The organism is Pseudomonas sp. JL23, from assembly GCF_056933585.1.
Genome location: NZ_CM167795.1, coordinates 5300383 through 5358053, shown reverse-complemented (window position 1 = coordinate 5358053; position 57671 = coordinate 5300383). Strand labels below are relative to the sequence as shown.

Here is a 57671-nt window from a genome sequence, read left to right as displayed (position 1 = left end):
GTGACCGTCAGGGTGCAGCCCTCAGGCAATGCAATGCGTGGCAGGTAATAAACTTCGCCTTGCAGGCGGGTAACGCGTTCACTGGTCATTTCAATTTCCTTATTGAAAGAAGTGCCGAAAGTGGCACGGACGAAAAGTTAGCAGTGAACGAAATGTTCGTAGCGCTAAATAAAGCTTCGTCCGTCAATCGACACTCTTTCTCGGAAATTTCTTACGAATCCCGCGAATTACTCCTGTTTTTCCGGAACTTCACTCTCTTGCTCGTTGCGATGCAACGCCACTTGGCGAATCGACAGACGAATCTCCGCCGGCAGCACCCGCTTCGCCGCGCCTTCGGCCAGTTCGCCAAGCAGTTCGTGATAACCCAGTTTGCCGTTGCTGTCGCGACGCAATACGTCGAGGTCGATCAGAGTCTGGATGAAGTGACGGAACAGGCTTTTGTCGAAGAATTCCGGCGCGTTGAGGCCGTGCAGAATCGACAGGCGCTGGGCCATGATCGTGCACAGGTCTTCCAGTTCTTCGGCGTTGAGGGTGTTTTTGCCGCTGTTGAGCAACAGGGCAATGGCCATGTAGAAGCGCTGCAGGGTCTGGGCGATGGCCCTGGACAGCAGGGTCAGCAACACGAACTCTCGCGAGCTGGGCGCCGGACGAAGATAGACATCGTTTTCAAAGCGCAGCAGGCCTTGTTCGACAAAGGCTTCGAGCCACTGATCGACCACCCCGTCCAGCTCCTGCATCGACCAGCGAATAAACAGCTCCGATTGCAGGTACGGATACAGCGCATGGATGTAGCGCAGCAGCTGTTCGCGGCTCATGCGCGACGAGCTTTGGAAGAAACTCGCGAGCAGTGCGGGCAGGGCAAAGATGTGCAACACGTTGTTGCGGTAGTAGGTCATGAGCACGGCGTTCTGCTCATCCAGATACAGAATCCGGCCCAGGGCGTCCTTTTGCTCGGACACCAGGTCCATGGCCTTGACGTGCTCGATCAGCGCCCGGCCATCGCCTTCGGGCAAGGTGGTGTGGGGCGAATAGGGCACGCGACGCAGCAGGGTCAGGTATAGCTCGAGCACACGTTCCATGGCCTGATCGTCCAGCGCCATGCGTTGCGTCGACAGCAGGGCGAGAGCCACCAGGTTGACCGGGTTGATCGCCGCCGCTTCGTTCAGGTGCCGGGCGACACGCTCACCCAGGCGATTGGTGGTTTCGTTGAGCCAGGCCGGTTTGAATTGCGGGCCCAGCTCCTGTTGGCGCCAGTCCGGTTGCTCGTGATCGAGGAACTCGGCCAGTTTGATCGGCGCGCCGAAGTTGACCGAGACCTGGCCGAAGCGCTGCTTGAGGGCGCCGATGACTTTGAAGATGTCGAAGATCGACTCTTTCTTCTTCGCCGCGCCGCGCAGTTCGCCGAGGTAAGTGCGGCCTTCCAGGACCCGTTCGTAGCCGATATACACCGGTACGAAGACGATGGGCGTGCGCGAGTTGCGCAGGAAGCTGCGCAGGGTGATGGCGAGCATGCCGGTCTTGGGTTGCAGCATGCGCCCGGTGCGCGAGCGGCCGCCTTCGACGAAGTACTCCACCGGAAAACCCTTGGTGAACAGGGTGTGCAGGTATTCGTTGAATACCGCGGTGTAGAGCGGGTTGCCCTTGAACGTGCGGCGCATGAAGAACGCACCGCCACGGCGCAGCAGGCCGCCGATGACCGGCATATTGAGGTTGATGCCGGCGGCGATATGCGGTGGCGTCAGGCCATTGCGGAACAGCAGATAGGACAGCAGCAAATAGTCGATATGGCTACGGTGGCAGGGCACATAGATGATCTCGTGGCCCGGCGCGACATCCTTTACGCCATCGATATGGCTGACCTTGATACCGTCATAGATCTTGTTCCAGAACCAACTGAGCACGACTTCGAGAAAGCGGATCGCCGAGTAGGTGTAGTCCGAGGCGATTTCATTGCCATAGCGCAGGGCCTGTTCCCGGGCCTTGGCTTCGGGGATTTTCTCGCGCTCGGCTTCTTCGAGGATGGCCTGCTTGACCAGCGGCTCGTCCACCAGGCCCTTGACCAGATTGCGCCGGTGCGACAGGTCGGGGCCGATCACGGCGGTCTTGAGGTTGCGGAAATGCACGCGCAACAGGCGCTGGCTCATGCGCAGGGTCAGTTCGTAACCCTTGTTTTCATTGACCAGCTCGCGCAAGTGGATAGGCGCGGAGAACTGCACCCGGGTCTTGCGGCCGAGGATCAGGATGCTGACCAGTTTGCGCAGGCGCCCGGTGACCGCCCAACTGTCGGCGAACAGCAGTTTCCATGGGCTCGATTCACGGTCCGGTGACTGGCCCCAGAACACGCTGACGGGAATGATCTGCGCGTCTTCGCCGGGGTTCTGGCTGACTGCACCGACCAGCCGTTCAAGTACCGGCGGGGCGCCGCGCTTGTCCTGACGACCGAGCCAGTCCGGCTCCGGGGTCAGGTAGAAGAACGCCGCCGGCTCCATCATGCCGCCCACCGCCACCGGCAGGATCGGCCGAGGCAGACCGGCCTTGCGACATTCCGTATCGATCACCGCCAGGTCGCTCAGGGACGGCGACTGCAAGGCGTAGAACACCGGCCGGCTGCGATCCAGATTGAGGGTGAAGGACGACTGATTGATGGTTTCCGAGCGCACCCACAGATACAGCAGGCGGCGCAGGGTGCCGAACACAAGACGGCGAAACGGGGATCGGGTCATACGGCTTCTGCTGTATTGGAAGGGGCGGGCAAGGGTTTGGCCGGATTTTTGGTGGATAGTTCGCAATGGGCCAAAAGATCTGGCTCATCTGAATCAACGTGTGAACCTTTGGGACCGGCTTTAGCCGGGAAGGCGATATTCAAGGCGATGGATATGCATCGAATGTACCGGCCTCTTCCCGGCTAAAGCCGGTCCCACCTCCGTACGGTGTCGGTCGCGTGATCGCGCGGTATCAGGAGGTATGCCAGGTAATTTCTTCTTCACCGTCAGCACTGATGCGCATCCAGCGATCGGCGGCTTCATCGCTTTCGTCCTCGATCCAGGTGCCCGGTGCGCAGCGCACTTCGACGTTCAGCGCGGCGAAGGCGGCGCGGGCGCAGGCGATGTCGTCTTCCCACGGGGTCTTGTCGCTGTCCAGGCACAGGCTGTTCCATTTGCCTACAGCCTTGGGGATCCACACCACCGGAATGCCGTTAGCGGTGCATTTCCAGGTCTGGCCTTTCTGCGCCCAGTCGCTGCACGGACCAATGGCGTCGGTCAGCCAGGCAGTGATGGCCTTGTGATCAACGTCGGCGTCTTTCAGGTAAATCTCGATATCGGGCTGGCGCATAAGGGCCTCAATTGAATGCTATTGCAGTACGAAGTAATCGTAACGCATGGATACGGTGACCTTGAACGGTCCTGGCTGGTCGATGACCTGGGCGCGACGCTCGGCGCTGGCCCGCCAGCCGTGTGGCGTCATGGCCAGCAGATCGGCGCGGGACTGGCCGTCGATCAACTTGAGGCTGTAGCGCAGGGTTTCGCTGTGTTGCAACTGCATGCCCTCGGGCACCAGGGCCAGGTGTTTGTCATCAGCGTAGTCGCGGACTTCGTCGTACAGGCGCTGGCGCAGTTCCATCAGGTGATCGTTGGTCGGGCCGACACGCATCAGGCCGCCACCCGGGCTGAGCAGGCGCTTGGCCTCGTTCCAGTCCAGGGGGCTGAACACGCTGGCGAGGAACTGGCAACTGGCATCGGGCAACGGCACCCGTGCCATGCTGGCAATCAACCAGGTCAGCTGCGGGTTGCGCTTGCAGGCACGCTTGACCGCTTCCCGGGAAATGTCCAGGGCATAGCCGTCGGCGTGGGGCAGGGCTTCGGCGATCTGCGCGGTGTAGTAACCCTCGCCACAGCCGATGTCGAGCCAGCGTGCCGGATTGCGCTCGGCCGCCAGTTCGGCCAGGCGCCGCGCCACCGGGGCATAGTGCCCGGCATTGAGAAAGTCGCGGCGGGCTTCGACCATGGCCTGGTTGTCGCCAGGGTCGCGGCTGTTCTTGTGCTGCACCGGCAGCAGGTTCAGATAGCCCTGGCGGGCGCGGTCGAAACGGTGGTTGGCCGGGCAGACCACACCGTTATCGACGTTCGCCAGGGGCGCTGAGCAGATCGGGCAAGTCAGCATCAGGCGAGCAACTTGACCAGGGTCTGGTAGTAGATCTCGGTCAGCACGTCGAGATCGCTGGCCAGGATGCGCTCGTTGACCTGGTGAATGGTGGCGTTGACCGGGCCCAGTTCCACGACCTGGGTGCCCAGGGTGGCGATGAAGCGGCCATCGGAGGTGCCGCCGCTGGTGGAGGCCTTGGTGTCGCGGCCAGTGACCGCCTTGATGCTGGCCGACACGGCGTCGAGCAAGTCACCCGGCTCGGTGAGGAACGGCAGGCCGGACAAGGCCCAGTCCACATGCCAGTCCAGACCGTGCTTGTCGAGGATGGTGGCGACGCGCTGTTGCAGGCCTTCGACGGTGGATTCGGTGGAGAAGCGGAAGTTGAACACTGCCGTCAGCTCGCCAGGGATGACGTTGGTCGCGCCGGTGCCGGAGTTGAGGTTGGAAATCTGGAAGCTGGTCGGCGGGAAGAAATCGTTGCCGTTGTCCCAGTGCTCGGCGGCCAGTTCAGCCAGGGTCGGGGCGACCAGATGGATCGGGTTCTTCGCCAGATGCGGATAGGCCACGTGCCCCTGCACGCCGCGTACGGTAAGGGTCGCGCCCAGGGAGCCACGACGGCCGTTCTTGACCACGTCACCGACCAGGGTGGTGCTCGACGGCTCGCCGACGATGCACCAGTCCAGGCGCTCCTTGCGCGCCGCCAGACGCTCGACCACGGCCTTGGTGCCATGATGGGCCGGGCCTTCTTCGTCGCTGGTGATCAGGTAGGCGACCTTGCCCCGATGATTTGGGTATTCGCTGACGAAACGTTCAGTTGCAATAATCATCGACGCCAGGCTGCCTTTCATATCGGCGGCGCCGCGGCCGCAAAGCATGCCGTGCTCGTCGATCAGGGCATTGAACGGGTCGTTCTGCCAGGCCTGGACCGGGCCGGTCGGGACCACATCGGTATGACCGGCAAAGCACAGCACCGGGCCATCACCTTCGCCGTGGGTCGCCCAGAAGTTGTCCACATCTTCGATGCGCATCGGCTCAAGCTTGAAGCCGACAGCGCCCAGGCGCTTCATCATCACGGCCTGACAGTCAGCATCCAGTGGAGTGACCGACGGACGGCGAATCAGGTCGCAGGCGAGCTGCAGGGTAGGCGTGAGATCGGCTGGGGCCGTCATGAACAGGACTCCGGTGGCAGGATTCAAAGCATGAAAAGGCGGCTATCTTAAAGCAAAACCATGTGTAACGGCGCCATAAGGCGCTCTATACTGCGCGCCGGTTTTTTGAGGTAAGGCCCATGAGCACTGAAGATCCGCGTTTTGCCGGTATCGCCCGTTTGTACGGCATCGAAGGCCTGGAGCGTTTGCGCGCCGCCCACGTCGCTGTGGTCGGTATTGGCGGCGTCGGCTCGTGGGCGGCGGAAGGCATGGCCCGCACGGGCGTGGGCGAGATTTCCCTGTTCGATATGGACGATGTCTGTGTCAGCAACAGCAATCGCCAGTTGCACGCCCTTGAGGGGACGGTAGGGCGACCCAAGGTCGAGGTCATGGCCGAACGGCTGCGAGCGATCAACCCGGATGTGGTGGTTCACGCGGTAGCTGACTTCGTCACCCGCGAGACCATGGCCGACTACATCACGCCAGAGATCGACTGCGTGCTCGACTGCATCGACAGCGTCAACGCCAAGGCCGCGCTGATTGCCTGGTGCAAGCGGCGCAAGATCCAGATCATCACCACCGGCGGCGCGGGCGGGCAGATCGATCCGACCCAGATCCAGGTCTGTGATCTCAACCGCACCTATAACGACCCGCTCGCGTCGAAAGTGCGTTCGACCCTGCGCCGCGACTACAACTTCTCGCGCACACCCAACCGCCACTACAGCGTGCCCTGCGTGTTCTCCACCGAACAGCTGCGCTACCCCAAGCCGGACGGCAGCATCTGCCTGCAGAAGAGTTTTGTTGGCGATGGCGTCAAGCTCGACTGCGCCGGTGGGTTCGGTGCGGTGATGATGGTCACCGCAACCTTCGGCATGGTGGCGGCGACCAAGGCGGTGGACAAGATTGTGGCGGGTGCGCGTCGGCCTTCGGAGCGGGTCAAGGCTAACCCATGAAGCAGAGCACTCTGTAGAGCGGCTTTAGCCGCGAGAACGTCCTCCCGGCTAAAGCCGGTCCCACAGAGAAGCCATTTCAGCGTTAGCTAAACGCCATCTTGCGCATACGCTGCAGCACGGCGTTCAGGCCGTTGCTGCGCGAGGGCGAGAGCTGGCGGCTCAACCCTAGTTGTTCGAACCAGCCGGGCAGGTCGACTTGCTGCAGCTGCGCCGCAGACAAGCCGTTGACCCGTGCCAGCAGCAACGCCACCAGCCCGCGAATCAACCGCGCATCGCTGGCCGCGCGAAACTGCCAGTGACCGTCCTCGACACTGCCCAGCAGCCAGACCTTGCTTTCGCAGCCATGCACCCGGTAGTCGTCGCTCTTCTCTTCGTCGCTCAGGGCAGGCAGACGCTCGCCCCATTGCATCAGCAGGCGTGTGCGCTGCTCCCAGCCTTGCGGTTGGCCGAAGATATCCAGGGCTTCCTGGGCTTGGCTCGGCAGGCTCATCGCAGCAAGTCCAGGGCCTGATCCAGGCCGTTGAAGAAGTGCTGGATATCCTCCGAGTCGTTATACAGGCCCAACGACACGCGCAACGCGCCGGGCAGGTCGAGGCTTTGCAGCAGCGGCATGGCGCAATGATGCCCGGCACGCACGGCAATGCCTTGCTCCGTCAGCAGATGGGCAAGGTCGGCATTGTGCACGCCATCGACGACAAAGCTGGCCAGGGCCAGTTGCGGCGCGCCGAGCAGATGCACGCCGTCACGCTGGCGCAGGCCGTCGCGCAGCAGTTGATGCAGGGCTGCTTCGTGTTCGAACACGGCGTCCTGATCCAGCTCGCCCAGGTAATCGAGTGTGGCGCCGAGGCCGATCACCCCGGCAATCGGCGGCGTACCGGCTTCAAAGCCCAGGGGCGCGGGGCGGAAGCTGGCCTGATGGAAGTCGGTGGTCAGGACCATTTCGCCACCAAACTGCCAGTGATGCAGACGTGTCAATGCGTCGTGGCGGCCATAGAGCACGCCGACGCCGTCAGGGCCATAGAGCTTGTGGCTGGAAAATACATAGAAGTCGCAGCCCAGTGCCTGCACGTCATGGCGCCCATGGACCACACCCTGGGCGCCATCGACCACGGTCAGGGCGTTATGGGTTTGCGCCAGTTTGAGCAGGGCAGGCAGCGGCTGCCAGGTGCCGAGCACGTTGGACAGTTGGCTGACGGCGAGCAGGCGGGTCTTGGGGCCGATCAACTGGCTGGCAGCGGCCAGGTCGATCAGGCCATTGGCGTCCAGCGGCAATACCACCAGCTTGAGGCCGCGACGCTGCGCCAGTTGCTGCCAGGGCAGCAGGTTGGCGTGGTGCTCCAGGGCGCTGACGACGATTTCGTCATCGGCCACGAACTCATGCTCCAGGCCATAGGCCAGCAGATTGAAGGCCGGGGTGGCGCCGTGGGTGAAAATAATCTGTCCGGATTCACCGGCATTGAGCCATTGACCGACATGGTTGCGACTGTCTTCGAAGGCCTGTGTCGCGAGCATGCCCGGCATATGCTGGGCACGATGGACGTTGGCCGCGCCATTGACGTAATAACGCGTCAGGGCGTCGATCAGGGCCTGGGGTTTTTGTGCAGTCGCGGCGCTGTCCAGATAGGTCTGGCCTTGCCGTTGCAGTTCGGCGATGGCTGGAAAGTCAGCACGCCAGGGGGAGGGCAGGAACATGGTCATCGATATAACCCGGTGAAGCGGGTCCGGGCCGCGAAGGCCCGAACCCGGAGGCAGCATCGATCAGTTGTGAGCGTGCAGCGCTTCGTTCAGCTCGACCGCGGACTTGCGGGTCTTGCACTCTACCGCGCCGGTCTGCGAGTTGCGCACGAACAACAGGTCAGGCTGGTTGGCCAGTTCACGTGCCTTGACCACTTTGACCAGCTTGCCCTGGTCGTCCAGCAGGGCGACTTTGGTCCCAGCGGTAACGTACAAACCGGATTCGACGGTGTTGCGATCGCCCAGCGGGAAACCGATACCGGCGTTGGCGCCGATCAGGCAGCCTTCACCGACCTTGATCACGATATTGCCGCCACCGGACAGGGTGCCCATGGTCGAGCAACCGCCGCCCAGGTCCGAACCCTTGCCGACGAAGACGCCTGCAGAAACGCGGCCTTCGATCATGCCAGGGCCTTCGGTGCCGCCGTTGAAGTTGACGAAGCCTTCGTGCATCACGGTGGTGCCTTCGCCGATGTAGGCACCCAGGCGCACACGAGCGCTGTCAGCGATACGCACGCCGCTTGGCACCACGTAGTCGGTCATTTTCGGGAACTTGTCGACGGAGAACACTTCCAGCAACTCACCCTTGAGACGCGCTTCCAGTTGACGCTCGGCCAGTTCGCCCAGGTCTACGGCGCCCTGGCTGGTCCAGGCAACGTTCGGCAGCAGCGGGAAGATCCCGGCCAGGCTCAGGCCGTGCGGCTTGGCCAGGCGATGGGACAGCAAATGCAGTTTGAGGTAGGCCTCAGGGGTGGAGGTCAGCGCGGCATCTTCGGCCAGCAGCGTGGCGACCAGCGGCTTGTGGCTCTCGGCCAGACGGGTCAGGAGGGCAGCCTGGGCGGCATCGACGGACTTGAGCGCATCGGCCAGCTTTGAAGCCAGGTCGGTGGTGAAGGTGATCGCCTGGTTGCCGCCGGTGTAGCCCAGGATCGGCGCAATGGCAGCGACCAGTTCGGCAGACGGATTGAGCAGGGGCTGGGCGTAGAAAACTTCCAGCCAGGTGCCTTGACGGTTTTGAGTGCCAACGCCGAAGGCCAGGCTGAACAGGGAAGTGGACATGTAAATACCTCTAGATTAAAAGGCCATCTCAATCAGGCGATGGCCGCTGCGTACAGTTCAGGTTTAAAGCCAATCAGGGTTTTGTCGCCGAGATCCAGCACCGGGCGCTTGATCATCGAAGGCTGCGCAAGCATCAGTTCGATAGCCTTGGCCTGATCGAGATCGGCCTTCTGCGCATCGTCGAGCTTGCGAAAGGTCGTACCGGCGCGGTTGAGCACTACCTGCCAACCGTGTTCGTTGCACCACTGCGTCAGGTGCTCACGATCGATACCGACCGCCTTGTAATCGTGGAACTGGTAGTCCACACCCTTTTCATCGAGCCAGGTGCGAGCCTTTTTCATGGTGTCGCATGCTTTGATGCCGTACAGGCTGATAGCGCCGTGGCCACTGGTGGAATTGCCCATCGCCAGAACGTCCCCATGGAATCAAAAAAAACAGCCGGGGATTATGCCATGCCATTGCATCCGGCGCCCGGTCTGTCTCGATATCGCGGCGGCGTGTGACTGGCTGCAAGCTCTATACACCATGGGGGATGACAGGATGCTGTATGGCAGGTGTTTATTTTTTGTGTTGCACAGTGTTGGCATTAACGGTCTGAAGTGGGGCGAGATTTAGTGTAGGGGCTGCCGAAGGCTGCGAATGGGGTTTGGCTCATATGCCGCTTTCGCAGCCTTCGGCAGCTTCTACAGATCTGTGGTGCCAATGAAAAACGTTACATCGGCCTGTAGTTGCGTTCCAGATGTCCGGCTGTGGGCAATTTCGGATTTTTTGGTAGGCAAAAAATCGCCCCCTTCATACCTAGGTGTAAGGCACAGCACAGGCCTGAGCGGCTAGGATGGGATTCAGCCATCTGGAGCGTTCAGCGCCTGTCAGGAATATCTGCATGCAAACTGCCTACACCGTCCTTATCCTGCTGACCTTGGTTGCAGTGTCCAGGCCCCTCGGGCGGTTGCTACCCGTGCCATTGCCGCTGGTGCAGATCGCCGCGGGTGCGTTGTTGGCCTGGCCGACCCTGGGATTGCATGTGGCGCTGGACCCGGAGCTGTTTCTGTTCCTGTTTTTACCGCCGTTGCTGTTCTCCGACGGCTGGCGCATGCCCAAGCGTGAATTGTGGCGCTATCGCGGGCCGATCGTGACGCTGGCGGTGGGCCTGGTTTTATTTACTGTGGTCAGCGCAGGCTATTTCATTCACTGGTTGTTGCCCGATATTTCGTTGCCCCTGGCTTTTGCCCTGGCGGCGGTGCTGTCACCTACGGATGCCGTGGCGGTGTCGGCCATTGCCCGCGATCGTATGCCAGGCCCGCTGATGTATATGTTGCAGGGCGAGGCCCTGATGAACGACGCCTCGGGCCTGGTGACCTTCAAGTTTGCCCTCGCTGCGGCGCTGACCGGATTGTTTTCCCTGGCCGATGCCAGCCTGACCTTCGTCCTGGTGGCCTGTGGCGGCCTGGCCATTGGTGTGGCATTGAGCTGGTTGGTCGGGCGCATGCGCGGCTGGATGATCGATCGCGGCTGGGATGACCCGGCAGCCCATGTGGTGTTCATGCTGCTATTGCCGTTTGCCGCTTATGTGCTGGCCGAACGCCTGGGCGCATCGGGCATTCTTTCCGCCGTCGCCGCAGGAATGATGCAGAGCTGGGTCGATTTGCTGCCGCGCCAGACCAGTACCCGTTTGCTAAATCGCAGCGTTTGGGCGCTGTTGGAGTTCGCTTTCAACGGCCTTATCTTTCTGCTCCTGGGCCTGCAACTGCCGGACATCATCAGTGCGGTGGTACATGACCAGCCGACGCTGTGGCCGGTATTGTTCTGGCGTTGCCTGGAGGTGTTGGCGATTTTCCTGGTGCTGCTGGCCCTGCGTTTTGTCTGGGTGCAGGTGTTCTGGCGGCTGCGGGTGCTGATTGATAACAAGCTCGGCCGGGACAGCGCCACCGGCGTATTGACGGCCCGGGCCTGTTGGTTGCTGACGGTTGGCGGCGTGCGCGGCACGGTAACCCTGGCTGGCGTGTTGTCGGTGCCGATGTTGATGGGCGCCGACGTGGTGTTTCCGGTGAGGGACATGATGGTATTCATCGCCGCCGGGGTGATCCTGTTGTCGCTGATCTCGGCCTGCGTGGCCTTGCCGCTGTTGCTGCGCGGTATCGCCCTGGCGCCGGATCAGGCGACGAAGCAAGAGGTGCAGCAGGCCTGGAAAAGCACGGCCGAAGCCGCCATTCGTGCACTCGAGGCCGATGCGCCAGCGCCAGGTGATGGCCCGGTGGAGGCTGCGCAAGCGGCCATGGCTACCGAGGTCAAGGCGCGAATCATGTCGGAGTATCGCCATCAACTGGAGGTGTTCAATGACACCTCGGAGGCGCAGGCGCTGGCCTGGCGCATGGACCAGCTGGAGCGCCGCCTGCGGGTCAGCGCCTTGCGTGCGCAGCGTCTGGAGCTTTACGCGCTGCGGCGCCATCACAAGATCGGCGATGACGCCTTACGCCAGGTGTTGAGCGAACTGGACCTGATTGAGGCGCGGTTTTCGGCGCGGTGAGTGGAGCCGATCGCTGATTGATGGCTTTTGACAGGAGCGGCTTCAGCCGCGAGCGCGTGCTCCCGGCTGAGGCCGGTCCTGCGGGGGGACTCACGGGTTTTCTGCCCCCCTGAAACGAATTCGTCAAAATCCATTGTTACGGTCGCGTATCCATTTTGATACAGAGCCCGGACATCATGGCCACTACCACTGAATCGATCACCTCCTATTACAAGAATATTCTCGGTCGTGAGCCCGATGCTGCAGGTCTGGCCTACTGGACCGCGCAGGTAGAGTCCAGCGGCGCAAAACTCTCGGATGTGGTGAGCAGTTTCACCACCTCGACCGAGTCGGTGACCACGGTACAGCCGATCATTGCGTTGTATCAGGCCGCTTTTGGCCGTACTCCCGACACCGCAGGTCTGCAGTACTGGACGCAGCAGGTACGCAGCGGCACCTCGCTGGATGATGTGACCCATTCGTTCGCCGGGTCCACCGAGTTCGCCAACGTAGCGGGTGGATCTGTCTCTCAGCTGGTTTCCACGCTCTATCAAAACACCTTGGGCCGTGCCCCGGATGCGGCGGGCCTGGCGTACTGGAGCGCGCAGTTGAGTAATGGCGGCAGTGTTTCGGGCCTGCTGTCTTCTATCACTGCCTCTTCTGAAGGGCAGAGTGCCACCGCTGACAAGGCTCAGGTCGTCCTGACCTATCAGGCAATCGTCGGTCGTTCACCCAGCAATACCGAGCTCAACACCGCGCTACAGTTCAAGGGTGCCCAGAGCACCGCAGATCTGGTCAACAAGCTGGCGACTAACCTGATCACCAACGGCGACCCGGCCACAGCACCCACGGCGCCGACCACACCCACCACGCCGGCCAACCCGGTGACTCCAGTCGATCCGCCCGCCCCGCAGCCCACCGAGTTCACCTTCAAACCCAAGGTCGGCAGCACCTTCGGTTCGTCCGACGCATCGGGCGTAGTGGCGTGGGGTAACTACATCATCGTCGGCGATGACGAAGCCAACGTGGTGCGGGTGTACGACAAAAACGGTGGCCCGGCCATCAGCGAATTCAACTACGGCACCGCGCTGGGGCTCACCGGTGAGATGGACTTCGAAGCCATGACCCTGGTGGGCAGCAATCTGTATCTGACCGGCTCCCACAGTAACGACAAGAAAGGAGTGGAGGCCCCTGGTCGCGAGGTGATTACCAGCTTGAAAATCACCGCCGTCGACGGCAAGCCGACTTTCTCGGTGACCACCGACAAATACACCGGTCTGGTTGCCGCGCTGACCGCCTGGGATGCCTCGGGCGCGAACGGCAAGGCAGCGGGTTATTACGGTTTTGCCACGTCAGCCGGTGCGGGCATTGCTCCAGAGAACACCAACGGCTTCTCCATCGAAGGCATGACCACCTCGAGTAACGACAGCGCCCTGTGGCTGGGCTTTCGCGCCCCGCAGATGGACAACGTCGCACGCGATAAAGCCTTGATCATCTCCTTGAGCAACTACAAGGACGTGCTGGCCGACAGCACCAAGGCGCCGAACTTTGAAGCCATCGAACTGAACCTGGGCGGTCGCGGTATCCGCTCCATCGACAAGGCCAGCGACGGCAGCGGCTACCTGATCATTGCCGGTCCTTCGGGCGGCGCCAGCGCAGATGTGCCGAACGATTTCCGCTTGTTCACCTGGGACGGTGACAAGACCCACCAGCCGGTCGAGCGGGATAACAACCTCGATGCCTTGCTCAAGGCCACCGGCGGCAGCTTTGAATCCATTGCTTCGCCCGCCAGTATCAAGGCAGGCACCCAGATCCTGTTGCTGCAGGACAACGGCGACACCGTGTGGGCTGGCCAGACCCAGGCATCCAAGGACCTCAACGCTGCCGATCAGCAGTTCAAAGGCAATCTGGTGACCGTCGGCAACCCGGTGACCGATACCACCGCGCCCAAGCTGGTCGGCAGCACGCCAGCGAATGCGGCGACCGGGGTATCGAAGAATACCACCAGCATTACCCTGACTTTCGACGAAGGCGTGGCGCTGGGCAGTGGCAAGATCGTGCTCAAGGACGGCAACGGCAATGTGGTGCAGACCTTCGACAACGCCAGCACGGGCGTGAAGGTGGACTACAACAAGGTCATTCTGACCCCGACTGCCAAGCTCGCCGCCAATACCCAATACAGCGTCGAGCTGCAGTCCAACGCCGTGGCCGATCACTACAACAACGCCATCGCCAGCCAGAACCTCAGCTTCAAGACCGGCGAAGTGCCGCACTACAATCTGCTGATCAGCGAAGTGGCATCCAACTCAACGGGTGGTGACTTCGTCGAGCTGTATAACTACGGCACCACTGCCATTGACCTGTCCAACTGGAAGTTCACCGACTCAGACGGCAAGACCTTCGTCTCGGGTGTTTCCCTGGGCAGCAACCTGCAGATCGCCGCTGGTAAGACCCTGGTCATTGCTTCGGTGAAAGACTCGGCTGCGGGGGCATTCAAAACGGCCTGGAACCTGACGGGTGCCAGCAACGTCATCAACGTTGACGGCCCGGGCCTTGGCAAAGGTGATGGCGTGGTGATCTACGACCAGAACGGTAACGTGGCGACGGCCTTCAACTACGGTGCTGCAGCGTTTGACGCGGACGGCGCGTCCATCACGACCTCCGCCATTACCAGCGGCACATTCAAAGCCGGCAGCCATACCGGCACGGCGTTTGGCGGCTCGAAGGACAGCTATACGGCGGTATGGGACCAGACGTCCACCAGCGACCCGCACTACACCTATGCCAAGGCGGGCACTCTGGGCGCCTATGCCCAAGTGGCTGATGCCAACTCCATTGGCTCGCCGGGCGTGGACATTACCCTGACAGGTCAGCCGCTGGCTGCCTGATCCAGTGCTGTAGACACATCCCCGTAGGAGCGGCTTTAGCCGCGAGAGCATCCTCGCGGCTAAAGCCGCTCTACGCATACCGATTTCACTCAGCCGGTTATGGGTGTGGCCTATCAGCTCGCCGAAGTCTTCGTCGGGTTGATGGTCGGGGCCTTCGCCGCCGTTGTGTTATTGGCAATCCCGGCCTTGATCTGGGTCGGGTCCTCGTCGTCAGCGCCCGGCTCGTCGCTCGTCTGGGCCAGCACTTCAAACAGGGTCGCCGGGATTTTGTTGTCGGCGGCCGGATTCTTGATACTGGCGATGCCGTTCTCGACCGCCAGGCGCTGTTGCAGCCAGGTCGTCGAATTGCGCTCTTCCGGGCTGACGCTGGTGAGGAAACTCAGCGCGGCGTTGAGGCGGGCGGCGTCGTTGCCGGCATAAGGGTCGACGAAATTGCCAGCCTGGCTGCTCGGGCCTTTATAGATGCCGATAGCCAGGGAGATCTGCTGGCTCATGGCATTGCTGGCGGCGTCCTGCTCGTCCTTGGTGAACAAGCCGCCCTGGTTGCTGCTGATCGCATACAGCGAGCGGCGGTCGAGGTCGCCGAGCAGGGAATTGGTGTCGCGACCTTCCGGGCTGTTGGCGTCGTACGGGCTGCCGCTGGCTTTCATCTGCGCGTACTTGTCGTCCAGACTTTTGCGGGCGGCAGTGGCGACGTCGGCGAATGACAGGCCCTTGGAGCTGGAGACCAGGCCCGGGTTGGCCACGGCCATCATCAGCGCGCTGGCGCTCATGTTCGCGCGAGTCGGGAAGTAGGGTGCGGCGTAGGAGGTCTTCTGGCTCAGTTCGACGGCGGTGCTGGACAGGGTCAGGCTGTCGGCGCCCGGCGTTTTTTCATCCTGCCCGCTGACTGCGGTGGAGGCAGTGTTGGTGCTGCTGGCGCTGGTGCGACTGGCGGCATCGACGCTTTTATAAGCTGACGTGAAAGTATTAAGCAGATTCGAAAGCGGATTCATAAGGTCTTCCCTGATTTTTTATGAGTTCAGGGAGTATCGGCCAATCCGTATCAGACTTGATACAAATTCGTACCGAGGCTGCCGCAGCACATTGCGTGCTGCGGCAAAGGCTGGCGTTTACTTGCTGACGAAGTCGCGAATCCGCTCTGCGGCTTCGATGCATTCGGCCAGTGGTGCAACCAGGGCCATGCGCACGCGACCGGCGCCAGGGTTGAAACCGTCGACTTCCCGTGACAGGTAGGAACCCGGCACGACGGTGACATGCTGGTCGACGAACAGGTCGCGGCAGAATGCGGCGTCATCGGTGCCGACATTCGGCCACAGATAGAAGCCGCCGTCCGGACGCTGCACGTCCATGACCGGGGCGAGGATGTCCAGTACTGCGTCGAACTTTTCCCGATACAGGGTACGGTTGGCGCGTACGTGCTCCTCGTCGTTCCAGGCTGCGATACTGGCCAGTTGGGTTTGTACTGGCATGGCGCAACCGTGGTAGGTGCGGTAAAGCAGGAATGCCTTGAGGATCTCGGCATCACCGGCGACGAACCCCGAACGCAGGCCTGGCAGATTGGAGCGCTTGGACAGGCTGTGGAACACCACGCAACGCTTGAAGTCCTCACGGCCCAGGGCGGCGCAGGCGCTCAGCAGGCCTGGTGGCGGGGTGGCTTCGTCGAAGTACAGCTCGCTGTAGCACTCGTCGGCGGCGATCACGAAGTCGTACTGGTCGGCCAGGCCGATGAGTTTCTTCAACGTTTCCAGGGGGATCAGGGCACCAGTCGGGTTGCCCGGCGAGCACAGGAAGAGGATCTGGCAGCGTTTCCAGATATCCGGCGAGACCGCGTCGAAATCCGGATTGAAGCCGTGCTCGGCCAGGCAAGGCAGGTAGTGCGGCTGGGCGCCGGCGAGCAGGGCTGCGCCTTCGTAGATCTGGTAGAACGGGTTCGGGCTGATCACCAGGCCGTCGTCACTGCGCTGAACCACGGTCTGGGTGAAAGCAAACAATGCCTCGCGGGTGCCATTGACGGGCAGCACGTTGCGCGCCGGGTCGATCCAGCCTGTCGGCACATCAAAGCGGCGTTCACACCAGCTGGCGATGGCTTCGCGCAGGGCCGGGATGCCCAGGGTGGTGGGGTAGACCGCCATTTGATCGAGGTTGTCGGCCAGGGCCTTGGCGACGAAATCCGGCGAGCGATGCTTGGGTTCACCAATGGACAGGGCGACCGGGCGCTTGTCGGGATTGGGCGTCACGCTGCCGAGCAGGGCGCGCAGTTTCTCGAACGGGTAGGGTTGCAGGTTTTGCAGGGCATCATTCATGGGGTGCTTTCTCAATAGCCGGGCGCCTTCGTTACAGGCGCTCTCAAGTCGATTCAAATACTCAGGCGCATCTCGCCGCCGGGTTCCTGGCTGACGCTCAACTGCTCGACGATCGCGTCCTGCAGGCGGCTGCACAGTTGCGGGTCGGACAATGGCTGACCATTGGCATCGGTGACGAAGAACACGTCTTCCACCCGTTCGCCCAGCGTGGCGATCTTGGCGTTCTGCAGGGACAGGTCGAACTCGACGAAGATCTTGCCGATCCGTGCCAGCAGACCAGGGCGATCCGGTGCCGAGAGCTCGAGAATGGTCACCGGGCGCTGGGCATCGTTGAGGATGGTCACCTGGGGCGCAAAGGCGAAATGCTTGAGCTGGCGTGGCACCCGGCGTTTGATGATCGTCGGGTAATCGTCCGGGTTGTGCAGGGCTTCGCTCAGGCCTTTTCGAATCCGCTCGATACGCTCCGGGTCCTTGCCGATCGAGCCGTTATCGCTGTCGAGGACGATATAGGTGTCGAGGGTAAAGGCGCTGCTGGAGGTGATGATGCGCGCGTCATGGATGTTCAGGTTCAACTGGTCCATGGCGGCCACGGTCACGGCGAAGAAATCGTGCTGGTCGGGGGCGTAGATGAAGATCTGCGTGGCACCCTCGAACTCGCGCTGGGTGGTTTCCTTGATCAGCACCAATGGGCCGCCGTCGGCCGGTTGCTGGAGGATGGCGTCACTGTGCCAGGCAACATCGCCGGCAGTGTGGCGCAGGAAATAGTCGTCACCCAGGCCGGACCACAATTGCTCGACGTCGTCCGGATCGGTGCCGTTGCGCACGAGAATATCCAGGGCGGCAATCTGTGTGCGGCGAATCTGCTCTTCGCGATCAACCGGGTTTTCCAGACCGCGGCGCAGGGCGCGCTTGGTCTCGGTGTAGAGCTGGCGCAGCAGGCTGGCGCGCCAGGAGTTCCACAGGGTCGGGTTGGTCGCGTTGATATCGGCGACGGTCAGCACATACAGGTAATCCAGATGGGTTTCATCGCCCACGAACTGGGCGAAATCATGGATCACCTGCGGGTCAGACAAATCCTTGCGCTGGGCAGTAGTGGACATCACCAGGTGATGGCTGACCAGCCAGACGATCAGGCGCGTGTCCCAGGTCGGCAGGTGGTGGCGGATACCGAAGGCTTCGGCATCCACTGCGCCGAGTTCCGAGTGATCGCCGCCGCGACCCTTGCCGATGTCGTGGTACAGCCCGGCGAGGTAGATAAGCTCCGGCTTGGGCAGTCGGGCCATGATCTTGCTGGCCAGCGGGAATTTCTCTGACACCTGGGTGTACTGGAGCTTACGCAGGTGTTTGATCAGATTCAGCGTGTGGGCGTCCACGGTGTAGATGTGGAACAGGTCGTGCTGCATCTGCCCGACGATATGGCCGAACTCCGGCAGGTACAGACCGAGGATGCCGTAGCGGTTCATCCGGCGCAGGTTGCGATGGATGCCGATCTCGCACTTGAACAGCTCGATGAACAGGCTGGTATTGCGAATATCGTTGCGGAAATCGTCGTTGATCAGGTGGCGGTGTTCGCGCAGCAGGCGGATGGTGTCGGCGCGTACGCCCTTGATTTCCGGATGCTGGGCCATGAGCACGAAGATCTCGATCATGGCGAATGGCGTGCGCTTGAACACGTTGACGTTGGTCGCTTCGATATAACCATCGTGCAACTGGAAGCGCGAGTTGATCGGCTGAGTATTGTCGCCATCGTCCGCCGACAGAATCACTTCTTCGAAGTGCTGGATGATCAGATCGCTGAGCTCGGCGATGCTCATCACCACGCGATAGTACTTCTGCATGAAGCGTTCGATGGCCAGCTTGGCGTCGCTGTCCTGGTAGCCCAGCAGCCCGGCGATGGTGCTCTGGTAATCGAACAGCAGACGGTCTTCCGAGCGCCCGGCGAGCATGTGCAGGGCGTAGCGCACTTTCCACAGGAATTCCTGGGAGGAGGCCAGCAAGTTGTTTTCGCTTTCCAGCAAAAAGCCCTGACCGGCCAAGGCATGCAGGTTTAGCGTGCCGTACTGGCGACGGGCTACCCAGAGGATGGTCTGGATATCGCGCAGGCCGCCCGGGGAGCCTTTTACATTGGGCTCCAGGTTGTATTCGGTGTCGTTGTACTTGTGGTGGCGGGTCTTCTGCTCGGCGCGCTTGGCCAGGAAGAACTCCTTGCTTGGCCACATGTTTGCCGTACTGGTGACATCGAGCATGCGCTGACGCAGGCGCTCGGGGCCGGCAATGGTGCGGCTTTCCATCAGGTTGGTGATGACCGTGAGGTCAGCGCGGCCTTCCTGGGCGCATTCGTCCACCGAACGTACGCTCTGACCGACTTCCAGGCCGATGTCCCACAACAGGGTCAGAAAGCGCTCAATGGAATCGCGGAATACTTCGTGATCGGCGCTGTCGAGGAGAATCAGCAGGTCGATGTCCGAATAGGGGTGCAGTTCACCGCGCCCGTAGCCACCGACGGCGAGCAGGGCGATATCGGCTTCTTCGCTCCAGTCGAACTGGTCCCACGCTTGTTGCAGGATATTGTCGACGAACCAGGCACGGTCCTCGATCAGGCGGCGAATGTCACGGCCCGAGCGGAAGCGTTCGTCGAGGACGTCGCGGGCATGGCGAATGGCTTTCTTGAAGGCCGCAATGGGGCTGGCTTTCAAGGCCAGTTCAGCCTGGAACTGGCCGCGGTCGAACAAATCGGGATCCACCTGGGGCATGGAACTGCTTTCCTTTATATCGTTCTGGCGGCAGTGCGGGCGGCGCACAGTTGACTGCGGGCCGCCCGGCGGTGCGCTCGGTCAGGCCGCCGAGGTGCGGGCAATGGTGTCGTCGCTGCGCAGAGTGAAGATCTCGTAGCCATCGGCGGTGACGAGGATGGTGTGCTCCCACTGGGCGGACAACTTGCGGTCCTTGGTGATCGCGGTCCAGCCATCGCCCAGCAGGCGCGTTTCGGCACGGCCCTGGTTGATCATCGGTTCGATGGTGAAGGTCATGCCTTCCTGCAGTTCCATGCCGGTGCCGGCCTTGCCGTAGTGCAGTACCTGCGGCTCTTCGTGGAACACCTTGCCGATGCCATGACCGCAGTACTCACGCACTACCGAGAAGCCATTCTTTTCTGCATGCTTCTGGATCACTTCGCCGATATCCCCCAAGCGCGCGCCCGGACGAACGATCTCGATGCCCTTGTACATGCATTCCTGGGTGATCTTCGACAGGCGCTCGGCCCACTCGGGAACCTTGCCGACGTGGAACATCTTGCTGGTATCACCGTGATAGCCGTCTTTGATGACGGTAACATCGATGTTCAGGACGTCGCCGTCTTTAAGTGGCTTCTCATTGGGAATGCCGTGGCAGACCACGTGGTTGATCGAGGTGCAGATGGATTTTGGGAAACCCTTGTAGTTCAGCGGCGCAGGAATGGCCTTCTGCTCGTTGACGATGTAGTCATGGCAGATGCGATCCAGTTCGTCGGTGGTGACTCCGGGCTTGACGTGGGCACCGATCATTTCCAGAACGTCGGCGGCCAGGCGACCGGCGATACGCATCTTTTCGATGTCTTCAGGGGTTTTGAGGGTGACGGTCATACAAACTCTCTCGGGCGCGGCGTGCACGCAGCAAATACGGAAAACAGCGATTCTATCAGACCGTCGGCGGCGGGTGATTATCGCTTCCTTTATATAGAAGGTAATCAAGCGCCTTGTTTGGGGCATAAGCTGTTCCATTTTAGAAAGCAACCAAACCGCTTACCCGACCTGATAGAAAGTAACGTTAAAGAATTCTCCTACTCCAATACCGTCGCTGTCCGACATACCCCGTACCCTTCCCATGCTCAAATCGCGCCTTTGGCGAACCCACGTCACGTATGAGCAGATGGAGTTCGCCGTCCTCACCCACAAGAGGCCAGCATGAGCATCCATCCCGCCACACTGCTCTCGTCGCAAAAACACCGTCTGATCAAACTGACCGTTCAAACGGAGTCTGATAGCGAATTGGTACTGGACAGCTTCAGGGGGCGCGAAGCGATCAGCGAACCGTTCAGCTTTGACCTGGCGCTGCTCAGCCGCGATCAATATCTTGAACTCAAGACCCTGATTGATCAGCCGACGCTGCTTGAAATCGAACTGGCCGACGGCACGCACCGTGACATTCACGGGCACCTCACCGCTTTCAACCATCTCAAGAGTGACGGAGGCTTGAGCTATTACTCGGCGACGTTGAGTTCATGGCTTTGGTATCTGGACCAGCGCACAGACTCACGCATTTTTCAGGAGTGCACGGTGGTCGATGTCCTGCAGACGGTCTTCGCTCATTACGGCGCCCTGGCTGTACGCAGATTCGAGCTTTTGCAGCCTTCCTCGCTCAGGGTTCACAGTTGCATCACGCAGTTCAACGAGACCGATGAACACTTTGTGCGGCGGCTGCTGGAAGAAGAAGGCCTGCTGTTCTATTTCGAGCATTCGGCACAAGGCCATACGCTGGTGGTTAAGGATTATTCCGACGCGCTCAAGCCGCTGGTACAACAACCCATAATCCCGTTCCATCAGGAGGCACTGCCTGCCCACGTCGACACCATCAGTGAATGGACTGCCCATCGGCAGCGCCAGTCCGATGCCATCTGCATCCCCACCTTCGATTACAAATCAGCCAGGGCGCAAAGCGAAGCGCGTTCGCTGACCGCTGCGAGCGAGTCTGGTCGATTTGAGCGTTACGACTCCTCAGGTCAATACAGCGCGGGCAACTGGGATGATACCGGACGTCGAGTCGGTCGCCGCGCCGAGGCCTTGCATGCCTTAAGCAAGACCTTTCGCGGGGGCAGTAATTGCCGGGCGATGGTGCCCGGTTACACCTTTGAGCTGACCCAGCATCCCCGCCATGACGGGCGGCAGCCGAGGCCGCACCCTCAACACCCGAGCCATGGGCGCAAAGAACGCACCCGCGTGAAAGAATTCCTGCTGCTAAGCGTGCAGCACAGCGGTCGCAACAACTACCTGAACGAAGACGACGCGGTTTACAGCAACACCTTTACCTGCAGTCGTCGGCACATCCCTTATCGCCCGGTGTGCACGACACCCCGGCCGGTGATGGCCGGACCGTTGACGGCCATCGTGGTCGGCGAAAAAGCCTTTGGCGAAGTGCACACCGATGAGTGGGGGCGGGTGAAGGTGCGCTTTCACTGGCAGCGCGAACAACCCGATGAGCCAGACAGTGCCAAGCGGCATGCGCAAGGCACCGCTTGGCTGCGCGTGTCCCAGCCCAGCGCCGGGGAGGGCTTTGGCCACCAATTCCTGCCGCGCATCGGTCAGGAAGTGGTCGTGAGTTTTATTGCCGGGGACATCAACCGGCCGCTGATCACGGGCGCCGTTTACAACGGCACTCACCGCTCGCCCCGTTTCAGCAACGCCGGGGCCTACACACCACTGCCCGGCAACCGTGCGCTATCCGGGATCAAGACCAAAGAGCATCAAGGTGACGGTTACAACGAACTGCTGTTCGACGACACCACCGGTGAACTGCGCACCCGGCTGGCTACGCACCATCAGGACAGCGCCCTGAACCTGGGCAAACTCACCACGCCGCGCAATGAAGGCAAAGCCCAGCCGCTGGGCAACGGCGCAGAGCTGCGGACCAATGCCGCCATCGCCCTGCGCGCCGCACAAGGCGTGCTACTGAGCACCTACGCCAGGCATCAGGCGCAGGACCATCAACTGGGTCGCGAAGCCCTGCTCGATTTGCTCGGCCAATGCGCCGACCTGTTCAAGTCGCTGGGTGAAACAGCGTCGGCGCAGGGCGCGCAAGTGCTGGATCACGCCGGGATCGACAGACTGCAACAGAGCTTGAAGCAATGGCCCGCCCCGGACAGCCAGGCCAGCGGCGAGCCACTGATAGCCATGACCAGTGAGGCTGGCATCGTCAGTGCCACGCCTGCCTCGCAAGCGCATTACGCCGGAGAAAACTTCGACACCACTGCGCAAGACCATTTGCAGATGACCAGCGGCGCCGCCCTGCGTCTGAACGCCGGCAAAGGCATCAGCGCCTTCGCCCAGGACGACGGCATCAGCGCCATCGCCAATCGCGGCAAGGTACAGGTTCAGGCGCAGGACGACGACATCGCCCTCAACGCGCAAAAGAACCTGCACGCCTCGGCCGCCGAAGGCGAAATCGTCCTGACCGCGCCGACCATCCGGCTGGTCGCCGACGACGGCAGCTACATCAAGATTGGTGGCGGGATCGAGATAGGGACATCGGGCTCGGCCATCGTGCATGCGGCAGACCATGATTGGGTGGGGGCGAAGACTGACAGCGTGGCGATGCCCTCATTTGGGCGGCAGGCTGCGGACCAGCGTCTGCTTTTCCACTACCCAGGGCATACAGGCGACAGTTCGCGACTTGCAACAGACCATAAATACAAGATCAGTCTGGAAGATGGGACGGCTGTTGACGGCATAACGGATAGCACCGGCTTGACGCAAATCGTTGAGCGGCAGGTTATGCACAAAGCCAGCGTCGCGGCGGTACGGGCTCCTGAGTTGCAGTTGCCAAGTGGTTCTCACGCCGATTCAAGCGGTAATCAGGCGGATAAGTACAGCGAGCAATTTCACCTGGTCTCTCCTGGCACAGAACATCTACCCAGGGCGGGGCAGCGTTATCGCATCAGTGCTGCGGACGGAAGGGTGTGGGAAGGAGTCACCGACGCTGACGGGCTCACCGAGCGGGTTTACACCGATGCGCCTGTAGCTCTCACCGTCGAGACGTTGCGTGACAGCGATGGGGAGGTAATCCAATGAGCAAGCCTGAAGTTACAAATATCGCGAAAAATGCAAGCGTTACCAACCGCACCGAACAATCGTTGGTGAAAGTCGTAAGTACCGGTAACGCTAGCTCGTGGGTATCTCCAGCAGCATTGCAGGAGTTTTTTATCGACGAAGACGCGACGTTCCCGGAGATCATTTTTGAATTTAGAACTGCCCAGCCACCACCCTATACAGGATCGTGGACGATCACTTGGGAAGCCAAGACTGGCACCCGTGAAAACACAGCACGTTCGATAAGCGCTCAGAAAACATTTACCGAAACTGGTCGCTTTAGTTCACAGCAAAAAAAGTGGCAAGCCGACCTGTCCAGGAAAGTGCTGGGCGGTACATTGGCGGTCGAAATAAAAGCGGGTAAAGATACATTTAAGCGCTCAGTGATCATCAAGGGCAAAAATCCCGGCCAAGAAAAAGTAACCCAGTTTTTAGGCGCGCTTGAGGATGTGTCCGGTTTTGAGTTGGTTATAGAGAAAGAAAGCGCGTTCAAGAATTTCATTACTGCGGATGGTGAACCGCTTTTATCCTTTGACGGCGGCTATGGGCTGACGCAAATAACCAATCCAACCCCCAGTTACGAACAAGTATGGAGCTGGAAAGAAAATATAAAGGTCGGTAGTAGCCTGTATCAGGAAAAACAAAAAATCGCAAAAAACTACTTGGGCAAAGATGATCGGAAATACACCGAGGAACAATTAAAGCTTGAAACGCTGTCGCGCTGGAACGGGGGTGCCTATCACGTATGGAGCGCCGCGAGCCAGCAGTGGCAGCGCAAGGATAGCGTGCTGTGCGACAGCAAAACAGGGAACATCGGTTGGGATAAAACGGCACCGGCGAACAACGACCAGACCGAAGCCCAATTGCATGATCGGGACAAAGACTCCTATGCAAATCCCAAAAAAAACAAAACAGCAGCTAATAAGTGGAACTACACGGGAGTCTGCTATGCAGATCATTTGCTCGGCGAGTAAGCAGTGGCTTGCAGCAGTTCTATTGTTGTTAAGCCCTTACTCAATAGCCGCAGAGTTTAAGCTGAGTCAGGCCATTGGCATTGACTCAGTACTGACACTTAGCAATCGTCATGAACGCATTGAAGGCGTGCTAAATAATCAGCACGGCATGCGCGCCCTCTTTATCGACGACCGGCTAAAAGATCGCTTGCGCGATGCCGATGAAGTGCAAGGCATCAACTCAAAAGCATTTGTCATTGATCACCAGCCCGCCTTTGCGGCTGTCGTGCGACTGCCTTCAACTTTCGGCAACCCACAAGGCTTCTGCGGTGCCGGGCATGAAGACTTTCTGGTGCTGCTGTCGTTAAAGGACGATCGACTTTTTATGCTGGATCAGCAGTTGCTACAAAGTTGCCTGCAATCCCTTTCGCTGACTTCCGATCAGGGCGATGACCCTTCCGATGCCTTGCAGCCCATGGCATTTCCGTGGATTGCCAAGGTTGAAACGATATCGGCTTCGCAGGGAGGCAGCGTGACTCGGTGCATTCGCATTCAGGGGCAAAAGCTTGTGACTGAAGATTGCCCCGCATCAGCAGGTACTCGCCAATGAGCACCGAAAAAACTCAGACCGTTGCTGAGAAGAAAGTCCGTTTGACGCCCAATCGCCCCGGCGATATCAGGCTGGAAGTGCCGGCTGACATGCCCGGCGTGGTCATCTTCCTGCATGGCGTCAACGATCCCGGTGCGGCCTACGAGTCGGTGGAAACCGGACTGATGCAGGGCTTGAACGAGCGGTTGGACCGGCCGGATTTGTGCGCCGGGCGATATGGCGCTGACTATACGGCGGCACAGGCAATACCAGTAGCTGAGCGACGCGGCAGCGCCTTTGAGGTGATCGACGATCCCGACACCTACCTCTACCGACGCAGCACCGATAAGAACACGCGCAGTTGCTTCATCCCCTTTTACTGGGGTTATCGCGCCGAGCCCGAGGAGATCAAACGCGACAAGAACGGCGACCCCACCAAGCTACGCACCCAGTACCAGGACAAGTTCGACAACCGGCTGGATCGGCATTTCGGCAAGGGTGGCGGATTCTTCGCCAATGCCACCAACAACATCCCGGAAATGTTCACCTCAGGGATGAGCAATTGGCTGCGACACGCGGTGAACATGACGAGCCGCAATACTGTGTTCATGGGCCTTAACCCGCATCGCCGTTATTTCGTGCTGGCGGCCCATCGGCTGGCGATGCTGATCGGTGAAATCCGCCGTCTGGCGCCCGATGAAACCATCACCATCATGGGCCACAGCCAGGGCACGCTGATCACCTTGCTCGCGCAAGCCCTGCTGGTGGAGCGCGGCCAGCGTTGCGCCGATTGCGCGGTCATGGTCGCCTCGCCGTATTCGGTGCTGCCCGATCACACGCCGGAGGATTCGGACACCCTCGGCACGCTGATCGACATCGTCAAGGCCATGACCGAAGCGCCTCACGCGCTACCGTCGTTGAGCACGCTGCAATGCGGCCAGCCGGGGTATTGCGGGCGCAGCGGCCCGCGCTGGTCGCCGCAGCAGGGCCAGCGCCTGGGGCCGGATGAGCAAACGGTGGTGTTCCCCGAGCGGGACAATCGCGGCAAGGTTTACCTGTATTTCAGTCACGACGACACCACCGTGGGTTTGCGCGATGTCAGCGGCATCGGCACCCTCGGCGTACCGCCGCACCTGCCCGGCGGCGCCCCGGCGATGGCCGCCATGCCAGCGGGTTTTTATCAGCGGTTGTGGAGCACCCGGCATCGTTATGGCGATCCGATTCTTGTCGGCGCGGAACCGGCGCTGGTGCCCTTACGCATGAGGGGCGAGCGTTATTCGGCACAACACAATGGTTTTGTAGGTCTTGTCTCTCAGAAGGCAATGGACTTCGAGTCGCGTTACATCAACGGCGAAGCGCTGACCCCGCCCCATGCCCCGAAGTTGTTTGGGGGCGAAGCCAAAACCGGCAGTTCAGAAGAACCCGGCACCGACGCGCCCGACGCAGTGGGGCAAAACACCGCACTGGGCAACGTAGAGGCCACTTTCAAATGGTTGCTCGTACGTGAAAGTCCGATGCGGGCGAACCTGGACAGGGAGCTAGCGGCCTGGAATGAAGGCAGGGAAGCCGATGACCAGACGCGCGAACTGCGCAATACGCAAGTGTACGGCAACCCGATGCTTGGGACGTTTGATCAGTTCCTCCTTGAGCGCGAAGAGACTCCCAACGAAATCCGCGCCCGGCTGGCCATCGACCCTAAGGAATGGGACTTCAACAGCTATCACTCGGGAGTGCTGCGCAGCCCGGAAAACCATCGCTGGGTCACGGCCATGGACGTGGCCATCGGGCAGGGCAAATGCCTGGACGATCCGCAGATGCGGGAGGTGTTGGTGGCGATAGCAAATTGGCGCATCGATAAGAAGCGTTTTGACGATGAGATTACTCAGATGCGCGGTTGGTCGAGGTTGAGTGCTGATGCACGGGCGCTGGTCGCAGCCAGTTACGCGTATTACGACGAAGGGACATTTCCCTCCGAAGAACTCGTGCCCATGACACCACCCCCACTGGTCAGGAGATCGGGCCAAAAAGGAAGCAAATCATGAACAGCCGTCCGCGCTTCATGCCCTTCCTCTGGCTTGGCGTCGTGCTGAGTATCGGCTGGCTGACGTTCCTTACCTATAAAGCTGTGCAAAACCTTGAGATCAAAGATATGACGTTTAAAAATCTGGCCCCCCTCACCCTCGTTGGGCTTGCTGCGGTCTGTGGCTTGGCCGCGTTGTTGTATGGCGCGGTCTGGGGAAGCAAGGCGGTGATGCAGTGGGCGACTCCCGCTGATGTCAAGGCACAGCCAGTTCCTTTGACCGCCGAACAGATTGCGGAACGTGAACGGACTTATGCGCTGGAAATCAGGGGCGCCGGGCTCGCAGTAGATCAAGACCACCAATCCGCGCTGTGGCGTCTGATCAAGAAAAAGAACGATAACTTCAGCTCGATATTTTCCTCGGACGCTGAGGCCTACCCATACGCGGCAGACAGTCGCCGCACCGTTGCTGCGATCAATACCAAGGTTTCCTTCCGCCATTCCGCCCGCGATGCGGTGGCCTACTGGCCGTTACCAACCTTTGCCCTTGGCCCGCCTAAACAGCCCCAAAACACCGGGGCTGCAAGCCACATCATCGGCGGGAGAAATGGTGCCACCCTCGGCGTAACCCTGTTTCTCTGGCAGGACGCCGTCAACACGACTCACGCTCAATCGATGATTGAAAAGCTGTTCCAGTTTTTCGATGACAATCCCGAAGTACCCGAGGCATTGATTGTCAGCGAAGACGGCGATGTCACCCGCAGCGGTGTTCGGGTGGCCGGCACTCCCGGTCTTCAGGACGGCCATGTCGTGCCCAAGGTCTACGACAGCATGACCGGCCTGCTGGTCTCGCGCTCAGAGCGAGTTGATCACTACCTGCGCCCATTCGCCACCGACGAGAAAGAAGACAACCAGACCACACGCACTGACATGGGCAAGCTGTGGGCGCTTTACTGGAAGCATTCACGACTGTTTCGCAAGGTGTATGAAGACGGGAAAAAAGCCGAAGGATTCGAGGCCCCTAGCGCCCCCGGCACCATGTCCAGCGCCTACTGGCACGCCCAACTCCCCGAACTCTGGCAAACCATCGGCAATCGCGGCCCCGGCCGTTTTGAACCCACACCCTGGTTGCCCGTGCGCTGGGCTGAGCACCAGGTCAAGGAATTCGATGCCGCACCGATGCTCGGCTTCCTGCATCGCCCGGTCAAAGTGGCGATGACCGACGACAACGGCAAACGCCTCAAGCCCGCGTTGCAGGTCAAAGCGCTGCAAGGCGCCTGGCTCAAAGCCCTGAACACCTTGCCCGAAGGCGCCGCCCCGGTCCGCGTTTTCTACGACAGCACCGACAACACCGAAGGCCTGATTGCCCTGAACAACGCCTTGCACGGCCTGAATACCGACGGCAGCGGTATTGAATTGGGCAATGTCGATGAGGGTTATGACCTGGGTCGTCGTTTGGGCAATACCGGGGTCAGCAGCGCACTGGTCGGCATCAACCTCGCCACCATCGCCAGCTACCTCGACGGCGGCACCAGCGCGGTGGTCTACACCGGCAGCGACGGCAGCGTGACCGTCCAGATGGTCCGTCCGCCGGATGAAGCGACCAAAGCGCACAACGCCAAAACCCGCTGGGCTGATCCGTTCAGCTTTGGGATGCCGGGGGCGCGGCCATCGTGAAGCCCGTGTGTTTAGGCGATCCCACCAGCGGTGGTGGAAAGGTTGTTGAGTGCCAGTTTGCGGGCACGCACGGGATCAACGGCAAAACCGTCGCCGTGCTAGGCGATAAGGCGACCTGTGCGCTGCATCTTGGTATTTACGCCTTTGTCGAAGGGCATCCGAGGCGGCGCATGAATGGCATTCCGATCGTGCTGCACGGTCATCGGTTGGCATGTGGTTGCCACGGTTTGGCCCAGCATGCAGTCGGTGTGCGGGTCGTTTAGTCGTTGCGAGCCTCAAGCCCTGATGAGGATCAAAAAGGAACGTATTTCCCAAACAGGACGCTGCCTTTCACAAGGCTTGCGTTGCGGGTTCCGTTATCCAACCTTTTGTGGTATAAAATGCGCCGCTTTCCGGGTACGCCCGTGAAGGCACAAACCCACACACGTGTCGACACGATGACCTGGGTGCCTTCGGCTCGAGCCGCTGGTTGGTCATTGGGATACGTGGAGGCCTAACCCGACTTATCAAGGAACTATCATGTCCCAAGTCAATATGCGCGATATGCTGAAGGCCGGTGTGCACTTCGGTCACCAAACCCGTTACTGGAACCCGAAAATGGGTAAATACATTTTCGGCGCGCGTAACAAGATCCACATCATCAACCTTGAAAAAACCCTGCCTATGTTCAACGAAGCTCTGACTTTCGTTGAGCGCCTGGCTCAGGGCAAAAACAAGATTCTGTTCGTCGGCACCAAGCGTTCCGCTGGCAAGATCGTTGCTGAAGAAGCAGCACGTTGCGGTTCGCCGTACGTCGATCACCGCTGGTTGGGCGGCATGCTGACCAACTTCAAAACCATCCGTGCCTCGATCAAGCGCCTGCGCGACCTGGAAATCCAGGCCGAAGACGGTACTTTCGCCAAGCTGACCAAGAAAGAGGCGCTGATGCGCACTCGCGATCTGGAAAAGCTGGATCGTAGTCTGGGTGGTATCAAGGACATGGGCGGTCTGCCTGACGCACTGTTCGTCATCGACGTTGATCACGAGCGCATCGCGATCACCGAAGCCAACAAACTGGGTATTCCGGTCATTGGCGTCGTTGACACCAACAGCAGCCCGGAAGGCGTTGACTACATCATCCCAGGCAACGATGACGCAATCCGCGCTATCCAGCTGTACATGGGTTCGATGGCTGACGCTGTTATCCGTGGTCGCAACAACACTGCTGGCGGCACCGACGTTTACGTCGAAGAAGCTCCAGCAGCTGCTGTAGAAGGCTGAGAGGCTAGCGCCTGACGCTTACTCAGTGCGCAAAAAGGGGGCTAGGCCCCCTTTTTGCCTCCTGGAAAACCAGTTGCTGACGTTATCGTGACCCTGTTGTCATGTTTGGCTGTCAGCCTGTGCTTTCAAGAATTTTGAACGCCCGCATTGCGGGTGGAATGGTTTAAGACCTATCCAAAGAGGATTTTAAAATGGCAGAGATTACTGCAGCGTTGGTCAAAGAACTGCGCGAGCGTACCGGCGAAGGCATGATGGATTGCAAAAAGGCCTTGACCAAGGCTGGCGGCGACATCGAGAAAGCCATCGACGATATGCGTGCTTCGGGCGCCATCAAGGCTGCCAAGAAAGCCGGCAACATTGCTGCTGAAGGCGCTATCGGCGTCAAGGTCAGCGAAGACGGCAAGCGTGCCATCATCATCGAAGTCAACTCCCAGACTGACTTCCTGGCTCTGCAGGACGATTTCAAGAACTTCGTTACCGCCAGCCTGGAAAAAGCCTTCGCTGACAACGTCTCCGACGTGGCTCCGCTGATCGAAGCGCAAGAAACTGCTCGTACCGCCCTGGTTGCCAAGGTTGGCGAAAACGTCAACATCCGTCGTCTGGCCAACATCGAAGGTGATGTGGTCAATGCTTACCTGCACGGTAACAAGATCGGCGTGGTTGTGGTCCTCAAAGGCGGCGACGCTGAGCTGGCCAAAGACATCGCGATGCACGTAGCAGCCAGCAACCCTGAATTCCTGCTGCCTTCGGAAGTTTCGGCCGAAGCGATCGAGCGCGAAAAAGGCGTCTTCCTGCAACTGAACGAAGACAAGATCAAAGGCAAGCCTGCTGAAATCGTCGAGAAAATGGTGGGCGGTCGCATCACCAAGTTCCTGGCTGAAGCAAGCCTGGTTGAGCAGGCGTTCGTCAAGAACCCGGAAATCAAGGTCGGTGAGCTGGCCAAGAAAGCCGGCGCTGAAATCGTTTCGTTCACCTACTTCAAGGTGGGTGAAGGCATCGAGAAGCCAGTTGACAACTTCGCTGAAGAAGTCGCTGCTCAAGTAGCTGCCAGCAAGCAGTAAGACGGTTTAGCGACTGTCGATCCGAAGAGGCTGCCCGCTTACGCGCGCGGCCTCTTTTTCAAAAGGGAAAAGTATTTGTTTTCCTTGAAGATGTAGCTTACAAGGCGACATCTTTGTGACGCTGTAGCAGCGTCAGGCTAGAGTTAGCGCAGGTTGAAAGAGCCTGTAAGATTTTTTTCAAGTAAACGCCGCAGGAGAGATTCGCAATGGCTCAGCAGGGCAGTGGTCATCAGGCTCGCTATAAACGCATTCTACTCAAACTGAGCGGCGAGGCCCTGATGGGGTCCGAAGAGTTCGGCATCGATCCCAAGGTTCTGGATCGTATGGCGCTCGAAGTGGGGCAGTTGGTAGGAATCGGCGTTCAGGTCGGCCTGGTCATTGGCGGTGGCAACCTGTTCCGTGGTGCAGCCCTGAGTGCTGCCGGCATGGATCGCGTTACCGGCGACCACATGGGTATGCTGGCTACGGTGATGAACGCCCTGGCGATGCGCGATGCGCTTGAGCGTGCCAATATCTCGGCTATCGTGATGTCGGCGATCTCCATGGTGGGCGTGACCGATCACTACGATCGTCGCAAGGCCATGCGTCACCTCAATTCCAAGGAAGTGGTGATTTTCGCGGCCGGTACCGGTAATCCATTCTTTACCACCGACTCCGCCGCCTGCCTGCGTGCCATCGAAATCGACGCCGACGTCGTGCTCAAGGCAACCAAGGTCGATGGCGTGTACACCGCAGACCCATTCAAAGACCCCCATGCAGAGAAGTTCGATCATCTGACTTACGATGAAGTACTGGATCGCAAACTGGGTGTCATGGATCTGACGGCGATCTGCCTGTGCCGCGACCATAATATGCCCCTGCGGGTATTCAACATGAACAAGCCCGGCGCCCTGCTGAATATCGTACATGGCGGCGCTGAAGGAACACTGATCGAGGAAGCTCAACAATGATCAACGAAATCAAGAAAGACGCTCAGGAGCGCATGCAGAAGTCCCTTGAGTCCCTGGCCCATGCATTTGGTCAGATTCGTACCGGCAAGGCCCACCCGAGCATTCTGGGCAGCGTGATGGTGCCTTACTACGGCGCTGACACTCCGTTGAGCGGCGTTGCCAACGTGACCGTGAAAGATTCCCGCACCCTGCAGGTCGTGGCTTTCGAGCGCAACATGCTCGCCGCAGTCGACAAGGCGATCCAGAGCGCTGGCCTGAACCTCAATCCAACCAACCTCGGCGAGATGCTGTTGATCTCCATGCCAGCCCTGACTGAAGAAACCCGCAAGGGCTTCACCAAACAGGCGCGCAGCGCAGCCGAAGATGCCCGTGTTGCCGTGCGCAACATTCGTCGCGATGCCCTGGGCGACGTTAAGAAGCTGGTCAAGGACAAGGAAATCAGTGAAGACGAAGAGCGTCGTGCAGCTGCCGATATCCAGAAGCTCACCGACAAGGCAGAGGCCGATATCGACGCGGCTACCAAGCAGAAAGAAGCGGACCTGATGGCCGTATAAGGGCCGGGAAGCTTTCATGGAAAAGACAAAGCTGACAGCACTTTCATCAGTGCCGCGTCATGTAGCGATCATCATGGATGGCAATAACCGCTGGGCGAAAAAACGCCTGTTGCCCGGTGTCGCCGGGCACAAGGCGGGCGTGGACGCAGTTCGCGCGGTTATCGAGGTGTGTGCCGAGGCCAAAGTCGAGGTGCTGACGTTGTTCGCTTTCTCCAGTGAAAACTGGCAGCGTCCGGCTGAGGAGGTCGGTGCGTTGATGGAGCTGTTTTTCACGGCCTTGCGCCGTGAAACCCGGCGTCTGAATGAAAACAATATCAGCTTGCGTATCATCGGCGATCGCTCGCGTTTTCATCCTGAGCTTCAGGCCGCGATGCGCGAGGCCGAGCAGGCTACGGCTGGCAATAACCGCTTTGTCCTGCAAATTGCCGCCAATTATGGCGGGCAGTGGGACATCGCTCAGGCTGCTCAGCGTCTGGCGCGAGAAGTTCAGGCGGGTCATTTGCGCCCCGAGGATATTTCCCCGGAGCTGCTGCAAACCTGTCTGGCAACGGGCGATCTGCCGCTGCCGGACTTATGCATTCGTACTGGCGGGGAACACCGTATCAGTAATTTCCTGCTATGGCAGCTGGCTTACGCCGAGCTGTACTTCTCCGACCTGTTCTGGCCGGACTTCAAACACGATGCCATGCGCGCCGCGCTGGCAGATTTCGCTTCGCGTCAGCGCCGCTTCGGTAAAACGAGCGAGCAAATCGAAGCTGGAGCCCGGGCTTAATGCTGAAACAACGAATCATTACGGCACTTATTCTACTGCCGATTGCGCTGTGTGGATTTTTCCTGCTCTCCGGCGCAGGTTTTGCCTTGTTTATCGGCTTCGTAGTCACCCTGGGTGCCTGGGAATGGGCGCGTCTGGCCGGTTTCAACGCCCAGCCCGCCCGGGTGGGCTATGCCGCGCTGGTGGCGGTCCTGCTGTTTATGCTCAATCTGTTGCCAGGCCTGGCGCCGTGGGTGCTGGGTGTGGCGATGATCTGGTGGGTCGCGGCGACCTACCTGGTGCTGACCTATCCGGCCTCCAGTGAGCGCTGGGCCAGTGTTGCCGGCAAGCTGGTGATCGGTCTGCTGATTCTGCTGCCGGCCTGGCAAGGTCTGGTCCTGATCAAACAATGGTCTCTGGGCAATTGGCTGATCCTCGCTGTCATGGTGCTGGTTTGGGGCGCTGATATCGGTGCCTACTTTTCCGGCAAGGCCTTCGGCAAGCGCAAGCTGGCGCCCAAGGTCAGCCCGGGCAAGAGCTGGGAGGGTGTCTACGGCGGTCTGGTGGCAAGCCTGATGATTACACTGGTGGTCGGTCTGCTTCGCCACTGGTCGGCATCGGAACTGCTGTTCGGTTTGTTGGGGGCGGCGGTGGTGGTGTTTATTTCCGTTGTCGGCGACCTGACTGAAAGCATGTTCAAGCGTCAGTCCGGCATCAAGGACAGCAGCAATCTGCTGCCGGGCCATGGCGGTGTTCTGGATCGCATCGACAGCCTGACCGCTGCAGTTCCGGTGTTCGCCGTACTGTTGTGGGCTGCCAACTGGGGTGCGATGTGAGTCGTGCCCAGCAGATTACGGTTCTTGGGGCCACCGGCTCGGTAGGCCTCAGTACTCTGGATGTCATTGCCCGTCACCCGAACCTCTACCAAGTCTTTGCCCTGACCGGTTTTACTCGTCTGAAAGAGTTACTGGCCCTGTGCGTGCGCCATGTGCCGCGTTATGCCGTGGTGCCGACTCGGGACGTGGCGCGCAAGCTTCAGGATGATCTGGTGGCTGCTGGCCTGGATACCCGTGTCCTGGTCGGTGAAGAAGGTCTTTGCGAAGTCGCCGGGCATGCCCAGGTTGATACCGTACTGGCAGCCATTGTCGGCGCGGCCGGGCTGCGGCCGACGCTGGCGGCGGTCGAGGCCGGCAAGAAGGTGTTGCTGGCCAATAAAGAGTCGCTGGTGATGTCCGGCAGCCTGTTCATGCAGGCCGTGCGACAGCATGGCGCAGTGCTGCTGCCGATCGACAGCGAGCACAATGCGATTTTTCAGTGCATGCCGAACGACTATTCCCGCGGCCTGAATGCTGTGGGTGTACGGCGGATTCTGCTGACCGCCTCGGGCGGACCGTTTCGCGAAACACCTCTGGCCGAATTGCACGACGTCACCCCCGAACAGGCTTGCGCCCACCCTGTGTGGTCGATGGGTCGAAAGATCTCGGTGGACTCGGCAAGCATGATGAACAAGGGCCTGGAGCTGATCGAGGCCTGCTGGCTGTTCGATGCGCGACCAGCCCAGGTCGAGGTGGTGATCCATCCCCAGAGCGTGATTCACTCTCTGGTCGATTACGTCGATGGTTCGGTGCTGGCTCAATTGGGTAATCCGGACATGCGCACGCCCATCGCCAATGCTCTGGCCTGGCCTGTACGCATTGACTCGGGGGTTGCGCCGCTGGATTTGTTCAGCATCGCCCGACTGGATTTCCACGCTCCCGACGAACGGCGTTTTCCTTGTCTGCGCCTGGCGCGTCAGGCTGCCGAGGCCGGTGACAGTGCCCCGGCGACTCTGAATGCGGTAAACGAGGTGGCGGTGGCAGCGTTTCTTGATCGACGCATCCGTTATCTTGAGATCGCGAGTATGATCGAGGACGTTCTCGGTCAGCAGCCGGTCATTGCGCTGGATGAGCTGGAGACGGTATTCGAAGTTGACTCAAAAGCGCGCGTGCTGGCCGAGCAATGGCTTGGTCGGCGCGGGCGGTAAGTAAACAGACGGTGACTGGGCTGGTTGTTGTGCAAGTCGGGTGGGGCAGGGGCTGTGCCATTTACCTGTTGTCTTGCTGACCCCCATGAATCAGTACCCCGGAGAAAGTTGATGAGCGCGCTCTATATGATTGTCGGCACCCTGGTGGCTTTGGGTGTGCTGGTGACCTTTCACGAATTTGGTCACTTTTGGGTGGCCCGGCGTTGTGGCGTCAAGGTGTTGCGTTTCTCTGTCGGGTTCGGCACGCCGCTGGTCCGCTGGCATGATCGCCAGGGTACCGAATATGTAGTGGCCGCCATCCCTTTGGGTGGCTACGTAAAGATGCTCGACGAGCGTGAAGGTGAGGTGCCTCAGGCGCTGCTCGATCAGGCCTTCAACCGCAAGACGGTTTATCAGCGTATCGCCATCGTGATCGCCGGGCCGGTTGCCAACTTCCTGCTTGCCATTGCCTTCTTCTGGGTACTGGCGATGCTGGGCAGTCAGCAGGTGCGTCCGGTGATCGGTGCGGTCGAGCCGGGCAGTATCGCCCAGCAGGCCGGGTTGAGTACGGGTCAGGAAATCGTCTCGGTCGATGGTGAGGCGACCAGCGGTTGGGCGGCGGTGAATCTGCAGCTGGTGCGGCGTCTCGGCGAAAGCGGTTCGATTGCGGTGATGGTGCAGGAGCAGGGCTCGACAGTGCCCACCCCGCACACCCTGCAACTCAATGACTGGCTCAAGGGGGCTGATGAGCCGGATCCGATCAAGTCCCTGGGCATTCGCCCATGGCGTCCGGCCTTGGCGCCGGTGCTCGCAGAACTCGATCCACAAGGCCCGGCCCAGGCTGCTGGCCTGAAAACCGGTGACCGCCTGGTGATGCTCGATGGTCACGGGGTTGATGAGTGGCAACAGGTCGTCGATTGGGTGCGTCAGCGTCCCAATGCCAAGGTCATGCTGCGGGTAGAGCGTGACGGCGCACAGTTTGATGTGCCCCTGACCCTGGCCGTGCACGGTGAGGGCAAGGCGGCGACGGGTTATATGGGCGCTGGCGTCAAGCCGGTAGACTGGCCGCCGCAGATGCTGCGGGAGGTCAGTTATGGCCCGGTGGCCGCCGTGGCAGAGGGGGCCAGGCGCACATGGACCATGAGTGTGCTGACCCTCGATTCATTGCGCAAAATGTTGTTCGGCGAGCTCTCGGTAAAAAACTTGAGTGGACCGATAACCATTGCTAAAGTGGCGGGCGCTTCGGCCCAGTCAGGCATTGGTGATTTCCTGAATTTCCTTGCTTACCTGAGCATAAGCCTGGGGGTTCTGAATCTGCTGCCTATTCCTGTGTTGGATGGGGGGCATCTTTTGTTCTATCTGATTGAATGGGCGCGTGGTCGCCCGCTCTCGGAAAGAGTACAGGGTTGGGGGGTTCAGATTGGTATCAGTCTGGTGGTGGGCGTGATGTTGCTCGCACTGGTCAACGATCTGGGCCGACTATAAAGCTTCGCTGTGTTGCGAACCTGCCGCATTTTGCGGCAGTTTGTTTATTGCCAGTTGGAATAAGAAAGGACTTCATGAAACGTCTGCTGCTAACTGCGGTTCTCGCCGTACTGATGATCGCTGAAGTTCACGCCGAGTCCTTCACTATCTCCGATATCCGGGTCAATGGCCTCCAGCGGGTTTCCGCCGGCAGTGTCTTTGGCGCCTTGCCGCTGAACGTGGGCGAGCAAGCGGATGATAGTCGTCTGGTCGAGGCCACTCGTGCGCTGTTTAAAACCGGGTTCTTTCAAGATATCCAGCTCGGCCGCGATGGCAATGTCCTCGTTATCACCGTGGTCGAACGACCTTCGGTTTCGAGCATTGAAATCGACGGTAACAAGGCAATCTCCACAGAAGACCTGATGAAAGGTCTGAAGTCGTCGGGCCTCGCCGAAGGCGAGATCTTCCAGCGTGCGACCCTCGAAGGCGTGCGTAACGAACTGCAACGCCAGTATGTGGCGCAGGGTCGTTATTCGGCCGAGGTGAAAGCCGAAGTCGTGCCGCAGCCGCGTAACCGCGTAGGCCTGAAGATCGACATCAACGAAGGCACCGTTGCCGCTATCCAGCACATCAACGTGGTGGGCAACTCGGTGTTCCCGGATGAAGACCTGATCGGTCTGTTCGAGCTCAAGACCACCAACTGGCTTTCCTTCTTCAAGAACGACGACAAGTACGCCCGGGAAAAGCTCTCCGGTGACCTGGAACGTCTGCGTTCGTACTACCTCGATCGCGGCTATATCAATATGGATATCGCCTCGACCCAGGTTTCGATTTCGCCGGACAAGAAGAGCGTGTTCATCACGGTCAACGTCAACGAGGGCGAGAAATACACCGTCAAGTCGGTTGCCCTGAGCGGCGACCTGAAAGTGCCGGAAGATCAGGTCAAGTCGCTGCTGCTGGTCAAGCCGGGCCAGGTGTTCTCGCGCAAGCTGATGACCACTACCTCCGAGCTGATCACCCGTCGTCTGGGTAACGAAGGCTATACCTTCGCCAACGTCAACGGCGTGCCGACTCCACATGATGAAGATCACACGGTTGATATCACTTTCGGTGTCGACCCGGGCAAGCGTGCCTACGTCAACCGCATCAACTTCCGTGGCAACACCAAGACAGCGGACGACGTACTGCGTCGTGAAATGCGTCAGATGGAAGGTGGCTGGGCTTCGACCTACCTGATCGACCAGTCCAAGACCCGTCTTGACCGTCTGGGCTTCTTTAAGGAAGTGAAGGTTGAAACTCCGGCTGTTCCGGGTACTGACGACCAGGTTGACGTGAACTACGCGGTTGAAGAGCAGGCGTCCGGTTCGATCACTGCCAGCGTCGGTTTCGCCCAGAGTGCGGGCCTGATCCTCGGTGGTTCGATCAGCCAGAACAACTTCCTGGGTACCGGTAACAAGGTCAGCATCGGTCTGACCCGCAGCGAATACCAGAGCCGTTACAACTTCAGCTATGTCGATCCGTACTTCACTCCGGATGGTGTGAGCCTGGGCTACAACGCCTTCTACCGCACCACCGACTATAAAGACCTCGACGTTGACGTTGCGAGCTATGCGGTCGACAGCTACGGTGCCGGTGTCAGCCTTGGCTACCCGATCAACGAAACCTCGCGTCTGAACTTCGGCCTGACCGTACAGCACGACGAAATCAAGACCGGTACCTACACCGTTGATGAAATCTTCGATTTCGTCGACAAGGAAGGCACTTCGTACACCAACTTCAAGGCTTCGGCCGGATGGTCTGAATCGACCCTGAACAAAGGCACCTTGCCGACCCGTGGTCATTCGCAAAGTCTGGTACTGGAAACCACAATTCCAGGCAGCGACCTGTCGTTCTACAAGCTTGATTACCGTGCCCAGTACTTCCACCCGATCACTTCGGACTACACCCTGCGTCTGCACACTGAGCTGGGTTATGGCGACGGTTACGGTTCCACTTCGGGCCTGCCGTTCTATGAAAACTACTATGCCGGTGGTTTCAACTCGGTTCGTGGTTTCAAGGACAGCACCCTGGGTCCGCGCAGTACGCCTAGTCGTGGCGCCGGTAACCCTGGCGGTAAACCAGGAACGCTTCGTGATCCGGATCAAGACCCACTGCCGTTCGGCGGCAACGTCCTGGTTCAGGGTGGTGTAGAAGTCATGTTCCCGCTGCCGTTCATCAAGGATCAGCGTTCCCTGCGCACTTCGTTGTTCTGGGACGTGGGTAACGTTTTCGACAGTAACTGCAGCTCGTCCGTCAAGACGGCAGATAGTCCGAAGGTCAAATGCAGCAACGTCGACCTCTCCGGCCTGGCCAGTTCCGTGGGTGTGGGTGTGACCTGGATCACCGCGCTCGGTCCGTTGAGCTTCGCCCTGGCCATGCCAGTGAAGAAGCCGGACAGCGAAGCCGAAACCCAGATTTTCCAATTCTCCCTGGGCCAGACCTTCTAAGTGTCTGACCTGATAATGACAACGAATTCCGTAGGAGTTGTATTGTGCGTAAGTTGACTCAATTGGTACTGCTGGCAACTGTTCTGGCAGCGACCCCGGCTTTTGCCGACATGAAAATCGCGGTACTGAACTATCAGATGGCTTTGCTTGAATCGGATGCAGCCAAGGCCTACGCCGTGGACGCCGAGAAGAAGTTCGGCCCGCAACTGAACAAGCTGAAAACCCTGGAGAGCAGCGCCAAGGGCATTCAGGATCGTCTGGTTGCCGGTGGCGACAAGATGGCCCAGCCTGAGCGTGAGCGTCTGGAGCTTGAATTCAAGCAAAAGGCCCGCGATTTCCAGTTCCAGTCCAAGGAGCTGAACGAAGCCAAAGCCGTTGCTGACCGTGAAATGCTCAAGCAACTCAAGCCCAAGCTGGACCAAGCGGTAGAAGAAGTCATCAAGAAAGGCGCCTATGATCTGGTGTTCGAGCGTGGTGCGGTAATCGACGTCAAGCCTCAGTATGACGTGACCCGCCAGGTCATCGAGCGCATGAACCAGCTGAAGTAATCATGAGCGCAACCATCAAGCTCGGCCAATTGGCCGAGTTCCTCGGCGCCACTCTCCGTGGCGCTGCAGACAGGGACATCACTGGGCTGGCGACTCTGCAAGAGGCCGGCCCGGGTCAAGTCAGCTTCCTGGCCAATCCGCAGTACCGCAAATTCCTCACCGAAACCCATGCCTCAGCGGTCTTGCTCAAGCCTGCTGACGCCGAAGGTTTCGCCGGGGATGCGCTGCTGGTGCCGGATCCGTACCTGGCCTACGCGCGGATTTCCCATCTGTTCGATCCCAAGCCCAAGGCCGCACCCGGTGTGCATCCGACGGCAGTGGTCGCGGCTGATGCCCAGGTTGATCCTATGGCCAGTATCGGTGCCTTTGCCGTGATCGAAAGCGGCGCGCGGATTGCGGCCGGGGTAACCATCGGTGCCCACTGCTTTATCGGCGCTCGCTGTGAAATCGGTGCCGGTGGCTGGCTGGCCCCGCGTGTGACCCTGTACCACGACGTGCGTATCGGTGAGCGCGTCGTGATTCAGTCCGGTGCGGTGCTGGGCGGCGAGGGCTTCGGTTTCGCCAACGAGAAAGGCATCTGGCAGAAAATCGCGCAGATCGGCGGTGTATTGATTGGCGATGACGTGGAGATTGGCGTGAACACCGCCATCGACCGTGGCGCACTGGCTGATACCCGCATCGGCAATGGCGTGAAGCTCGACAACCAGATCCAGATCGCTCACAACGTACAGATCGGCGATCACACGGCCATGGCGGCCTGTGTCGGTATTTCCGGCAGCAGCAAGATCGGCAAGCACTGCATGCTCGCAGGCGGTGTCGGGCTGGTCGGGCATATCGAGATCTGCGACAACGTTTTCATCACCGGCATGACCATGGTCACGCATTCCATTACCGAACCAGGGGCCTATTCCTCGGGTACGGCGATGCAACCAGCGGCCGAGTGGCGTAAAAGTGCTGCACGCATCCGTAAACTGGATGACACAGCACGACGCCTGCAGAAACTGGAAAAGATTGTCGAGACAGTGACCTCAGGCGCCCAAGCTTCATCAGATGGCTGATACTTTTTTCATATCAGGTGCGATCAGTCGATAAGCGACGTCCTTGATATGCAGAGGAATGCTGCGCGTCCGTCGCGCACTCCCAATCTTTACTACAGGCTTCCCCTCGAAATGATGGACATCACAGAAATTCGCGAATACCTGCCTCATCGCTACCCGTTCCTGCTTGTGGACCGTGTGGTGGAGCTGGATGTCGAGAGCAAAAGCATTCGTGCCTACAAGAATGTCAGCATCAACGAGCCTTTCTTCAACGGCCACTTCCCTCAGCACCCGATCATGCCGGGCGTCCTGATCATCGAAGCGATGGCCCAGGCTGCCGGTATTCTCGGTTTCAAGATGCTCGACGTGAAGCCGGCTGATGGCACCCTTTACTACTTCGTCGGCTCCGACAAGCTGCGCTTCCGCCAGCCTGTAACGCCGGGTGACCAGTTGATCCTTGAAGCCAGGTTCATCAGCTGCAAGCGCCAGATCTGGAAGTTTGAATGCCAGGCCTCGGTCGACGGCAAACCTGTATGCTCCGCAGAAATCATCTGCGCGGAACGTAAACTATGAGTTTGATTGACCCTCGCGCAATCATCGATCCGACGGCCATCCTGGCTGACGATGTCGAGGTCGGCCCATGGTCGATCATCGGAGCCGATGTGGAAATTGGCGAGGGTACGGTCATCGGGCCGCACGTTATCCTGCGTGGCCCGACGAAAATTGGCAGGCACAACCGCATCTACCAGTTTTCGTCCGTGGGTGAAGATACCCCGGACCTCAAGTACAAGGGCGAAGCAACGCGTCTGGTGATCGGTGATCACAACGTCATCCGCGAAGGCGTGACCATTCACCGCGGTACCATTCAGGACCGCGCTGAAACCACCCTGGGTGACCACAACCTGATCATGGCCTATGCCCATATCGGCCACGACAGTGTCATCGGCAACCATTGCATTCTGGTCAACAACACCGCGTTGGCTGGCCATGTACATGTTGACGATTGGGCGATTCTTTCCGGTTTTACCCTGGTCCATCAGTTCTGCCATATCGGCGCCCACAGCTTTTCCGGCATGGGCACGGCCATTGGCAAGGATGTTCCGGCGTTCGTTACCGTATTCGGTAACCCGGCGGAAGCGCGCAGCATGAACTTCGAAGGTATGCGTCGCCGTGGCTTCAGCGAAGAAGCCATTCATGCGCTGCGTCGGGCCTATAAAGTGGTCTATCGCCAGGGCCTGACGGTTGATCAGGCGATTGCCGAGCTGGCCGAGCCCGCTGCGCAGTACCCTGAAGTTGCTGTGTTTCTCCAGTCCATCCAGTGTTCGACCCGCGGCATCACCCGCTGACCATGACGAGCGTACTGCGTGTCGCCCTGGTCGCCGGTGAAGCGTCGGGGGATATCCTCGGCTCCGGTCTGATGCGGGCACTCAAGGCCCGTCATCCTGCCATCGAATTTATCGGGGTCGGCGGCCCGTTGATGGAAGCCGAAGGCCTGACCTCCTATTTCCCCATGGAACGCCTGTCGGTGATGGGCCTGGTCGAGGTGTTGGGTCGCCTGCGCGAGCTGCTGGGGCGGCGCAAATTGCTGATCGAAACCCTGATCGCCGAAAAGCCGGATGTCTTCATTGGCATCGACGCACCGGATTTCACCCTCAACGTCGAACTCAAGCTGCGTCAGGCCGGGATCAAGACCGTGCATTACGTCAGCCCGTCGGTCTGGGCCTGGCGGCAGAAGCGGGTGCTGAAGATTCGCGAAGGCTGCGATCTGATGCTGACCCTGCTGCCGTTCGAAGCGCGTTTCTACGAAGAGAAGGGCGTGCCGGTGCGTTTCGTCGGTCACCCGCTTGCCGATACCATTCCCCTCGAGGCTGACCGTGACGCCGCCCGCGCCGAGCTGGGCCTCGGTGACGAGACGGTCGTAGCCTTGATGCCGGGCAGTCGTGGCGGTGAAGTCGGGCGTTTGGGCACGCTGTTTTTCGATGCTGCTCAGCGCATGCTGGCGCAGCGCCCGGGCATCCGTTTTGTTCTGCCCTGCGCCAACAACCATCGCCGCGCCCAGATCGAGCTACAGCTGCAAGGCCGTGACCTGCCGGTCATGTTGCTCGATGGTCGCTCCCATGTGGCCCTGGCGGCCTGCGATGCGGTGCTGATTGCCTCGGGCACGGCGACCCTGGAAGCACTGCTGTACAAGCGGCCCATGGTGGTCGCCTATCGTCTGGCGCCGCTGACCTACTGGATTCTCAAGCGCCTGGTCAAAAGTCCTTACGTTTCCCTGCCCAACCTGCTGGCCCAGCGCCTGCTGGTTCCTGAGCTATTGCAGGGCGCGGCCACCCCCGATGCATTGGCGCAAACCTTGCTGCCATTGCTCGATGACGGCCGGGCGCAGACCGATGGTTTCGCCGAACTGCAACATATCCTGCGCCGCGACGCCTCGAATCAGGCCGCCGATGCCGTGCTGGGGCTGCTGGGCCAAACGTCTTCACTATGAGTACGCGATCAATGCAAATGGGTCTGGATTTCAGTCTGGTCGAAGAGCTGGTAGCCGGGGTCGATGAGGTCGGTCGCGGTCCGTTGTGTGGCGCCGTGGTCACGGCGGCGGTGATTCTTGATCCGAGTCGGCCGATTCTCGGCCTCAATGATTCGAAGAAGCTCACCGAAGCCAAGCGCGACAAGCTCTACGACGAGATCATGGAAAAGGCCCTGTGCTGGTGCATCGCCCGGGCCGAGGTCGAGGAAATCGATCGCCTGAATATTCTCCATGCCACCATGCTGGCCATGCAGCGCGCGGTCGAAGGCCTGAGCATCACGCCGAAACTGGCGCTCATTGATGGCAATCGCTGCCCCAAGCTGGCGGTGCCCAGCGCGCCGGTAATCCAGGGTGATGCCAAGGTGCCTGCCATAGCCGCCGCGTCGATTCTGGCCAAGGTCAGTCGTGATCGGGAAATGGCCGCTTTCGAGCTGATCTATCCGGGCTACGGTATCGGCGGGCACAAGGGCTATCCGACGCCGGTGCACCTGGAAGCGCTGGCCCGCCTGGGGCCGACGCCCATCCATCGGCGCTCGTTCGGCCCTGTCCGAGCGGCCTATGAAGCGCGCGAGTCCATGGGTCAATCTCTTGATACGGATTTGCTCCCGGGCTGAGCTGACGGACGTGCGCACACAAGCCTTTCGTCCCGGTACAATCCCTGCCTTCGTTTTTTGTGTTCTAGCGCTATAGGATCACCATGCCGGCTTCTTTCGTTCATCTACGCCTGCACACCGAATACTCGCTGGTCGACGGTCTGGTCCGGGTCAAACCCCTGGTCAAGGCCCTGACGGGCCTGAATATGCCTGCGGTGGCCGTGACCGATCAGAACAACATGTGTTCGCTGGTCAAATTCTACAAAGCCGCCATGGGTGCCGGGATCAAGCCGATCTGTGGCGCGGACCTGTGGCTGCTGGGCAAGGATCAGGAAACCCTGTCGCGCATCAGCCTGCTGGTGATGAACCCGCAGGGCTATCGCAACCTCACCGAGCTGATTTCCCGTGGCTTTATCGATGGTCAGCGCAACGGTCAGATCATCATTGAGCGTGAGTGGGTAGCTGAAGCCAATGATGGCCTGATCATGCTGTCGGCGGCGAAGGAGGGCGAAATCGGTATGGCCCTGCTGGGCTCCAATCCGGCCGACGCCGACCAGTTGCTCAAGGAATGGATGGCGGTCTTTCCTGATCGCTTCTACGTGGAAATCCAGCGCACCAACCGCGTCAACGATGAAGAGCACCTGCACGCCGCCGTCGCCCTGGCTGATCGCCATGGTGCACCGCTGGTGGCGACCAACGATGTGCGCTTCATCAAGCAGGAAGACTTCGAGGCCCACGAGACCCGCGTCTGCATCGGTGAAGGCCGCGCCCTGGACGACCCGCGCCGCTCGCACAACTACAGCGACCAGCAGTACCTCAAGAGCGCCGAGGAAATGGCCGAGCTGTTCAGCGACTTGCCCGAGGCGCTGGAAAACACCGTCGAAATCGCCAAGCGCTGCAACATCGATGTGAAGCTGGGCACCCACTTCCTGCCCAACTTCCCGATTCCCGATGGCATGACCATCGACGAATACTTCCGCAAGGTCTCCTTCGACGGCCTGGAAGAACGCCTGACGGTGCTGCTGCCCAAGGACACCACCGAGGACTACGACGCCAAGCGCCAGGTCTACGTCGACCGGCTGAATTTCGAGCTGGATATCATTATCCAGATGGGCTTCCCCGGCTACTTCCTGATCGTTATGGACTTTATCCAGTGGGCCAAGAGCAACGGCGTACCGGTCGGCCCTGGCCGGGGGTCGGGTGCTGGGTCGCTGGTGGCCTATGTACAGAAGATCACCGACCTTGATCCGCTGGAATATGACCTGCTGTTCGAGCGCTTCCTGAACCCGGAACGGGTTTCCATGCCCGACTTCGACGTCGACTTCTGCATGGATGGCCGCGACCGCGTGATCGATTACGTGGCCGAGAAATACGGTCGCAACGCGGTGAGCCAGATCATCACCTTCGGTTCCATGGCGGCCAAGGCGGTGGTGCGGGACGTGGCGCGGGTACAGGGCAAGTCTTATGGCCTGGCCGACCGTCTGTCGAAAATGATTCCGTTCGAAGTCGGCATGACGCTCGAGAAAGCCTACGAGCAGGAAGAGATCCTGCGCGACTTCCTCAAGGTCGATGAGGAAGCGGCAGAAATCTGGGAGATGGCGCGCAAGCTCGAAGGCGTGGTGCGTAACGTCGGCAAGCATGCCGGCGGCGTGGTGATCGCGCCGACCAAGCTCACTGACTTCTCGCCGATCTATTGCGACGAGGCCGGTGACGGCCTGGTGACCCAGTTCGACAAGGATGACGTCGAGGCGGCGGGCTTGGTGAAGTTCGACTTCCTCGGCCTGCGGACCCTGACCATCATCGATTGGGCGCTCAAGACCATCAACCGCGACCGCGCCAAGGTCGACCAGGAGCCGCTGGATATCGCCTTCATCCCCCTGGATGACGCGCCGACCTACCAGTTGCTGCAAAAAGCCGAAACTACGGCGGTGTTCCAGCTTGAATCCCGAGGCATGAAGGAGCTGATCAAAAAGCTCAAGCCTGACTGCCTGGAAGACTTGATCGCACTGGTGGCGCTGTTTCGCCCTGGCCCTCTGCAATCGGGCATGGTGGATGACTTCATCAACCGCAAGCACGGTCGCGCCGAACTGGCCTATCCGCACAGCGATTACCAGTACGAGGGACTCAAGCCGGTACTGGCACCGACCTACGGTATCATCCTGTATCAGGAACAGGTGATGCAGATTGCCCAGGTCATGGCCGGTTACACCCTCGGCGGTGCGGATATGCTGCGCCGGGCCATGGGTAAGAAAAAACCCGAGGAAATGGCCAAGCAGCGCGGCGGCTTCATCGAAGGTTGCGCGACCAACAATATCGACGCTGACCTTGCCGGTAACATCTTTGACCTGGTAGAAAAATTCGCCGGTTACGGCTTTAACAAGTCTCACTCGGCCGCCTACGGCCTGGTGTCCTACCAGACCGCATGGCTCAAGACCCACTACCCGGCGCCGTTCATGGCGGCGGTACTTTCTGCGGATATGCACAACACCGACAAGGTCGTGACCTTGATCGAAGAAGTGCGCACGATGAAGCTGCGTCTCGACGCGCCGGACGTGAACTCGTCCGAATTCAAGTTCACGGTGAGCGAAGACGGCCGCATCATCTACGGTCTGGGCGCGATCAAGGGCGTCGGCGAAAGCCCGGTCGAAGCCATCAGCGAGGCGCGTCAGGCCGGGCCGTTCAAGGATCTGTTCGATTTCTGCGCCCGCGTCGACCTCAAGCGCGTCAACAAGCGCACCCTCGACGGCCTGATCCGCAGTGGTGCCCTGGACGTCCTGGGGCCGTACTTCGAGACCGAACCCAAGGCGTACCAAGCCAATATCGACCGCAACCGCGGCGTGCTGCTGGCCGCCCTGGAAGAAGCCATTCAGGCTGCCGAGCAGACCGCGCGCAGCCATGACAGCGGTCATGCCGACCTGTTTGGCGGTCTGTTCGTCGAAGAAGACGCCGATGTCTATGCCAACCATCGCAAGGCCCGGGAGATCAGTCTCAAGGATCGTCTGCGCGGTGAGAAGGAAACCCTGGGGCTGTACCTGACCGGTCACCCCATCGATGAATACGAAGGCGAGATTCGCCGTTTCGCCCGTCAGCGCATCATCGACCTCAAGCCGGCCAGGGATACCCAGACCGTCGCGGGGCTGATCATTGCTCTGCGCGTGATGAAGAACAAAAAGGGCGACAAGATGGGTTTCATCACCCTCGACGACCGCTCTGGAAGGATCGAGGCGTCATTGTTCGCCGAGGCTTTCCATACCGCCAGCTCGTTGCTGCAGACCGATGCCATGGTGGTGGTCGAAGGCGAGGTCAGCAACGATGACTTCTCCGGCGGCCTGCGTCTGCGCGCCAAGCGGGTGATGAGCATCGAGGATGCCCGCACCAATCTGGCGGAAAGCCTGCGCCTGACGGTGCGCGCCGAAGCCTTGAAGGGTGACCGCCTGCGCTGGCTGGGAGACCTGTGCAAGAGCCATCGCGGCGCTTGCCCGATCACCCTTGATTACACGGGGCCGGATGCCCGAGCGTTGCTGCAATTCGGTGAACAGTGGCGAATTGATCCTGCAGATAGCCTGATTCAGGCGCTGCGTGACCAGTTTGGACGTGAGAACGTCTTCCTCCAGTATCGCTGAACGCTTATCCTCAGCCCTGAATTTTTTAATCTCGACCTGAATGCGCCTTTTCCTTAAGGTAAGGCGCTTACGGATCAACCGGTCGGCCGCCTGGCCGTCGACCCAAGACGGATGCCTATGAACCCGAATTTTCTGGATTTCGAACAGCCGATCGCTGACCTGCAAGCCAAGATCGAAGAGTTGCGCCTGGTTGGTAATGACAACTCGCTGAACATCAGCGATGAAATCTCTCGTCTGCAAGAGAAGAGCAATACGCTCACCGAAAGCATTTTCGGCAACCTGACCAGTTGGCAGATCGCGCGCATGGCGCGTCATCCGCGTCGTCCTTACACCCTGGACTACATCGAGCACATCTTCACCGAGTTCGACGAGCTGCACGGTGACCGTCACTTCTCCGATGACGCGGCGATTGTCGGCGGGGTTGCCCGTCTGGACGATCAGCCGGTCATGGTGATCGGCCATCAGAAAGGCCGTGAAGTGCGCGAGAAGGTTCGCCGCAACTTCGGCATGCCGCGTCCTGAAGGTTATCGCAAGGCTTGTCGCCTGATGGAAATGGCCGAGCGCTTCAAGATGCCGATCCTGACTTTCATTGATACGCCGGGTGCTTACCCGGGTATCGACGCCGAAGAGCGCAACCAGAGCGAAGCGATTGCCTGGAACCTGCGCGTCATGGCGCGCTTGAAAACCCCGATCATCGCCACCGTTATTGGCGAGGGTGGTTCCGGTGGTGCGCTGGCCATTGGTGTCTGCGACCAGTTGAACATGCTGCAATATTCCACCTACGCGGTGATCTCGCCGGAAGGTTGTGCCTCGATCCTGTGGAAAACCGCAGAGAAGGCTCCGGATGCGGCTGAAGCCATGGGCATCACCGCTGATCGCCTGAAAGGCCTGGGCATCGTCGACAAAGTAATCGGCGAGCCAGTGGGCGGCGCTCACCGTGACCCGGTACTGGCTTCGGCGACCATTCGCCAGGAACTGATCAGCCAGCTGGCCATGCTCAAGAAGTTTGATAACGAGGCGCTGCTGGCTCGTCGCTATGAGCGTTTGATGAGTTACGGTCTCTGATCGACGTCGGATAAACGCGTCCATTCTGTAGGCGCTTTTTGTGGGACCGGCTTTAGCCGGGAAAGCTTAGGCATGGTCGATACATTTCTATCGTCTGCCCCGAAGTCTTCCCGGCTAAAGCCGGTCCCACACAGATAAATGCGCTAATTCAGGCAAGGTATGTTATGGCCAAGCAACCTGATCTTCTGGCCTTGCGCCTGCTCGACACCCTGGCCCCCTGGCAATCCGCGCCAACCTGGTACATCGCCTTCTCTGGTGGCCTCGACTCCACCGTCCTGCTGCACCTGCTCAACGCCCACTCAACGACGCCGATCAAAGCCGTGCATATCCACCATGGCCTGCAAACGGTGGCTGATGCGTGGCCGGCTCATTGTCAGGCCGTGTGCGATGCCCTGGGCGTGCCCTTGCAAGTGATTCATGTGCAGGTACAGCCGGGAGCGAGCCTGGAGCGCGCGGCTCGTGAAGCCAGGTATGGCGCTTTCCAGTCCCTGTTGGCTGCCGGTGAGGTGCTACTGACCGCCCAGCATCGTGACGATCAGGCCGAAACCCTGTTGTTTCGCCTGCTGCGTGGCGCCGGAGTGCGGGGGTTGGCGGCAATGCCGGTCCATCGTCCATTGGGGCAGGGCAGCCTCGTACGGCCTTTGCTGGATATTTCCCGGGCCGAGTTGCTCGCCTATGCCAAGCAGCACCAACTGAGCTGGATCGAAGACCCAAGCAATGCCGACGCTCACTATGCGCGCAATTACCTGCGTCATCAGGTCATGCCCGCGCTGAATGCGCGCTGGCCCCAGGCGAGCGCCAGTATGGCCCGGGCTGCTGCACATTTCAGTGAGGCGCAGGAACTGCTCGACGAACTGGCCGAGCAGGATCTGGCCCGCTCCCGCAGCGAATCACCCTGGCCCTGGCTGCCCCTGCCATCTCTGGTCATGCAACCGTTGGTCGATTTGTCTGACCGGCGCCAGCGTAATCTCCTGCGCCATTGGCTGCGGCCTCTGACGCAAATGCCGGACAGCGAGCATTGGGCCGGTTGGGAAAACCTGCGCGATGCCGGGCATGAGGGCAGGCCGGTATGGCGTCTGGCTGGCGGCGAACTGCATCGTGTTGGCGGGCGTCTGTGGTGGTTGTCCGGCGCCTGGCTGCGGCCCGTCGCCGGATCACTGGAGTGGCCTGATCAACAGCCTGCCCTGATGCTGCCGGGTAACGGCCAGGTATTGATCGACGGCGCCCGACCCGCTGCGGTGCTGCAAGTGCGCTATCGCCAGGGCGGTGAAGTCATGCAGCTGCCGAGCCGCGGGCACCGTGATCTCAAGCGCCTGCTCAATGAGCAGGGCGTGCCATTGTTCGTCCGCGACCGTTTGCCGCTGCTGTACGCCGAAGGGCGTCTGATTGCCGTGGCAAACCTGCCCGGACTCGACGGCAGAGCCCTCGGGGAATGGAATTTTCATTGGCAGGCGCCGACGAACGATCAAGGTTTGAGCTGAAAGCGCCTTTCCGGTAGACTACGCTCCCTTCTTGATACAGCTTCTGTGGATTCTTTCAGATCGACAGCAGTTGCCGATTTCCAGCCAGCTTTACTCGGCGATTCTAAAAATGTGGCGCGCATCGACGGCTTTCATCGGCCTGTCAGGTTCAACGCAGCAATTTCGGGAGTGCACTGTGAGTTGTACCGGTTATCGGGGGCTTCGGCCTTCCTTCGCTTTCCCCGGCGGCTCTGACCGCTTTAACGCAGATTTCTAGGGTTTTTCATGACGCGCTACATCTTCGTCACGGGCGGTGTTGTTTCTTCATTGGGGAAAGGCATTGCCTCGGCTTCATTGGCGGCCATCCTGGAGGCGCGGGGACTTAAGGTCACCATGCTCAAGCTGGACCCCTATATCAACGTGGACCCGGGCACCATGAGCCCGTTCCAGCACGGCGAAGTGTTCGTCACCCATGACGGCGCTGAAACCGACCTGGACCTGGGCCACTACGAGCGGTTCATCCGCACCACCATGACCCAGAACAACAATTTCACCACTGGCCGTGTGTACGAACACGTCCTGCGCAAAGAGCGCCGTGGTGATTATCTGGGCGCGACCATCCAGGTCATCCCGCACATCACCGACGAAATCAAACGCCGGATCATCAAGGGCGCAGGCGATGCCGACGTGGCTCTGGTCGAGATCGGCGGTACGGTCGGTGATATCGAATCGCAACCGTTCCTCGAAGCCATTCGTCAATTGCGCTTCGAAGTCGGCGCCAAGCGCGCGATGCTGATGCACCTGACACTGGTGCCTTACATCGCCACCGCTGGCGAAACCAAGACCAAGCCTACCCAGCACTCGGTCAAGGAACTGCGCTCCATCGGCCTGCAGCCGGACGTGCTGGTCTGCCGCTCCGATCACCCGATCGACATCTCGTCGCGTCGCAAGATCGCCCAGTTCACCAACGTTGAAGAACGTGCGGTGATCGCGCTGGAAGATGCCGACACCATCTACAAGATCCCGGGCATCCTGCATTCCCAGGGTCTGGATGATTTCGTCGTCGAGCGTTTCGGCCTGCAATGCGGCAGCGCTGACCTGTCCGAGTGGGAAGCAGTGGTTGATGCCAAGCTCAACCCTGAGCATGAAGTCACCATCGCCATGGTCGGCAAGTACATGGAGCTGCTCGACGCCTACAAGTCGCTGATCGAAGCGATGAGTCACGCCGGCATCACCAACCGTACCAAGGTCAATCTGCGCTATATCGACTCCGAAGACATCGAGAACCAGGGCACTGCCTTGCTCGAAGGCGTCGACGCGATCCTCGTACCGGGCGGTTTCGGCCTGCGTGGTGTGGAAGGCAAGATCACCGCAGTGCAGTTCGCTCGCGAAAACAAGGTGCCGTACCTGGGTATCTGTCTGGGCATGCAGGTGGCGGTCATCGAGTTCGCCCGTAACGTGCTGGGCTGGAAAGACGCCAACTCCACCGAGTTCGATCGCAACAGCGGCCATCCGGTCGTCGGCCTGATCACCGAGTGGGAAGATGCCACTGGCGCGGTCGAGACCCGTACCGAATCCTCCGATCTGGGCGGCACCATGCGTCTTGGCGCACAGGATTGCCTGCTGGAGCCGGGTTCGCTGGTTCACGACTGCTACACCAAGGACGTGATTGTCGAGCGCCACCGCCACCGTTATGAAGTGAACAACAAGCTGCTGCCAAGCCTGATCGAAGCCGGTCTGAAAATCTCCGGTCGTTCCGGTGACGGCGCGCTGGTTGAAGTGGTCGAGTCGCCGGACCATCCGTGGTTCGTGGCCTGCCAGTTCCACCCGGAGTTCACCTCGACACCACGCGACGGCCATCCGCTGTTCAGTGGCTTCGTCAAGGCGGCGCTTGCTCAACACCAGAAGAACGGCTGATTCGGGAATCCCAACGACATGGCACAGAAAATCATCCGTGTAGGTTCGATCGAGATCGCCAACGACAAGCCTATGGTTTTGTTCGGCGGCATGAACGTGCTCGAATCGCGGGACATGGCGATGCAGGTCTGTGAAGCCTACGTGCGGGTTACCGAGAAACTCGGTATCCCTTACGTGTTCAAGGCCAGTTTCGACAAGGCCAACCGCTCGTCGATGCACTCCTACCGTGGCCCTGGCCTGGAAGAGGGCATGCGCATCTTCGAAGAGATCAAAAAGACCTTCAACGTCCCGCTGATCACCGACGTCCACGAGCCTGAGCAGGCGGCGGTCGTTGCCGAAGTCTGCGACATCATCCAGCTGCCGGCTTTCCTGTCGCGGCAGACCGACCTGGTGGTGGCCATGGCCCGCACCAACGCGGTGATCAACATCAAGAAGGCCCAGTTTCTCGCGCCCCAGGAGATGAAGCACATCCTGAGCAAGTGCGAAGAGGCGGGCAATGACCAGTTGATCCTCTGTGAGCGTGGTTCCAGCTTCGGTTACAACAACCTGGTGGTGGACATGCTCGGCTTCGGCATCATGAAGCAGTTCGAATACCCGGTGTTTTTCGACGTGACCCACTCCCTGCAGATGCCGGGCGGTCGCTCGGATTCTGCCGGTGGTCGCCGCGCCCAGGTCACTGACTTGGCCAAGGCGGGCATGAGCCAGAGCCTGGCCGGACTGTTCCTTGAGGCACACCCGGATCCGGACAATGCCAAATGCGACGGCCCCTGCGCCTTGCGTCTGGACAAGCTGGAACCCTTCCTGGCCCAGCTCAAGGCCCTGGACGAACTGGTGAAAAGTTTTCCAACGGTAGAAACCGCGTAACCCGCGTTTCTCCGTTACATTGCCGTCCTGTCCCGGTCCTCAGGGCGCCGGGAGAGGCTTTCGTTTCAGGCCTGCCAGCTGTTCCGTGCCTGGGGCGATAAAGGTTTTTTCTGCTGCGTCGTTTTCGTCAATCTTGGAGTGCTTACAACAATGGCAAAAATCGTCGACATCAAAGGTCGTGAAGTTCTCGACTCCCGTGGCAATCCCACCGTGGAAGCAGATGTGCTCCTCGACAACGGTATCATCGGCAGCGCCTGTGCGCCGTCCGGTGCCTCCACCGGCTCGCGCGAAGCGCTGGAGCTGCGTGATGGCGACAAGAGCCGTTACCTGGGCAAGGGCGTACTGAAGGCAGTCGCCAACATCAACGGTCCGATCCGTGACCTGTTGCTGGGCAAGGATCCGGTCGACCAGCAGGCGCTGGATCGTGCCATGATCGCCCTCGACGGCACCGAGAACAAAGCCAGCCTGGGTGCCAACGCCATCCTCGCCGTATCCCTGGCCGCTGCCAAGGCTGCCGCACAGGACCAGGACCTGCCGCTGTACGCGCACATCGCCAACCTCAACGGTACTCCTGGCGTCTACTCGATGCCGGTCCCGATGATGAACATCATCAACGGTGGCGAGCACGCGGATAACAACATCGATATCCAGGAATTCATGATCCAGCCAGTCGGCGCCAAGACCTTCTCCGAAGGCCTGCGCTGGGGCACCGAGATTTTCCATCACCTCAAGGCTGTGCTGAAGGCCCGTGGCCTGAACACAGCGGTCGGTGACGAAGGCGGTTTCGCACCGAACCTGAACTCCAACGCCGACGCTTTGGATGCCATTGCCGAAGCCGTTGCCAACGCCGGTTACAAGCTGGGCACCGACGTGACCCTGGCCCTGGACTGCGCCGCGAGCGAGTTCTACAAGAACGGCAAGTACGTGCTGAGCGAAGAAGGCGAGTACGACTCCGCCGGTTTCGCCGACTACCTGGCCGATCTGGTCAGCAAGCACCCGATCATCTCCATCGAAGACGGTCTGGACGAGTCCGACTGGGCGGGCTGGAAAATCCTCACCGACAAGATCGGCGACAAGATCCAGCTGGTGGGCGACGACCTGTTCGTCACCAACACCAAGATCCTCAAAGAAGGCATCGACAAGAAAATCGGTAACTCGATCCTGATCAAGTTCAACCAGATCGGCACCCTGACCGAAACCCTGGAAGCCATCCAGATGGCCAAGGCCGCTGGTTACACTGCCGTGATCTCGCACCGTTCCGGTGAAACCGAGGATTCGACCATTGCCGATCTGGCCGTGGGCACGTCCGCCGGTCAGATCAAGACCGGTTCCCTGAGCCGTTCCGACCGTATCGCCAAGTACAACCAACTGCTGCGTATCGAAGAGCAATTGGGTGCTAAAGCTATCTATCGTGGTCGCGACGAGTTCCGTGGCTGAGTCGGAGATGGTAAAAAGACAGCGTTCGTTGTAGGAACAGTCGATAATTTCGCCTGATTTTGCCGTTCGCGGTGATTGAGCCTGGCCCGTGCCAGGCTCAATACCCTTAGTGATTTGTTCGAATGCTTGCTGTCTTTACTGGGTCCCGATATTCAATGCGCAGTCCGAACTGGTTGTTTCTTGTCTTGCTTCTGCTCCTCGCCGGCTTGCAGTATCGCCTTTGGGTCGGTAACGGGAGCCTTGCGCAAGTGGCCAGCCTGACTCAGCAGATTGCCGATCAGCATGCCGAGAATGAAGGCCTGCTGGAGCGCAATCGTGTTCTCGACGCCGAAGTGCTGGAACTGAAAAAAGGTCTGGAAACCGTCGAAGAACGTGCCCGTCATGAATTGGGCATGGTCAAGGATGGCGAAACCCTCTATCAGCTGGCGCAATGACGTGAACGATTCCCTTCCTGCCTTCTGGGCAGTGATTCCCGCTGCGGGCATTGGTGCTCGCATGGCGGCCGACCGGCCCAAGCAATATCTGCAACTGGGCAATCTGACTATTCTTGAACACAGCCTGCTGTGTTTTCTCGATCATCCGCGCCTCAAGGGTATGGTGATCAGTCTCGCACCCGATGATCCCTACTGGCCGACCCTGCCATGTGCCCTCGACTCGCGTATCCAGCGGGTCGATGGTGGCAAGGAGCGCGCCGACTCGGTGCTCAACGCTTTGCTGCATCTGCATGCCCAGGGCGCCGGTGATGATGACTGGGTGCTGGTGCATGACGCCGCGCGGCCCAATCTGTCCCGTACCGACCTGGACAATCTGCTGCGCGAACTGGCCAATGATCCGGTGGGCGGCCTGCTGGCCGTGCCTGCCCGTGACACCCTCAAGCGTGCCGACAGCGAAGGCCGGGTCAGTGAAACCGTTGATCGTAGCCTGATCTGGCAGGCCTACACGCCGCAGATGTTCCGCCTCGGCGCGTTGCATCGGGCACTGGCCGATGGCCGGGTGTCGAATGTGAGCATTACCGACGAAGCTTCGGCCATGGAATGGGCCGGGCAGGCCCCGCGTCTGATCGAAGGGCGCTCGGACAATATCAAGGTGACCCGGCCTGAGGATCTTGAGTGGTTGCGGTTGCGTCTGAAATACGATGCAACCATCTGAGTTGGAATGCCCTGTGGAGGATTTATCTTCGGGAGCAATATCTAAGCCGCAGAAGTTGGGCCGATAGTACCGGCCTCTTCGCGGGCAAGCCCGGCTCCCACAGGGATATGCGTAGTTCGTTGGAGCCGGGCTTGCCCGCGAAGGCAATTGGTCAGGCTCCAGAAATGTGTCGAATGTATGGACCTTTTCGCGTGCAAGCCTCGCGCCAACGGATCGCTGCAAACCTGTGGGAGCCGGCTTGCTGGCGATGGCGTCGGATCAGGCGCCGATATGTTTGCGAGCGCTTCGCACTTGATCGCCACGGTGCGGCGATCCGACAAGCCGACTCCCACATGGCCTGTACAGGTCTGTGTTTGGCGTCATACCCGATACTCATCCCGCATCGCCAGCCCTTCCTTCAGATAATCCACCAGCTTGCGCACCTTCGGCGATAAATGCCGTTGCTGCGGATACAGCGCCCAGACCGCCGTATTTGGCGGCTGATGGGCTTCGAGCAGGGAGATCAGCGCGCCGCTGTTGAGGTGCTCAAGCACGTAATAATCCGGCAACTGACACAGCCCCACCCCTTGCAGCGCCGCGTCCAGAACGGCCTGGCCACTGTTGCAGCGCCAATTGCCCTGGATCCGCTGGGAAAACTCTCGACCATTCTGTTGCAGCAACCAGGTGTCGCTGCCACCGATCAGGCAGTTGTGCCGATTGAGTTCCGACAGGCTGTGGGGCCGTCCGTAGCGTTCCAGGTAAGACGGCGAGGCGCACAGGTACATGCGTCGCGGCGCCAGACGCGTGGCCACCAGTCGTGAGTCCTGCAGGCGGCCCAGGCGAATGGCCAGGTCCAGTCCTTCATGCACCAGGTCCAGGGTGCGGTTGCTCAACTCGATATCTACGCGCAACTGCGGATAGTCGCCCATGAAGCGCGTGACCAGTGGGGTGATAAAGCGCTCGCCATAGGCCACGGCGCAGGTCATGCGCAGCAGGCCCTTGGGCTCGCTGTTAAGGTCGCCGACCGCGCGCAGGGCTTCTTCGCGCCCGTCCTGCAGGCGCTGGCAATGATGCAGGAAGGTCTGCCCGGCTTCGGTCAGGGTGACACGCCGGGTGCTGCGGTAGAGCAGACGAGTCTGCAGGCGTTCTTCCAGACGGGCGATTTGCCGACTGATGTGTGATGACGACACACCCAAACGTTCCGCTGCCGCAGTGAACTGACCGCATTCGGCCACGGCGACGAACTCATCCAGACCTTCCCAGCGGTTGGCGTACATTGATTATCCCTGTACAGCAATAATGTTTTGCTTTTGCCTGGATTATTCACCAATCGGCACTGCTTTACACTCCGGGTCTTGTTTTTACTTCGCTGGAGAAGATGGATGATCAAGTCACGCGCCGCCGTTGCCTTTGCCCCTAACCAACCGCTGCAGATCGTTGAAGTCGACGTCGAAGCGCCAAAGGCCGGTGAGGTGTTGATTCGCACCGTTGCTTCCGGTGTCTGCCACACCGATGCCTACACCCTGTCCGGAGCCGACTCCGAAGGCGTGTTCCCGTGCATCCTCGGTCACGAAGGCGGCGGCATTGTTGAAGCCATCGGCGAAGGCGTCACTTCCCTGGCCGTGGGCGATCATGTGATTCCGCTGTACACCGCTGAATGCCGCGAGTGCAAATTCTGCCTGTCCGGCAAGACCAACCTGTGCCAGAAAGTCCGCGCGACCCAGGGCAAGGGCCTGATGCCTGACGGCACCACCCGTTTCAGCTACAACGGTCAGCCGGTCTATCACTACATGGGCTGTTCGACCTTCTCCGAGTACACCGTGGTGCCGGAAATTTCCCTGGCCAAGATTCCTCAGGAAGCACCGCTGGAAAAAGTCTGCCTGCTCGGTTGTGGCGTTACCACCGGTATCGGTGCCGTGCTCAATACCGCCAAAGTGGAAGAGGGCGCTACCGTGGCCATCTTCGGCCTGGGCGGCATTGGTCTGGCGGCTATCATCGGCGCGAAAATGGCCAAGGCCTCGCGCATCATCGCCATCGACATCAACCCGGCGAAATTTGACGTGGCCCGTGAGCTGGGTGCGACCGACTTCATCAATCCAAAAGAACACGACAAGCCTATCCAGGACGTG

At 60.0% G+C, this 57671-nt stretch carries 47 protein-coding genes (2 of these 47 only partly in view); 33 read left to right on the top strand and 14 right to left on the bottom strand.

Annotation, left to right across the window (positions count from 1 at the left end):
* From AC1Z24_RS24695 to dapE, 5 genes are all read right to left on the bottom strand, one after another.
* On the bottom strand, positions 1-89 hold the 5' end (the start) of the coding sequence (locus AC1Z24_RS24695; RefSeq protein ID WP_483743079.1) for a YbaY family lipoprotein. 259 nt of this gene lie to the left of the window's left edge; only the first 89 of its 348 coding nucleotides appear in the window; the start codon lies at positions 87-89; the stop codon falls past the left edge of the window.
* Between the two features lie 138 nt (positions 90-227).
* A complete protein-coding gene (gene plsB, locus AC1Z24_RS24690; RefSeq protein WP_483743078.1) occupies positions 228-2723 on the bottom strand; it encodes a glycerol-3-phosphate 1-O-acyltransferase PlsB in 2496 nt (831 codons plus the stop codon).
* A 232-nt stretch (positions 2724-2955) separates the two neighbouring features.
* On the bottom strand, positions 2956-3333 hold the full coding sequence (locus AC1Z24_RS24685; RefSeq protein WP_483743077.1) for a hypothetical protein: 378 nt from the start codon (positions 3331-3333) through the stop codon (positions 2956-2958).
* Positions 3334-3351: 18 nt separating this feature from the next.
* The gene (locus tag AC1Z24_RS24680) at positions 3352-4161 is read right to left on the bottom strand and encodes a putative RNA methyltransferase (protein WP_413301453.1); all 810 of its coding nucleotides are present in this window, start codon (positions 4159-4161) and stop codon (positions 3352-3354) included.
* A complete protein-coding gene (gene dapE / locus AC1Z24_RS24675) occupies positions 4161-5312 on the bottom strand; it encodes a succinyl-diaminopimelate desuccinylase (protein ID WP_483743076.1) in 1152 nt (383 codons plus the stop codon). Before dapE ends, AC1Z24_RS24680 begins: the two co-directional genes overlap by 1 nt.
* Before the next feature lie 119 nt (positions 5313-5431).
* Here dapE and tcdA point away from each other — a divergent pair, with 119 nt between their 5' ends.
* Positions 5432-6244 carry a tRNA cyclic N6-threonylcarbamoyladenosine(37) synthase TcdA gene (tcdA, locus tag AC1Z24_RS24670; protein ID WP_483743075.1) on the top strand — a complete coding sequence of 271 codons (813 nt, stop codon included), beginning with the start codon at positions 5432-5434 and terminating at the stop codon, positions 6242-6244.
* Between the two features lie 82 nt (positions 6245-6326).
* Here the strand turns inward: tcdA and AC1Z24_RS24665 are convergent, their stop codons facing one another.
* The 4 genes from AC1Z24_RS24665 to AC1Z24_RS24650 form a co-directional block, all read right to left on the bottom strand.
* The gene (locus AC1Z24_RS24665) at positions 6327-6734 is read right to left on the bottom strand and encodes a SufE family protein (protein ID WP_483743074.1); all 408 of its coding nucleotides are present in this window, start codon (positions 6732-6734) and stop codon (positions 6327-6329) included.
* Positions 6731-7936 (bottom strand): aminotransferase class V-fold PLP-dependent enzyme, encoded by a 1206-nt coding sequence (locus tag AC1Z24_RS24660; protein WP_483746709.1) that lies wholly within the window; start codon positions 7934-7936, stop codon positions 6731-6733. Before AC1Z24_RS24660 ends, AC1Z24_RS24665 begins: the two co-directional genes overlap by 4 nt.
* A 66-nt stretch (positions 7937-8002) precedes the next feature.
* Complete coding sequence (gene dapD, locus AC1Z24_RS24655; RefSeq protein WP_483743073.1) at positions 8003-9037, bottom strand: 2,3,4,5-tetrahydropyridine-2,6-dicarboxylate N-succinyltransferase; 1035 nt, start codon at positions 9035-9037, stop codon at positions 8003-8005.
* 32 nt (positions 9038-9069) lie between these two features.
* Positions 9070-9441 (bottom strand): ArsC family reductase, encoded by a 372-nt coding sequence (locus AC1Z24_RS24650; RefSeq protein ID WP_483743072.1) that lies wholly within the window; start codon positions 9439-9441, stop codon positions 9070-9072.
* 479 nt (positions 9442-9920) lie between these two features.
* Here AC1Z24_RS24650 and AC1Z24_RS24645 point away from each other — a divergent pair, with 479 nt between their 5' ends.
* On the top strand, positions 9921-11564 hold the full coding sequence (locus AC1Z24_RS24645) for a Na+/H+ antiporter (protein ID WP_483743071.1): 1644 nt from the start codon (positions 9921-9923) through the stop codon (positions 11562-11564).
* 176 nt (positions 11565-11740) lie between these two features.
* Entirely contained in the window at positions 11741-14431 is a 2691-nt protein-coding gene (locus AC1Z24_RS24640; RefSeq protein ID WP_483743070.1) for a DUF3616 domain-containing protein, read from the top strand.
* A gap of 113 nt (positions 14432-14544) precedes the next feature.
* Here the strand turns inward: AC1Z24_RS24640 and AC1Z24_RS24635 are convergent, their stop codons facing one another.
* The 4 genes from AC1Z24_RS24635 to map form a co-directional block, all read right to left on the bottom strand.
* Positions 14545-15426: a hypothetical protein gene (locus tag AC1Z24_RS24635; RefSeq protein WP_483743069.1), complete on the bottom strand. Its 882-nt coding sequence runs from the start codon at positions 15424-15426 to the stop codon at positions 14545-14547.
* Positions 15427-15543: 117 nt separating this feature from the next.
* Positions 15544-16737 (bottom strand): succinyldiaminopimelate transaminase, encoded by a 1194-nt coding sequence (gene dapC / locus AC1Z24_RS24630; protein ID WP_483743068.1) that lies wholly within the window; start codon positions 16735-16737, stop codon positions 15544-15546.
* A 53-nt stretch (positions 16738-16790) separates the two neighbouring features.
* Positions 16791-19490 (bottom strand): [protein-PII] uridylyltransferase, encoded by a 2700-nt coding sequence (locus AC1Z24_RS24625; protein WP_259109935.1) that lies wholly within the window; start codon positions 19488-19490, stop codon positions 16791-16793.
* 81 nt (positions 19491-19571) lie between these two features.
* Positions 19572-20357, bottom strand: coding sequence for a type I methionyl aminopeptidase (gene map / locus AC1Z24_RS24620; protein ID WP_483743067.1), 786 nt, complete (start codon positions 20355-20357; stop codon positions 19572-19574).
* A 321-nt stretch (positions 20358-20678) separates the two neighbouring features.
* Between map and AC1Z24_RS24615 the strand changes: the two genes are divergently transcribed.
* From AC1Z24_RS24615 to ispD, 29 genes are all read left to right on the top strand, one after another.
* Positions 20679-23558, top strand: coding sequence for a type VI secretion system Vgr family protein (locus tag AC1Z24_RS24615; protein ID WP_483743066.1), 2880 nt, complete (start codon positions 20679-20681; stop codon positions 23556-23558).
* Positions 23555-24550 (top strand): hypothetical protein, encoded by a 996-nt coding sequence (locus tag AC1Z24_RS24610; RefSeq protein WP_483743065.1) that lies wholly within the window; start codon positions 23555-23557, stop codon positions 24548-24550. Before AC1Z24_RS24615 ends, AC1Z24_RS24610 begins: the two co-directional genes overlap by 4 nt.
* The gene (locus AC1Z24_RS24605; RefSeq protein ID WP_483743064.1) at positions 24525-25139 is read left to right on the top strand and encodes a hypothetical protein; all 615 of its coding nucleotides are present in this window, start codon (positions 24525-24527) and stop codon (positions 25137-25139) included. The genes AC1Z24_RS24610 and AC1Z24_RS24605 overlap by 26 nt, the downstream gene beginning before the upstream one ends.
* Entirely contained in the window at positions 25136-27160 is a 2025-nt protein-coding gene (locus tag AC1Z24_RS24600; RefSeq protein WP_483743063.1) for a T6SS effector phospholipase Tle3 domain-containing protein, read from the top strand. Before AC1Z24_RS24605 ends, AC1Z24_RS24600 begins: the two co-directional genes overlap by 4 nt.
* A complete protein-coding gene (locus AC1Z24_RS24595; RefSeq protein WP_483743062.1) occupies positions 27157-28815 on the top strand; it encodes a type VI lipase adapter Tla3 domain-containing protein in 1659 nt (552 codons plus the stop codon). The genes AC1Z24_RS24600 and AC1Z24_RS24595 overlap by 4 nt, the downstream gene beginning before the upstream one ends.
* On the top strand, positions 28809-29078 hold the full coding sequence (locus AC1Z24_RS24590; protein ID WP_483746708.1) for a PAAR domain-containing protein: 270 nt from the start codon (positions 28809-28811) through the stop codon (positions 29076-29078). Before AC1Z24_RS24595 ends, AC1Z24_RS24590 begins: the two co-directional genes overlap by 7 nt.
* A gap of 256 nt (positions 29079-29334) precedes the next feature.
* Positions 29335-30075, top strand: a complete 741-nt coding sequence (gene rpsB / locus AC1Z24_RS24585) for a 30S ribosomal protein S2 (RefSeq protein WP_259109931.1) — start codon at positions 29335-29337, stop codon at positions 30073-30075.
* Positions 30076-30266: 191 nt separating this feature from the next.
* Positions 30267-31136 (top strand): translation elongation factor Ts, encoded by an 870-nt coding sequence (gene tsf, locus AC1Z24_RS24580; protein WP_483743061.1) that lies wholly within the window; start codon positions 30267-30269, stop codon positions 31134-31136.
* 206 nt (positions 31137-31342) lie between these two features.
* Positions 31343-32086, top strand: coding sequence for a UMP kinase (gene pyrH / locus AC1Z24_RS24575; protein WP_259109926.1), 744 nt, complete (start codon positions 31343-31345; stop codon positions 32084-32086).
* Entirely contained in the window at positions 32083-32640 is a 558-nt protein-coding gene (gene frr / locus AC1Z24_RS24570; RefSeq protein ID WP_259109924.1) for a ribosome recycling factor, read from the top strand. The genes pyrH and frr overlap by 4 nt, the downstream gene beginning before the upstream one ends.
* A gap of 16 nt (positions 32641-32656) precedes the next feature.
* Positions 32657-33412, top strand: coding sequence for a polyprenyl diphosphate synthase (gene uppS, locus AC1Z24_RS24565; RefSeq protein WP_259109922.1), 756 nt, complete (start codon positions 32657-32659; stop codon positions 33410-33412).
* Positions 33412-34227 (top strand): phosphatidate cytidylyltransferase, encoded by an 816-nt coding sequence (locus tag AC1Z24_RS24560; RefSeq protein ID WP_483743060.1) that lies wholly within the window; start codon positions 33412-33414, stop codon positions 34225-34227. The genes uppS and AC1Z24_RS24560 overlap by 1 nt, the downstream gene beginning before the upstream one ends.
* A complete protein-coding gene (ispC, locus tag AC1Z24_RS24555; RefSeq protein ID WP_483743059.1) occupies positions 34224-35414 on the top strand; it encodes a 1-deoxy-D-xylulose-5-phosphate reductoisomerase in 1191 nt (396 codons plus the stop codon). The genes AC1Z24_RS24560 and ispC overlap by 4 nt, the downstream gene beginning before the upstream one ends.
* A 111-nt stretch (positions 35415-35525) precedes the next feature.
* The gene (gene rseP, locus AC1Z24_RS24550) at positions 35526-36878 is read left to right on the top strand and encodes a sigma E protease regulator RseP (RefSeq protein WP_483743058.1); all 1353 of its coding nucleotides are present in this window, start codon (positions 35526-35528) and stop codon (positions 36876-36878) included.
* Positions 36879-36952: 74 nt separating this feature from the next.
* Positions 36953-39343 carry an outer membrane protein assembly factor BamA gene (gene bamA / locus AC1Z24_RS24545; RefSeq protein ID WP_483743057.1) on the top strand — a complete coding sequence of 797 codons (2391 nt, stop codon included), beginning with the start codon at positions 36953-36955 and terminating at the stop codon, positions 39341-39343.
* A 44-nt stretch (positions 39344-39387) separates the two neighbouring features.
* Positions 39388-39891, top strand: coding sequence for an OmpH/Skp family outer membrane protein (locus AC1Z24_RS24540; RefSeq protein WP_259109912.1), 504 nt, complete (start codon positions 39388-39390; stop codon positions 39889-39891).
* A gap of 2 nt (positions 39892-39893) precedes the next feature.
* On the top strand, positions 39894-40949 hold the full coding sequence (lpxD, locus tag AC1Z24_RS24535; protein WP_483743056.1) for a UDP-3-O-(3-hydroxymyristoyl)glucosamine N-acyltransferase: 1056 nt from the start codon (positions 39894-39896) through the stop codon (positions 40947-40949).
* 111 nt (positions 40950-41060) lie between these two features.
* Positions 41061-41501: a 3-hydroxyacyl-ACP dehydratase FabZ gene (gene fabZ / locus AC1Z24_RS24530; protein ID WP_413301495.1), complete on the top strand. Its 441-nt coding sequence runs from the start codon at positions 41061-41063 to the stop codon at positions 41499-41501.
* Positions 41498-42274, top strand: coding sequence for an acyl-ACP--UDP-N-acetylglucosamine O-acyltransferase (gene lpxA, locus AC1Z24_RS24525; protein WP_259109906.1), 777 nt, complete (start codon positions 41498-41500; stop codon positions 42272-42274). The genes fabZ and lpxA overlap by 4 nt, the downstream gene beginning before the upstream one ends.
* 2 nt (positions 42275-42276) lie before the next feature.
* Positions 42277-43416, top strand: a complete 1140-nt coding sequence (lpxB, locus tag AC1Z24_RS24520; protein WP_483743055.1) for a lipid-A-disaccharide synthase — start codon at positions 42277-42279, stop codon at positions 43414-43416.
* Between the two features lie 11 nt (positions 43417-43427).
* Positions 43428-44069, top strand: a complete 642-nt coding sequence (gene rnhB / locus AC1Z24_RS24515; protein ID WP_483746707.1) for a ribonuclease HII — start codon at positions 43428-43430, stop codon at positions 44067-44069.
* An 83-nt stretch (positions 44070-44152) separates the two neighbouring features.
* Entirely contained in the window at positions 44153-47671 is a 3519-nt protein-coding gene (dnaE, locus tag AC1Z24_RS24510) for a DNA polymerase III subunit alpha (RefSeq protein ID WP_483743054.1), read from the top strand.
* A 117-nt stretch (positions 47672-47788) separates the two neighbouring features.
* On the top strand, positions 47789-48736 hold the full coding sequence (accA, locus tag AC1Z24_RS24505) for an acetyl-CoA carboxylase carboxyl transferase subunit alpha (RefSeq protein ID WP_483743053.1): 948 nt from the start codon (positions 47789-47791) through the stop codon (positions 48734-48736).
* A 164-nt stretch (positions 48737-48900) separates the two neighbouring features.
* Positions 48901-50217, top strand: coding sequence for a tRNA lysidine(34) synthetase TilS (gene tilS / locus AC1Z24_RS24500; RefSeq protein WP_483743052.1), 1317 nt, complete (start codon positions 48901-48903; stop codon positions 50215-50217).
* Positions 50218-50481: 264 nt separating this feature from the next.
* Positions 50482-52113, top strand: a complete 1632-nt coding sequence (locus AC1Z24_RS24495; protein ID WP_259109894.1) for a CTP synthase — start codon at positions 50482-50484, stop codon at positions 52111-52113.
* 18 nt (positions 52114-52131) lie between these two features.
* Positions 52132-52977, top strand: a complete 846-nt coding sequence (gene kdsA, locus AC1Z24_RS24490; RefSeq protein ID WP_259109892.1) for a 3-deoxy-8-phosphooctulonate synthase — start codon at positions 52132-52134, stop codon at positions 52975-52977.
* A gap of 150 nt (positions 52978-53127) precedes the next feature.
* Complete coding sequence (eno, locus tag AC1Z24_RS24485; RefSeq protein WP_483743051.1) at positions 53128-54414, top strand: phosphopyruvate hydratase; 1287 nt, start codon at positions 53128-53130, stop codon at positions 54412-54414.
* Positions 54415-54569: 155 nt separating this feature from the next.
* A complete protein-coding gene (gene ftsB / locus AC1Z24_RS24480; protein WP_259109888.1) occupies positions 54570-54848 on the top strand; it encodes a cell division protein FtsB in 279 nt (92 codons plus the stop codon).
* 1 nt (position 54849) lies between these two features.
* A complete protein-coding gene (gene ispD, locus AC1Z24_RS24475) occupies positions 54850-55563 on the top strand; it encodes a 2-C-methyl-D-erythritol 4-phosphate cytidylyltransferase (protein WP_483743050.1) in 714 nt (237 codons plus the stop codon).
* Positions 55564-55922: 359 nt separating this feature from the next.
* Here the strand turns inward: ispD and AC1Z24_RS24470 are convergent, their stop codons facing one another.
* Positions 55923-56819, bottom strand: a complete 897-nt coding sequence (locus AC1Z24_RS24470) for a LysR substrate-binding domain-containing protein (RefSeq protein WP_483743049.1) — start codon at positions 56817-56819, stop codon at positions 55923-55925.
* A 105-nt stretch (positions 56820-56924) separates the two neighbouring features.
* On the opposite strand from AC1Z24_RS24470, the gene AC1Z24_RS24465 reads away from it, so the two are divergent.
* Positions 56925-57671, top strand: the 5' portion of a protein-coding gene (locus AC1Z24_RS24465; protein WP_483743048.1) for an S-(hydroxymethyl)glutathione dehydrogenase/class III alcohol dehydrogenase. The gene runs 366 nt beyond the window's last position; only the first 747 of its 1113 coding nucleotides appear in the window; the start codon lies at positions 56925-56927; its stop codon lies off the right edge, out of view.

Coding starts and splice junctions, on each gene's coding strand:
- rseP (WP_483743058.1), top strand. CDS start 35,526: ATGAGCGCGCTCTATATGATTGTCGGCACCCTGGTGGCTTTGGGTGTG.
- uppS (WP_259109922.1), top strand. CDS start 32,657: ATGGAAAAGACAAAGCTGACAGCACTTTCATCAGTGCCGCGTCATGTA.
- dapD (WP_483743073.1), bottom strand. CDS start 9,037: ATGTCCACTTCCCTGTTCAGCCTGGCCTTCGGCGTTGGCACTCAAAAC.
- tcdA (WP_483743075.1), top strand. CDS start 5,432: ATGAGCACTGAAGATCCGCGTTTTGCCGGTATCGCCCGTTTGTACGGC.
- accA (WP_483743053.1), top strand. CDS start 47,789: ATGAACCCGAATTTTCTGGATTTCGAACAGCCGATCGCTGACCTGCAA.
- ftsB (WP_259109888.1), top strand. CDS start 54,570: ATGCGCAGTCCGAACTGGTTGTTTCTTGTCTTGCTTCTGCTCCTCGCC.
- plsB (WP_483743078.1), bottom strand. CDS start 2,723: ATGACCCGATCCCCGTTTCGCCGTCTTGTGTTCGGCACCCTGCGCCGC.
- AC1Z24_RS24635 (WP_483743069.1), bottom strand. CDS start 15,426: ATGAATCCGCTTTCGAATCTGCTTAATACTTTCACGTCAGCTTATAAA.
- AC1Z24_RS24495 (WP_259109894.1), top strand. CDS start 50,482: ATGACGCGCTACATCTTCGTCACGGGCGGTGTTGTTTCTTCATTGGGG.
- AC1Z24_RS24625 (WP_259109935.1), bottom strand. CDS start 19,490: ATGCCCCAGGTGGATCCCGATTTGTTCGACCGCGGCCAGTTCCAGGCT.
- AC1Z24_RS24680 (WP_413301453.1), bottom strand. CDS start 4,161: ATGCTGACTTGCCCGATCTGCTCAGCGCCCCTGGCGAACGTCGATAAC.
- AC1Z24_RS24605 (WP_483743064.1), top strand. CDS start 24,525: ATGCAGATCATTTGCTCGGCGAGTAAGCAGTGGCTTGCAGCAGTTCTA.
- AC1Z24_RS24660 (WP_483746709.1), bottom strand. CDS start 7,936: ATGTTCCTGCCCTCCCCCTGGCGTGCTGACTTTCCAGCCATCGCCGAA.
- lpxB (WP_483743055.1), top strand. CDS start 42,277: ATGACGAGCGTACTGCGTGTCGCCCTGGTCGCCGGTGAAGCGTCGGGG.
- AC1Z24_RS24640 (WP_483743070.1), top strand. CDS start 11,741: ATGGCCACTACCACTGAATCGATCACCTCCTATTACAAGAATATTCTC.
- bamA (WP_483743057.1), top strand. CDS start 36,953: ATGAAACGTCTGCTGCTAACTGCGGTTCTCGCCGTACTGATGATCGCT.
- pyrH (WP_259109926.1), top strand. CDS start 31,343: ATGGCTCAGCAGGGCAGTGGTCATCAGGCTCGCTATAAACGCATTCTA.
- AC1Z24_RS24615 (WP_483743066.1), top strand. CDS start 20,679: ATGAGCATCCATCCCGCCACACTGCTCTCGTCGCAAAAACACCGTCTG.
- AC1Z24_RS24595 (WP_483743062.1), top strand. CDS start 27,157: ATGAACAGCCGTCCGCGCTTCATGCCCTTCCTCTGGCTTGGCGTCGTG.
- dapC (WP_483743068.1), bottom strand. CDS start 16,737: ATGAATGATGCCCTGCAAAACCTGCAACCCTACCCGTTCGAGAAACTG.
- kdsA (WP_259109892.1), top strand. CDS start 52,132: ATGGCACAGAAAATCATCCGTGTAGGTTCGATCGAGATCGCCAACGAC.
- AC1Z24_RS24685 (WP_483743077.1), bottom strand. CDS start 3,333: ATGCGCCAGCCCGATATCGAGATTTACCTGAAAGACGCCGACGTTGAT.
- dapE (WP_483743076.1), bottom strand. CDS start 5,312: ATGACGGCCCCAGCCGATCTCACGCCTACCCTGCAGCTCGCCTGCGAC.
- AC1Z24_RS24650 (WP_483743072.1), bottom strand. CDS start 9,441: ATGGGCAATTCCACCAGTGGCCACGGCGCTATCAGCCTGTACGGCATC.
- dnaE (WP_483743054.1), top strand. CDS start 44,153: ATGCCGGCTTCTTTCGTTCATCTACGCCTGCACACCGAATACTCGCTG.
- lpxA (WP_259109906.1), top strand. CDS start 41,498: ATGAGTTTGATTGACCCTCGCGCAATCATCGATCCGACGGCCATCCTG.
- tilS (WP_483743052.1), top strand. CDS start 48,901: ATGGCCAAGCAACCTGATCTTCTGGCCTTGCGCCTGCTCGACACCCTG.
- AC1Z24_RS24645 (WP_483743071.1), top strand. CDS start 9,921: ATGCAAACTGCCTACACCGTCCTTATCCTGCTGACCTTGGTTGCAGTG.
- frr (WP_259109924.1), top strand. CDS start 32,083: ATGATCAACGAAATCAAGAAAGACGCTCAGGAGCGCATGCAGAAGTCC.
- rpsB (WP_259109931.1), top strand. CDS start 29,335: ATGTCCCAAGTCAATATGCGCGATATGCTGAAGGCCGGTGTGCACTTC.
- AC1Z24_RS24470 (WP_483743049.1), bottom strand. CDS start 56,819: ATGTACGCCAACCGCTGGGAAGGTCTGGATGAGTTCGTCGCCGTGGCC.
- tsf (WP_483743061.1), top strand. CDS start 30,267: ATGGCAGAGATTACTGCAGCGTTGGTCAAAGAACTGCGCGAGCGTACC.
- AC1Z24_RS24560 (WP_483743060.1), top strand. CDS start 33,412: ATGCTGAAACAACGAATCATTACGGCACTTATTCTACTGCCGATTGCG.
- AC1Z24_RS24600 (WP_483743063.1), top strand. CDS start 25,136: ATGAGCACCGAAAAAACTCAGACCGTTGCTGAGAAGAAAGTCCGTTTG.
- AC1Z24_RS24610 (WP_483743065.1), top strand. CDS start 23,555: ATGAGCAAGCCTGAAGTTACAAATATCGCGAAAAATGCAAGCGTTACC.
- AC1Z24_RS24665 (WP_483743074.1), bottom strand. CDS start 6,734: ATGAGCCTGCCGAGCCAAGCCCAGGAAGCCCTGGATATCTTCGGCCAA.
- fabZ (WP_413301495.1), top strand. CDS start 41,061: ATGATGGACATCACAGAAATTCGCGAATACCTGCCTCATCGCTACCCG.
- map (WP_483743067.1), bottom strand. CDS start 20,357: ATGACCGTCACCCTCAAAACCCCTGAAGACATCGAAAAGATGCGTATC.
- eno (WP_483743051.1), top strand. CDS start 53,128: ATGGCAAAAATCGTCGACATCAAAGGTCGTGAAGTTCTCGACTCCCGT.
- rnhB (WP_483746707.1), top strand. CDS start 43,428: ATGCAAATGGGTCTGGATTTCAGTCTGGTCGAAGAGCTGGTAGCCGGG.
- lpxD (WP_483743056.1), top strand. CDS start 39,894: ATGAGCGCAACCATCAAGCTCGGCCAATTGGCCGAGTTCCTCGGCGCC.